Here is a 44,666-nt window from a genome sequence, read left to right on the forward strand (position 1 = left end):
CTGGGCCGGCCATCTCTACACCGAGTGGAGCCACGCGGCACTGGGCAACACCGGCGGCAGCCTGGGCGGATTCTTGCGCCTGTCGGGCACCACGGAGAACTCGCTCAGCGGCCGCACCGTCGGCTTCGCCCGCTTGGTGATGGCGCGCCGCATTGGCGACATGCCGATCGGGCTGGGCGGCGCCATCCGCGCCGGCATGTCGCTGGAGCTGGGCGGCATCATCCGGGACCGTGAATCCTTTGAGCGCGAGCAGCTGAAGCTGGCGGGCAGCGCCTTCCTTGCTTTCGACACCCGCTTCGGCCCCTTCTATCTGGGGGCCGGCAGCACCCGCCGCGGCGACACCTCGGCCTACCTCTTCCTAGGCCCGACCTGGTAGCGCGGGCACACTGAGCTCGCCGGCCTTCAGGCGTTCTTGCTGCGGCGCATGGCCGTGAACTGCTCGAACTCCCAGGAGCGCAGGCCCAGCAGCAGGGTGAAGCCGTCCCGCTCACTGGCTTGCAGGCGCTGATCGTCCTGGTGCAAACGCGCCAAGTCAGCGGCCAGTTGGCGGATCTTCTGCACCAATTCCTGAGCGCTCGGGTTGGACAGGCGGCCATGCACACAAAGCAAAGCCTCGCCCGTGCCGTCAAAGCGGCCGGCAAAGTAGTCGTTGACCACGTACTTGCGGAAGAAGTTCTGCACCGGGCCGTCGGGCAGCCAGTGGAAGGCGATCGACACCCGCATGCGATAGCGATTCAGCGGCTTGAGCTCGATCAGCTCCAGGCGGTCGAGCTTGACCAGGTAGCGGATGCAATCGGTCTCGCTGATCGTGTAGGTCTCGACGATCTGCTCCAGCGTCCAATGCCCGAGGCAGCAGATGGCCACCAGCAAGAGCTTGGGGTCGCTGACCAAGGAGCGTTCCTGCGCCAGCGTCAGCGTGTCGGCGTGTGGCGTGGCATCGGCGGCCTGGCGCAGCACATCCTCCATGGCCACGCCAACCGCCTTGCAGATCTGCGCCAGCCGCGACAAGCTCATGTCCCCTTGGGAGAACATGCGCTTCATGCTGGACTCGCTCATCTCCAGGCGCTGGCCCAGCTGCTTGTAGGTGATGCCGGCGGCGCGCATTTCGCTGCGCAAAACCTGGATCAGGACTTCGGGGCTGCTCATGGTGGAACTCTCCTCTCGCTGAACTCAATTTGGTAGCGCATCGTAATACCAAATTACAAAATTCAACAATGAAAGTTCAGTTTTACGAATCCTCGGCATGAACTGCAGCCTGGCTCGACGAACTGCGGCCCGTTGCGATACAGGCTTGCAGGACGGTCTCAGCGGCTCTTCAGCAGGCGCTCGGCGAGGGCGAAATCCGCCGGCCACGTGACCTTGAAGTTCTCCATCGGGCTCTCGACCAGCAGCGGCGCATGACCGAGCGCCTCGACGGCACTGGCCTCGTCGGTGACCGAATCGCCGGCCATCATCAGCGCGGGTTTCAGCAGGCCGAGGCGGAACATCTGGGGCGTCTGGGCGGCCCATTTGTGACGCCGGTCCACAGTGGCGGCGACGCGGCCGGCCTCGGCTTGCTTGAGGGTGTCGGCCAAGGGCAGGGCCAGCAGGCCACCCACCTCGTCTTCGGCGCAGGCTTCGATCAGGCGCAGCACCCATTCCGGGCGGATCAGGCAGCGCGCTGCGTCGTGCACCAACACCCAGTCATGGGCCTGGGCGCCGCGCGCCATCAGCTCGGTCAGGCCGGCGCTGACGGTCTCGGCACGGCTGGCACCACCGACCCGGGCCAGCCAGGCACGCTCGCCCTGGAACTCGGGGATGGCAGCCTCGAACTGATCGTCTTCGGGCGCCAGCACCACCAAGGTGGCTTCCAGCGCCGCCACCTGGGCCAAGGCCTCCAGGGTGTGGGCCATCATGGGCCGACCGGCCAGCGGCACGTATTGCTTGGGGCCGGCCGCGCCGGAACGGGCGCCGATGCCGGCGGCCGGCACCAGGGCGAAGCAGCGCGGCTGCAGCCCGATGGGGAAATTGCTCATGGCGCGGATTCTAGGGGGGGGCACCACCGGGTCACGCTGACCGGCGACTGTCCGGCGGACTGTCCACGCTTCTGTCCACCTGACTGTCCGCGGACACTGCCGCCGCCGCGTCCGCGCCTTCAAGTGCTTGATTCACAAGGCAACAGCTCTTGGAAGCCAGCTGGCACGGGGATTGCAAACGTTCTGAGCAAAGCCGCTTCAACGAGAGCCAGACCCCATGATCCGAGACACATCCGCACAAGACCAGATCCTCAGCCCCGGCCGCAACACCCCGGCCCGGCGCTGGCTGCTGGCCGGCATCGGCCTGGCCGCCGTGCTGGCCCTGGGCTATACCGTGCCCAAGCTGCGCGAGCAGGTCGGCGGCAGCGGCGCGTCTTCGGTGAAGCTCGCGCGCCTGAGCCTGTCCACCGCCGAGTGGGGTCCGCTGACGCGTGAAGTCAGCGGCGAGGGCAAGGTGGTCGCGGCCGTCAGCCCCACGCTTTATGCCGGCAATGCCGGCAGCGTCAGCCTGGCGGTGCAGGCCGGCGACCCGGTCAAGCGCGGCCAGATCCTGGCCCGCATCGCAAGCCCCGACCTGGCAGCCCGCCTGGCCCAGGAGCGATCGAACGCTGACGCGCTGAAGAGCGAATGGCTGCGCGCTGAAGCCGACGCCCGCCAACAGCGCGCCCAGAGCCAGAGCAATCTGGAAACCGCCACCATCGCCCAGCAAAGCGCGCGCAACGAGCTCAAGCGCCAGACCCAGGCCTTCGAGGCCGGTGCCACGGCACGCATGCAGGTGGACCAGGCCCAAGATGCCCTGGCCCGCGCCGACGTCGCCCTGCGCCAGGCCCGCGGGCTGCTGGACCTCAAGGACGAGGCCAGCAAGTTCGAACTGCAGGCCAAGCGCCAGGCCTTCGAGCGCCAGCAGCTGAATGTGCAGGACCTGAGCCGCCAGGTCGAGGAATTGGCCGTGCGCTCGCCGGTGGACGGCCAGGTAGGCCAGCTCTTCATCACCGACCGGGCCAGCACGGCCAAGGACGGCAAGTTGCTCTCGGTGGTCGACCTGAGCGCGCTGGAGGTGCAGATGCAGGTGGCCGAAAGCTTTGCCCGCGAGCTGCAGCCCGGCATGCCCGGCACCATCCAGGGCAATGGCCAGCAATGGAAGGGCGTGGTCAGTTCGATCTCGCCCGAAGTGGTCAACAACGAAGTGGCGGCGCGCCTGCGCTTCGAGGGCCAGCGTCCCGAGCAGCTGCGCCAGAACCAGCGCCTCTCGGTGCGTGTGCAGCTGGACCAGCGCGCCCGCGTGCTCAGCGTCGCCCGCGGCAGCTTTGTCGACGAAGGCGGCGGCCGCTTTGTCTACGTGTTGAAAGACGGCCAGGTGCAGCGCCGCGCCATCCGCCTCGGGGCCCAGAGCCTGGCACGCATCGAAGTGCTGGAAGGCCTGCAGGCCGGCGAACAGATCGTCAGCAACGGCGGCGAACTCTTTCAAGGCAAAGAACGGGGGACGGTGAGTGAGTGATTCGCTGGAGCTCAGTGAATGGTGAATGGCGAATCGTGGTTCGCCCCGGCTACAGCCCGATCACGATTCACCACCACCCGCTGACCACCGACGACTCACGACTCACGACTCACCAATCACGATTCACACCCCAAGGACCCACCCATGCTCAAGATGCAATCGCTCGCCAAGGTCTACCGCACCGAAATGGTCGAGACCTATGCCCTGCGCAACTTCAACCTCGAGGTCAAGGCCGGTGAGTTTGTCGCCGTGACCGGGCCCTCGGGCTCGGGCAAGACCACGTTCTTGACCATCGCCGGCCTGCTGGAGGCCTTCAGCGGCGGCCGCTACGAGCTGGACGGCGTGGACGTCAGCGCCATGGACGACGACGCCCGATCGCGCATCCGCAACCAGAAGATCGGCTTCATCTTCCAGGCCTTCAACCTGATCCCCGATCTGAACGTGCTCGACAACATCGAGGTACCGCTGCGCTACCGCGGCATGGGCGCGGCCGAGCGCAAAAAACGCGCCACCGAAGCCCTGGCTCGCGTGGGCCTGTCGGCACGCGCCAAGCACTACCCGGCCGAGCTGTCCGGCGGCCAGCAGCAGCGCGTGGCCATTGCCCGCGCCCTGGCCGGTGAACCCAAGCTCTTGCTGGCCGACGAGCCCACCGGCAACCTCGACAGCAGCATGGCCCGCAGCGTGATGGATCTGCTGGAAGAGCTGCACCGCGACGGCGCCACCATCGTCATGGTCACCCATGACATGCAACTGGCCGCGCGCGCGCAGCGCAATGTCCATGTGATCGACGGCCAGGTGGTCGACCTCGCGGCCGAGCTGCGCCTGGACCCGCAGCTGCTGCATGGCCAGAGCACCGAGCACGCAGCGCAGTGAGCCACACGATGAAGCGATCACACCCGACCTGGCGCCGGCTGGCCGCGGCGGCGCTTGTGAGCATGGGCCTGGGCTTGACCGGCTCGGTGCGGGCCGAGACGAGCCAGGACCTGCTCCAGGTCTACGCCCAGGCCCACGCCGCCGACCCGCGCCTCGCTCAGGCCCAGGCCCTGCGCGGCGTTCAGCAGCAAAGCGTGGCCCAGGCTCGCGCTGCCTTGCTGCCGCAGTGGAGCCTGGAGCTGGCCGCCAGCCGCCAGCCCGGCGGTGCCCAGCAGCAGCAGTTGAGCAGCCGCATCAGCCAGGCGCTGTTCGACCTCAGCCGCCTGCGCGAATGGGACGCCGAAAGCCGCCTGCTCTCGGCCGAGGAGGCTCAGCTGCAGGCGGCCGAGCAAGCCCTTTGCGCCCGGGTCGCCAGCGCCTACTTCGGCGTGCTCTCGGCCCAGGCCGCCCTGCGCAATGCGCAGGCCAATGAGGCGGCCTTTGCCGGCCAGGTGGGGCAGGCCCAAAAGCGCTTCGAGGCGGGCTTGTCGGCCGCAGTCGATGTCGAACAGGCACGCACCTACCACCAGCTCTCGCGCGGCAACAGCCTGCAAGCATTGGAGGCCTTGGAAGACGCACGCGCCGCCCTGGCCGAGATCACCGGCCAGGCCCCGGCCACCCTGCAAGGCCTGAGTGCCGAGCTGCGAGCCCAGCCCCCGCAGCCGGCCTCGCGCGAAGCCTGGGTCGAGCAAGCCTTGCGCCAGAACCCGGCCCTGCGCGCCGAAACCCTGCGCCTGCAAGCGAGCGAAGACCGCATCGCCGCCAGCCGCGCCGCCCATCTGCCCAGCCTGAGCCTGGGCCTGGACAGCCAGCGCCTGCAGGGCGCGGCCGTGCCGGCGGCGCTGGAGGGCCGCAATGAGCACACCGTGGCCCTGCGCCTGACCATCCCGCTGCTGGCCGGTGGCGCCACCCGTGCGCAGAGTCAGCGCGCCGTGCACCAGCGCGACGCCCAACGCGAGCAGCTGGAGCAAGCGCGCCGCGCCCTGCAGCGCGAAACCCAGGCCCAGTACCAGGCCGTGCACTTCAGCGCCCAGCTCCTGGACAGCACCGCAGCCGCCGTGCAGGCCGCCAACGAAGCCCTGGCCGCCACCCGCGCCGGCCAAGCCCTGGGCACCCGCAGCATGACCGACCTGCTGCTGGCGATTCAGTCCCAAACCGCCGCGCAAGGCGCCCACGAGCAGGCCCGCCATCGCCATGTGCTGGCCACCGTGCTCTTGCAACAGGCCGCCGGTCAGCTCAACGAGGCCAGCCTGGCCGCCGTCAATCAACTGCTGCAAGCGCCTGGCAAAGCCAACAGCGCCAAGGAGAACTCCTGATGAATATGCTGGGCTATTACCTTGATCTCGCCCTGCGCAGCTTCCGCGCCTCGCGCGGCCTGAGCCTCTTGATGATCCTGGCCCTGGGCCTGGGCATCGGTGCCTGCATGACCACGCTGACGGTCTTCCATGTGCTGGGCGGCGACCCGATTCCGGGCAAGAGCGAACGCCTCTTCAATGTGCAGCTCGATCCCGAACCAAACGACCCCACCTTCAAGCCCGGCGACGAGCCGACGCTACAGCTGACCCGTTTTGATGCCGAGACGCTGCTGCGAGCCAAGAAAGCCAAGCGCCAAGTCATGATGACCGGCTCCCAGACCGCGGTGCTGCCCGAGGACCCCGCGCTCAAGCCCTTCATCACCATGGCGCGCTGGACCAGCGCGGACTTCTTCACCATGTTCGAAGCGCCCTTCCAGTACGGCAGCGGCTGGGACGAAGCCGCCGACCTGGCCGACGCCCGGGTGGTGGTGATCTCACACAGCCTGAACGAAAAGCTGTTCGGCGGCGCCAACAGCGTGGGGCGCGAGATCCGCCTGCGCGAGCAGGGTTTCCGCGTCGTCGGTGTGCTCAAGCCCTGGCGGCCCGTGCCGCACTACTTCGACCTGACTCTGGGCGCCTACAGTGCGCCGGCCGAGGTGTATGCGCCGATCTCGACCTCGCTGCGCCTGAATATGGGGGCCACCGGCAATATGAGTTGCTGGGGCGATCTGGGGGGCAAGCACCCACGCGATCTGAACGTGCCTTGTGCCTGGCTGCAGTACTGGGTCGAGCTGGAATCGGCCGCCCAGGCCGAGGACTATCGCAAGTACCTGCAGCAGTACTCCGAGGAGCAGGGCCGCGCCGGTCGCTTTGAGCGGCCGGCCAATGTGCGCTTGCGCCCGGTGATGGCCTGGCTGGAGCAGCAGCAGGTGCTGCCCAGCGATGTGCGTTTGCAGGTCTGGCTGGCCTTCGGCTTCTTGCTGGTCTGCCTGACCAACACCGTGGGCCTGCTGCTGGCCAAGAGCCTGCGCCGCTCGGCCGAGATCGGCGTGCGCCGCGCCCTGGGCGCCACCCGCCGCGCCATCTTTCAGCAGTTCCTGGTCGAGGCCGGTGTGCTGGGCCTGATCGGCGGTCTGCTGGGCCTGGCCCTGGCGGCCCTGGGGCTGTGGCTGGTGCGGCTGAGCCCGACCCCTTATGCCGCCTTGGCCGAGATGGACTGGCCCATGCTGGCCCTGACCCTGGGCCTGGCTCTCTTGGCCAGCCTCACCGCCGGCCTGCTGCCGGCCTGGCACGCTGCCGGCGTCAGCCCCGCCCGACAACTGAAAACACAGTGAGGTTTCGATCCATGGAACTGATGCCCATCCTCTCCACCCTGCGCCGCCACAAGACGGCCGCCGGCTTGATCGTGCTCGAAGTGGCCTTGAGCTGCGCCATCGTCTGCAATGCCCTGCACCTGATCCACCAGCGCCTGGAGCGCATCCAGGCCGACAGCGGCCTGGCCGAGGCCGAGCTGGTGACCTTTCGCGTCGCCGGCATCGGCGCAGTCGGCAATGTCGATGAGGTCACCAGCCAGGACCTGCAGGCCTTGCGCGCCATCCCCGGCGTGCGCGATGTCAGCATCAACAACCAGGTCATGTACGGCAACAGCAACAGCTTCAGCGGCGTGCGCCTGCAACCCAACCGGGACGCCAACAGCATTGGCTTTCCGCAGTACACGGTGGACGAGCATGGCCTGACCACCTTGGGTCTGAAGCTGGTCGAGGGGCGCAACTTCCGCGCCGAAGAAATCGTGCTCGACAACGCCTTCAACGGCCCCGGCGAGAACCCACCGCGGCCGCGCCAGATTGTGCTCAGCCAGGCCCTGGCGAAGCGCCTGTTCCCCGACAGCTCTGCCCTGGGCAAACAGGTCTACGTCTTCGGCGATACGCCGATGGAGGTGATCGGCGTGGTGCAGACCTTGGGCAATGTCCATCCGGGCCCGAGAACCCAGAGGCCAGGCGACGCCGAAGGTGCGGGCCAATACGGCATGCTGCTGCCGCTGCGCAACAGCTACCGCGGTGCCTATTACGTGATGCGGGTGGATCCGGCGCAGCGGGAGGCCGCGCTGAAGGCCGCCGGCACGGCACTGGAGGCCATAGGCGGCAAGCGCATCGTGCGCGAGGCCCGCACCTTGGAGGAGATGCGCAGCGCCTACTACGCGCAGGACCGCGCCATGATTTGGCTGCTCGGCGGCGTCTGTGTGGCCCTGCTGCTCGTCACCGCCTTCGGCATCGTCGGCCTGGCCAGCTTCTGGGTGCAGCAGCGCACGCGCATGATAGGCACGCGCCGGGCCCTGGGTGCCACGCGCGGCCAGATCCTGCGCTACTTCCAGCTCGAGAATTTTCTGCTCTCCACGCTTGGCATCGGCCTGGGCATGGCCGCGGCCTATGGCATCAATCTGGCGCTGATGCGCAGCTACGAGCTGCCCTTGCTGCCGGCCTACTACCTGCCAGTGGGTGCGCTCACGCTTTGGGCCCTGGGCCAGCTGGCCGTGCTCGGCCCGGCCCGCCGCGCGGCTGCTCTGCCGCCGGTGGCGGCGCTGCGCTCGGCTTGAGCCGCGCCAGCCTCGGCACAATCATCGATTCACGAGTTCACCGGTCGCCACTCCAACATGCCCCTCCCCGCCCTCCTCGTCATCGACATGCAGATCGGCATGAGCTGGCCCGCAGCCGAGCAGCGCAACAACCCTGGCGCCGAAGCGACCCAGCTGCGCCTGCTACAGCACTGGCGTGCGCAGGGCGCGCCGGTGGTCCATGTTCGGCACATCTCGCGCACACCGGCTTCGCCTTTCTGGCCGGGTCAGGTCGGGGCCGAGTTTCAGCCGGCGCTGAGCCCGCTGGCAAGCGAGCATGTGGTCGAGAAAAACGTGCCCGATGCCTTCATTCACAGCGGCCTGGAACGCTGGCTCCATGTGCGCGACATTCGCACGCTGGTGATCGTCGGCGTCAGCACCAACAACTCGGTGGAATCGACCGCGCGCAGCGCCGGCAATCTGGGCTTTCACACCCAGGTGGTGGCCGATGCCTGCTTCGCCTTCGCGGGCCAGGACTTCCATGGCCGGCCGCGCAGCGCCGACGAGGTGCACGCCATGGCCTTGGCGAACCTGCAGGGCGAGTACGCCACGGTGCTGAACAGCGAGGACTTGCTCGCTGCGACGGCCGCCTGAGCCGGTGCCTAAACAGGGGCCTGCCCCCAAGCTCCGTGCCCCTTGAGCACGGGCTATGCTCCCGCCCGATATGCGAACGATTCTGATCATTGACGACAACCCGGGCGTGGGCGAAGCACTGAGCCTGCTGCTCTCGCTGCACGACATCCGCGCCCTCTACGCGCCCAGCCCAGCGCAAGGCTTGGAGCTGCTCGCTCGTAACGAAGTTGACCTGCTGATCCAGGACATGAACTTCAGCGCCGACACCACCTCGGGCGAAGAAGGCCGGGCCCTGTTCCAGCGCGTGCGCGCCGCCCACCCCGACCTGCCTGTGATCCTGCTGACCGCCTGGACCCAGTTGGAGCAGGCCGTGGCCCTGGTCAAGGCCGGCGCCGCCGATTACCTGGCCAAACCCTGGGACGACCACAAGCTGCTGGCCACGGTAGAAAACCTGCTGGAGCTGTCGGAATCCACGCGCGAGCTGCAGCTGAACCGCCAGGCACGCAGCCAGCGCCTGGAACAGCTGCGCCAGCGCTATCGCCTCGATGACCTGGTCTGCCGCTCCGACGCCATGCTGGCGACGCTGGAGACCGCCTGCCAGGTCGCCCGCGCGCCGCTGCCGGTGCTGATCACCGGGCCGAATGGCAGCGGCAAGGAGCGCATTGCCGCCATCGTCCACGCCAACTCGGCGGTGGCCGGCGGGCCCTTCATCGCCCTGAACTGCGGCGCCCTGCCCGGCGACTTGCTTGAGGCCGAGCTGTTCGGCGCCGAGAGCGGCGCCTACACCGGCGCCAACAAAGCACGCGAGGGCCGCTTTGAGGCGGCCGATGGCGGCACCTTGTTCCTGGACGAAATCGGCAACCTGCCCCTGGCCGGCCAGATCAAGCTGCTGCGCGTGCTGGAGACCGGCCGCTTCGAGCGCCTGGGCTCCAACCGCACGCGCGAAACCCGGGTGCGGGTGCTCTCGGCCACCAATGCCGATCTGCAGGCCATGGTGGCGGCCGGCAGCTTTCGCGAAGACCTGTTCTACCGCCTCAATGTGATCGAGCTGCGTCTGGCGCCCCTGGCCCAGCGGCGCGAGGACATCCTGCCCCTGGCCGAGCATTTCCTGGCTGCGGCGCAGACCGCCGAGGGACGGCGACCCCAACTCAGCGAGGCCAGCCGCGCCGCCCTGCTCGCCCACCCCTGGCCGGGCAATGTGCGCGAGCTCAAGAACGCCATGGCGCGCGCGGCCCTGCTTTGCCGCGAGGGCCTGATCCAGCCGGCCGATCTAGGCCTGCTCAGCACGCAAGTGCCAGCGGCGGGGACAGGCGCCGGTGCCAACCACCGCAATCTCGATGAGCCCAGCCGCGCGGCGGTGCAGGCCGCGCTGAACGCCAGCGGCGGCGTGGTCAGCCGGGCCGCCCAGGCCCTGGGTTTGTCGCGTCAGGCCCTGTACCGGCGGATGGAGCGTTACGGCATCGCCGACCCGCTCTGAGTCCGGGCACGCCTCACCATGCATCTGCGTCTCTTCCTGGCCTTGCTCGTGGCCGCCTTGCTCGGCATGGCGGCCCAAGCGGCCGTGGCCCGCTGGCAGCTGCCGCCCGCCAGCCTAGCCCTCGTGCTGCTGCCCCTGCTCTGGCTGAGCGGTGTGCTGCTCGCGCCGCTGCGCCGCCTGCTGCGCGCGCTGGAGGGCGCGGTGCTGAACTACCGGGATGGCGACTTCAGCATGTCGATCGCCTCCGGCGGCATGGGCCGCCTGGGCGGCAAAGAGCTGGCGGCCCTGCTGCGCGCCCACCAGGAGCTGGGCCTGGCCCTGCGCGAGCAGCGCCAGCAGCTGGCCCGGCGCGAGCTGATGCTGGACACGGTGGTGCAGAACACGCCGCTGGCCCTGCTGCTGCTCAGCGAGCCCGAGGGCCGGGTCAGTTATGCCAATATCGCCGCGCGCCAGCTGCTGGACCAGGGACGCAGCCTCGCCGGCCGCAGCCTGGCCGAGTTGCTGAGCGAGGCGCCCGAGAGCTTGCGCCAGGCCCTGGCCAGCGAACAAGACCAGGTGTTCGCCATGGCCGAGGCTGGGCAAGACGAGCTTTTTCACCTCTCCCAGCGCCGCCTGCAGCTGCAGGGCCAGCCGCAGCGCCTGCTGCTGCTGCGGCGCATGACGCGCGAGCTCTCGCGTCAGGAAGTGGCGAGCTGGAAGCGGGTGATCCGCGTCATCAGCCACGAGCTCAACAATTCGCTGGCGCCGATCTCCTCTTTTGCCCACAGCGGCGCCGAACTGGCGCGGCGCGGCCAGATCGAGCGCTTGGAGGCGGTGTTCCGCAATATCGGCGAGCGTTCGCGCCATCTGCACAGCTTTCTGGCCGCCTATGCCGAGTTCGCCAAGCTGCCGGCGCCGCAGTGGCAGGCAGTGGACTGGCCGAGCTTTCTGGGTGGCCTGCTGGCCCAGCAGCCCTACCGACTGGACGGCGAGACGCCGACGCAAGCCGCCCGTTTCGACGCCGGCCAGATCGCCCAGGCCCTGCTCAATCTGCTCAAGAACGCGCAGGAAGCCGGCGGCCCGGCCGAGGAGGTCAGCCTGGCCGTGCAATGGCGGGCCGGCGAACTCTGCTTCATCGTCAGCGACCGCGGCAGCGGCATGAGCGAAGCGGTGCTGGCCCAGGCCTTGCTGCCCTTTTATTCGACCAAGCGCAGTGGCGGCCAGCAGGGCGGCACCGGGCTCGGTCTGGCCCTGGCGCGCGAGATCGCTGAGGCGCACGGGGGGTGCGTCGGCCTGAGCAACCGCGAGGGTGGCGGTCTGGAAGTGCGTTTGAGCCTGCCGCAGTGAGCGCCGCGTTGTGCGGGGTCTGAGCGAGGTCTGAGCGACAATCGCCGCCCCATGCGCATCGAAGACATCCGCCAGCGCCTGCGCGCCCTGGGCGCCAAGCCTCCCCATGAACTCCGCCTCCTGCGCGACTGGGTGCGGGCGCGCCCGCACGATCGCAGCCGGCGCAAGCCCGAGAACTTTCTGCCCCTGGCCTTGCGCGAAGGCCTGGAGGCGCTGGACGTGGATCTGCAAGGTCTCGCCCGTCTGGTTTCCAGCCACCCCGGTGAAGACGGCTCGGCCCGCCTGCTGCTGGCCCTGCGCGACGGCATGACGGTGGAAAGCGTGCTGCTGCCACGCGATGGCTTGTGCGTGTCCAGCCAAGTCGGCTGTGCGGTCGGCTGCCAGTTCTGCATGACCGGGCGCGAGGGCCTGATCCGCCAAGTCACCAGCGCCGAAATCATTGCGCAAGTGGCCCTGGCGCGCAGCCTGCGGCCGGTCAAGAAGGTCGTGTTCATGGGCATGGGCGAGCCGGCCCACAACCTCGAGCATGTGCTGGAGGCGATCGAGCTGCTGGGCCTGGAAGGCAATATCGGCCACAAGAGCCTGGTGTTCTCGACGGTCGGCGACCCGCGTGTGTTCGAGCGCCTGCCCCTGGGCCCGGTCAAACCGGCGCTGGCTTTGTCCCTGCACACCAGCCGCGCCGATTTGCGCGAACGTCTGCTGCCGCGCGCGCCGCGGCTGACACCGGAGGAACTGGTCGAGCTGGGTGAAGACTATGCCCGCAAGACCGGCTATCCGATTCAGTACCAGTGGACCCTGCTGGACGGCATCAATGACACGGCCGAGGAGATGGACGGCATCGTGCGCCTGCTCAAGGGCAAGTACGCCATCCTCAACATGATCCCCTACAACAGCGTGCCCGAGTTGCCCTTCACCCGGCCCAGCTGGGACAAGGCCCAGGGCATCGCCCGCGCCCTGCACCAACGCGGTGTGTTGACCAAGCTGCGTGACTCGGCCGGTCAGGATGTGGACGGCGGCTGTGGCCAGTTGCGCGCTCGGGCGCTGGGCGAACAGCCGCTGCGCCTGCAACGACAGCCTCGCTGAAGCAAGGCCGAGGCGGCCTCCCTACAATGCCCCCAGCCCCAGTTCGGGGCTGCTCTCATTTGTGCGCCCGCCATGCCCTCGTCCCTGCAGTTCCCCCTGATCCAGCCCGGCAAGAAGTTCAGCCTGCCCCGCCCTACCGGCTCGGCCGATGCGCTGCTGCTGGCGCGCTTTGCGCAGCAGCAACTGGGCGCCGGCCGGCTGACGGCCATCATCACCGCCGAGCCGGGCGACACCCAGCGCCTGGAGGATGAGCTCAAGTTCTTCGCGCCCGAGCTGCGCGTGGGCGTGTTTCCCGATTGGGAAACCCTGCCCTACGACACCTTCTCGCCCCACCAGGACCTGATCTCCGAGCGCTTGGCCACGCTCTGGCAGCTGCTGCAAAGCCGCGGCAAGCCGGCCGCCGAGCGCGAGCTGGACGTGGTGCTGCTGCCGGCCACCACGGCGCTGACCCGCCTGGCCCCGCCCAGCTTTCTGGCCGCCACCACCTTCAACTTCGCGCAGAAGCAGCGCCTGGACGAGGCCAGCCTCAAATCCCAGCTGACCCTGGCCGGCTACAACCATGTAGCGCAAGTCGTATCGCCGGGCGAGTACGCGGTGCGCGGCGGCCTGATCGACCTCTTCCCCATGGGTTCGTTGGTGCCCTACCGGGTCGACCTGTTCGGTGACGAGGTCGATTCCATCCGCACCTTCGACCCGGACAGCCAGCGCAGCCTCTACCCAGTGCCAGCCGTGCGACTGCTTCCGGGCCGCGAGTTCCCCATGGACGAGGCGGCGCGCCAGACCTTCCGCTCGCGCTGGCGCGAAAAGATGGAAGGCGACCCGAGCCGCTCGCGCATCTACAAGGACATGGGTCAGGGCATCGCCACCGGCGGCATCGAGTACTACCTGCCCCTGTTCTTTGAGCAGACGGCCAGCATCTTCGAGTTCCTGGGCGAGCAATGCGCGCTGGCCCTGCACGGCGAGATCGACGAGGCCCTGGGCCGCTTCTGGACCGACACCCGCGAGCGCCACCGCTTCATCCAGCACGATCCCGAGCGACCCATCCTGCCGCCCGAGGAGATCTACTTCAAAAGCGAGGAGTTCTTCGCCCTGACTCACAGCCACGCGGTGCTGGCGGTGCGCGGCCATGAGGCGGTGGACTATGCCCGCCCCCTGCCCGATGTGTCCGTCGAGCGCGGCGCGCAAGAGCCCCTGGCCCGCCTGGCCGCGCATCTGCTGAGCACGCCGCACCGCGTACTGCTGCTGGCCGAAAGCGAAGGCCGGCGCGAGAGCCTGCTGGAGCTGCTGCGCGACAACAAGATCGACCCGCCCTCAGTCAGCGGCCTGGCTGATTTCGAGACCAGCCCGGAGAAGTTCGCCATCACGGCGGCGCCCTTGGCGGCGGGCTTTTTCTGGAATGACCCCGAAGGCGGTCACCAGATTCAAATCTTCACCGAGACCGAACTCTTCGCCACCACGCCCACCACACGGCGCCGGCGCAAGCAGGAGCAGGTCTCCGACGTCAACGCCCTGATCAAGGACCTGTCCGAGCTCAAGGTCGGCGACCCGGTGGTGCACAACAACCACGGCATCGGCCGCTACCAGGGTCTGATCAATATCGACATCGGCGATGGCGCCAGCGAATTCCTGCATCTGGAATACGCCGACAAAGCCACGCTCTATGTGCCGGTGGCCCAGCTGCACCTGATCAGCCGCTACACCGGCGTTTCAGCGGACGAAGCGCCGCTGCACCGTCTGGGCTCGGGCCAGTGGGAAAAGGCCAAACGCAAGGCCGCCGAGCAGGTGCGCGACACCGCCGCCGAGCTGCTCAATCTGTATGCCCGCCGCGCCGCCCGCGAGGGCCATGCCTTCCGCTACTCGGGCCCGGACTACGAGGCCTTTGCAGCCAGCTTCGGCTTCGAGGAAACGCCCGACCAGCGCGCCGCCATCCATGCGGTGATCCAGGACATGATCAGCCCCAAACCCATGGATCGCCTGGTCTGCGGCGATGTGGGCTTCGGCAAGACCGAGGTGGCGCTGCGCGCGGCCTTCGTCGCCGTGATGGGCGGCAAGCAGGTCGCCATCCTCGCGCCCACCACCTTGCTGGCCGAGCAGCACTACCAGAACATCGCCGACCGCTTCGGCCGCTGGCCGGTCAAGGTGGCTGAAATGAGCCGCTTCCGCTCGGCCAAAGAAATCAAGGCCGCGCTGGAAGGCCTGGCCGACGGCACCATCGACATCGTGGTCGGCACGCACAAGCTGCTCTCGGCGGACTGCAAGTTCGCACGGCTGGGCCTGCTGGTGATCGACGAGGAACACCGATTTGGCGTGCGCCACAAGGAGGCGATGAAGGCCATGCGGGCCGAGGTCGATGTGCTGACGCTGACCGCCACGCCGATCCCGCGGACCCTGGGCATGGCGCTGGAAGGCCTGCGCGATTTGAGCGTCATTGCCACCGCGCCGCAGCGCCGCCTGGCCATCAAGACCTTCGTGCGCAGCGAGACCAGCGGCACCATCCGCGAGGCCATGCTGCGCGAGCTCAAGCGCGGCGGCCAGGTTTACTTCCTGCACAACGAGGTCGAGACCATCGAGAACCGGCGCCAGAAGCTGGAAGAGCTGGTGCCCGAGGCCCGCATCATCATCGCCCACGGCCAGATGCCCGAGCGCGAGCTGGAGCGGGTGATGCGCGAGTTCGTGGGCGGCAAACACAATGTGCTGCTGTGCTCGACCATCATCGAGACCGGCATCGACGTGCCCAGCGCCAACACCATCATCATCAGCCGCGCCGACAAGTTCGGCCTGGCCCAGCTGCACCAGCTGCGCGGCCGCGTCGGCCGCTCGCACCACCAAGCCTATGCCTATCTGATGGTGCCCGATCTGGAAGGCCTGACCAAGCAGGCCGCCCAGCGCCTGGACGCCATCCAGGGCATGGAAGAGCTGGGCTCGGGCTTCTACCTGGCCATGCACGATCTGGAAATCCGCGGCGCTGGCGAGATGCTGGGCGAGCACCAGAGCGGCAACATGATGGAGATTGGGTTCCAGCTCTACAACGAGATGCTGTCGGAAGCCGTGCGCTCGCTCAAGGCCGGCAAGGAGCCCGATCTGCTCTCGCCCCTGGGCGCCACCACCGAGATCAATCTGCACGCCCCCGCCCTGCTGCCCGATGCCTACTGCGGCGATGTGCACCAGCGCCTCTCGCTCTACAAGCGCCTGGCCACGGCCGAGAAGAGCGAGCAGATCGACAAGCTGCTGGAAGAGGTGACCGACCGCTTCGGCAAGCTGCCCGCGCAAGGCCAGACCCTGTTCGACACCCACCGCCTGCGCGTGCTGGCCAAGCCCTACGGCGTCAGCAAGATCGACGCTGCGCCCATGGTGATGAACATCAACTTCCGCCCCAACCCACCGATCGATGCCATGCGCGTGATCGAGCTGGTGCAGAAGAACAAGAGCATCAAGCTGGTCGGCAATGACAAGCTGCGCATTGACAAGGCGCTGAGCGACCCCAAGGACCGGGCACAGGCCATCCGCGAAGTGCTGAGGCTGCTCGGCCAACCCATCAAGCAGGACTGAGTTTTTTGATATGCAAGACCTCGTGACCCAGGGCTTCACGCCCCCGCTGCGCCAGAGCGATTTCCGCCTCGCCGCCTTCGACATGGACTCGACCCTGATCAATATCGAGTGCATCGACGAGATCGCCGCCGCCGCGGGCAAGAAAGAGGAAGTCGCAGCCATCACCGAAGCCGCCATGCGCGGCGAGATCAGCGATTTCAAGGACAGCCTGCGCCGCCGCCTGGCGCTCTTGCAAGGTGTGCCGGTGAGCGCGCTGGAGCAGGTGCTGCAAGAGCGCCTGCAGTTCAACCCCGGGGCGCGCGAACTGTGTGCAGCGCTCAAAGCCGCGGGCTTCAAGTTGCTGCTGGTCTCGGGTGGCTTCACGTTTTTCACGTCTTATGTCGCCGCCGAGCTGGGCATGGACTGGGTGCGCAGCAATGAGCTGGAAATCAAGGACGGCCAACTGACCGGCGCCCTCGTGATGCAGCCCTGGGGCGAGATCTGCGACGGCGAAGAAAAGCGCCGCATGCTGGAGCAATGCGCGGCCGAGATCGGCGCCCTGCCGGCGCAGTGCATCGCCGTGGGTGACGGCGCCAACGACTTGCCCATGATGGGCGCGGCCGGCCTGTCGGTGGCTTTTCACGCCAAGCCCAAAGTGCGCGAGCAGGCCATGGTGGCGATCAACGAGGGCGGGCTGGATCGCCTGCTCGAGATCCTGCGCTGAACCCCGACATCGCCACTCGACCTTGAAGATCTGGACCTATCACTACCCGGTCGACCTCGACGGCCAGCGCTACGCGCTGCGCCTCGAAACCAGCCTGGGCAGCTCGCGCCTGCTCCTCACGCATGAGGGGCAGACGCTGGAAGACCGGCAAGACTACGGCAGCGCCCCCTATCGCCTGCATCGGCTGCAGGTGGACACGGCACAAGGCCCGCTGCTCTTCGAGCTGGGCCCGCGCACGGTGCTCAGCTACGGTGTCAAGGTGTCGCGCCAAGGCCAGGTGCTCTACCGCTCTCACCCAGACCCCTTCGCCTATCTGGCGCGGGTGCAGGCAATGACGGCCAAGCGCCAGCGGGCCGCCTCGGCGCCGGGCGCGCCCGATTTCTCGCGCCTCAAGGGCCAGGCGCCCGCCATCGCGGTGGACATTGCGCTCGGCCTGCTCTTCTTCGTGATGGGCAAGCTCGGCGATCTGCGCACGGCCGCCCTGGTGACGGCCGCGGCGGGGCTGGCCTTGCTGCCCTTGCAATGGGCGATCCACCGCTTCGCGCCGCCTGAGCGGCGGGTCGATCTGCTCGGTGGCATGGCCTTGTTCGGCGTGGTGGTGATGCTGCTGTCGGCCGGCTTCTCTTGGTACTTCGAGTCGGAGTTCCTGGTGCAGCTCAAGGCCAGCGTGATCGGCGGCCTGGTGGCCTGCGCCTTTGGCGTTGACGCCTTGGCCGAAGGCCGCTGGCTGGGCAAGCGGGTGATGAACTATCTGGTCTACAGCGATATCGATGCACGCCGGCTCTCGGCCGGCATGTGCGTCATGGGCCTGGCCTTGGCCGGGGTCAATGCGGCCGTGGCCAGCCTGATGTCCAAAGACGCTTGGCTTTGGTACACGCTCTGGGGCGATTTGCTGCTGGTGATGGTGTTGTCGAACCTGGCCATCCACTGGGCACGGCGCAAGCCTGGAGCGCTGCGCCCGAGAAGCTCGTAGCCCTACTTGCCAGACCCGCGCGGCAGCCAGGCCGTGCTCACCTCCCGCCCCGCCAGAAAGTCGGCCATGTGCTCGGCCAGCACCGGGCTGGCCAGCCACAGATCGTCGTCATGGCCGGCGCCTTCGATCACCAGATGGCGGCTGTGGCGAAAGCCGCGCTGCAAGCGCTCGGCGTTGTGCAGCGGGGTGCGGCCGTCCAACTCGCCGCTGACGAACAGGGTCGGCACGGCGCTGGCGGGGAAGGCGCGGAAGGCCTCGCCCAGATCCTCGATGCCCAGGCCCTCGCCGATCTGCGGAAAGGGAAAATTCAGTGCCGGCCCGAGCAGGCTGCGCCCTTCTTCCGCGGCAATCTGGCGCAGGCGCAGCGGCGAGGCGCCCGAAGCCACATCCATGGCCACCGGCATCAGGCGCTGCTCGCCGCCGTAGCGGCGGATGTCGCGCACCAGGGTGGCCAAAGCGTCCCACTTGCCAGCCGCCAGCGCGTCGTAGAGCTCGGGCAACTGCAGCGCGCTGTCGCGCCGGGCCAGCCAGAGGACGGTGGCCAGTTGGAGATCGAAGGCGCCGACCCTAAGGCTGCTGTCCTTGCCGCCCTCCAGCCCCGGCGCCTGCAGCAGCGCCGGCTTGGCGGCCAAGCCGGCGATCACCGCGGCCATCAATGCCGGCAGGTCAGGCCGCTGCCGCTGGGCGGCGATCTGGCTGATCAGCCGGTCGGCGTCCAGCGGCAGCTTGAGCGTGTCGTTCGGGCCCTCACTGCCCATCAGGATCACACGCTCCAGGGTCTGCCCTTGGGTGCGCAGCGCGGCAAACGCCAGATGCGTGCCATAGCTCATGCCCCAGAGGCTGAGCCTGGGCACGCCCAGGGCGCGCCGCAGCAGGGCCAGATCGGCGGCGTTCTCCTCGGTGTTGAACGCATTCGGATCCCAACCCTGCTGGCGCCAGAACACCATGCAGCGGCGGGCATGTGCCTGGCTGGCCGCCAGCTGGCGGGCATGGTCCTGCAGGTCCTGGCTGGGCAGCTCCAGCACATGCGGGCAGTTCGGTGCCGCGCCGGAACGGCCGGCGCCGCGCTGGTCCAGCAGGATCAAATCCTGCTGCTGGCGGACACGGTCGAACAACGGCCAACGAGCACCCAGGGCCGAGCCAATGCCGGAACCGCCGGGCCCGCCGGCCAGGTACACCACCGGCGCCAGCCCGGCCACCGGCTGCACAGCCTTCAGCCGCACAAAGCGCAAGCTCAGCGTGGCGCCGGCCGGCTGAGCATGGCGGACCGGCACGGTCAGCGTGCCCAGCTCGGCCGCCACCGGCGCCTGGCCGCGCACGGGCAAGGCAAAAGGCTCGTAGCTCAAGTCACCGGCTGCGGGCGCCGCCATGGCTGAGCCACAAGCAAGCAAAGTCGCGATCAGAAAACCGCTGCAATAAAAAGTTATGGATCCCATGGTGGCCTCACTCACTCCATCAGTTGAACTGGAAGCCTCACTGTGCTCGCGGCGGCGACCCGCGCCGCGCCGCGGCCTGCTGAACTGCTCCAGCAGACCGCTGAACGGCTCCGCCAAGTGCCGGAGCCTCGCTACCATGCCGGCCATGACACTCTTGCTGCGTTCGATCTTGGCCGTGCTGGCCCTCTTGCTCTTGTGCGCGCTCTGGCAGCTCGGCGCCGCGCAGGGTCAACTGACCGGGGTGCAGATCCAGCCCGCTCAGATGCGAGAACTCAGCCAGCCCGAGCGACCATGGCAAAAACTGGACCGCCGCCTGCTGGCGCAATGGGCCGGCCCCTACGAGCTGCGCTTTGACATCGATCTGGACGAACAGGCAGCTCGGCAGCCCCTGGTGCTGGGCCTGCTCCTGCGCGCCGCCAGCGAGCTGAGCTGGGACGGGCAGGCATTGGCCGGCAATGGCCGCGTCGGCCTCAATCAGGCCGAGGAGCAGCCCGGCCGCGTGGACCACTGGGTGCCCTTGCCGCCGCAGAGAGCGGGCCGGCACCAACTGCACGTGCGGGCCTCCAGCCACTCGCCGCTGGCCATTCGTTCGGGAGAGGCGGAGCTGCGCATTGCCAACTTACAGACCCAGGCCACCGCACGCTATGCACCCTGGCTGGTCGCCGCAGCAGCCTTCGGTTGCCTGGCCCTGGCCTGGGGCTATTTCCTGCTCGCGGCCCACCATGCCAGACAGCAGACCGGGCGGCGCAGCGAGCAGCGCCTGCTGCTGGCCCTGGGCCTGGTCGGCCTCTTGCTGCCGCTGGCCGAGGCCTGGCGGCCATTGCTGGGCTATGCCTATCCCTGGCACCCTTTGCGACTGGGTCTGATCCTGGGGCTGACCGGCTTGGCCGCCTGGCTGCTGCCCCTGGCCCTGGCGGCTCGCTGGCAATTGCTCGGGCCGGCCCGCCGCTGGGTGCCGGTGGCTGGCCTGTCCTTCTTGCTGCTGGCCTGGGCCGGCCCGGGCTACAGCTACGACATTGCAGGCTATTTCGCCCATGTGCTGGGCCTGTTGACGGCCGCCCTGATGTGCTGGCGCGGCCGGGCACAGGAGCCCGGCATGGCCTGGCCACTGCTGGCCACCGTGCTGTGCAGCCTGGCCCTGGCCCTGATCTGGCCGGGGGCCTTTCTTGATGGTTTTTACTTTCTGGCACTGACCCTGCTGATGAGCCTCTTGCTGCTCGGCCATGCGCGCGGCCTGCTGCGCCTGGGCGAACAGGCCGCCCGCAGCGAAGCACAGCGGGCCGAGCTGCAGACCCGGCTGCTGCGCAACAGCATGCAGCCGCACTGGCTGATGAACACCCTGACCTCGCTGCAGGAGCTGATCGAAACCGAGCCCGCTCGCGCCAGCCGCATGGTGGACCTGCTGGCCGAGGAGTTCAGCCAGCTGCGCCAGCTCGGCGATGCGCCGCTGATCACGCTGGAGCAGGAGCTGGAGCTTTGCCGCGCACATCTGCGCATCCTGGCCCTGCTGCGCGGGCATGACATCGCGCTGGAGGTCGAAGGCCAGGCGACCGGCATCATGCTGCCGCCGGGCCTGCTGCACACCCTGGTCGAGAATGCACTGACCCATGGCGGTGAACTGCACGGCCAGCCCGCCTTTCTGCTGCAGATTGAGCCCCAGGGCGACGCCACCGAGCTGCGCTTCCGGGCGCCGCAAGGTCCGGGTCGCAAGAGCAACAAGCCCAGCGGCGCCGGGCGCCACTTCATCGAAACCAGCCTGGCCACAGCCTTCCCTGGGCGCTGGCAATTCAGCGACGGACCCGACGGCCAAGGCCATTGGTGCAGCCTGCTGGTCCTGCCCCAGAACGCCGGAGGGCAGCCCTGATGCGCCTGCTGATCGTTGAAGACGAACCCCTGGTGCGTCAGCGACTGCTGCGCCTGTGCGGCGAACTGGCCGGGCCGGGCGTGCACTGCCAGGCCGTGGCCGAGCTGGGCGAAGCACAGGAACGCTTGCGCACGGGCGGCTGCGACGGCCTGCTGCTGGACCTCAATCTGGCCGGCGAAGACGGCTTTCATCTGCTTCGCCAGGCCGTGGCCGGCGCTTTCCACACCGTGGTGGTGTCCGCCCATGCGGAGCGGGCGCTGCAGGCCTTCGAGCTGGGCGTGCTGGACTTCGTGCCCAAGCCCTTCAGCCGCGAACGCTTGCAGCAGGCGCTGCAGCGCCTGCTGGGCCAGGCCGAGGGCGCACGCCGCAGCCTGCGTCAGCTGGCGGTCTGGCGCGCGCGCGGCGTGGCCCTGGTCGAGCTGAGCGAGGTGCTGTGCTTCCGCGCCGACGGTGAGGCCAGCGAGCTGCGCCTGATCGACGGCCGCGTCGAGCTGCATGCGAAATCACTGGAACGACTGGCCGCCCTGCTGCCCGGCGAATTCCTGCGCTGCCACCGCTCCTGGATCGTCAATCTGAAGCAGGCACGCCGCCTGCATGTGGCCAGCGGCAGCCGCTACACGCTGGAGCTGAGCGATGGCAGCGAGCTGCCGGTCGGCCGCACCCAGGTCGAGGCGCTGCGAGCGCGGCTGCTGTGAGCGTTCAACGGCCGTGCAGAGCCTGCTCAGAGATCACCACACCGTCGGCATCGGCGTACAGCCACTCACCGGGACGCAGCGGCAGGCCATGCAGATGCAGGACCAGCTCGCTCTGGCCCTGACCCTTGCGGTCGGTCGGCATGGGCACATGGCCAAGGGCCAGGATGCCCAGCGGCGTGGCAGCCAGCTCGGCCAGGTCGCGCACGCAGCCGTGAATCAGCAGGCCGGCCCAACCGTTGGCCGCGGCAGCCGCCGCCAGATTGCCACCCAACAAGGCACGGCGCAGGGAGCCGGCGCCGTCCACCACAAGCACCTGGCCATGGCCCGGGCTTTCCACGGCTTCCTTGACGCGGCTGTTGTCCTCGAAACACTTGACCGTGCGCATGGGGCCGGCAAAGCGGGACAGCGCACCGTAGCTGCGGTAGACCCCAGGCAGCACGCGCAGGCGCCCGGACTCGTCGGACTTGAAGGCATCGCAAAAATCGCAGGTCGAGAATTCCATGGCGTGACGCTTGCTCCCCTGAAAACGGCGGCCTCAGACCGGCGGCAGCACCTTGATGCGGGCATCCTGGTACTGCACGACTTGGCCGGCGCGGATCTTGGCGGTCTTTCGCAGTTCCTCGCGCCCGTCCACCTGCACATGGCCCTCGCTGATGACCACGCGGGCACGGCCGCCGCTCTCCACCAAGCCGGTGGCCTTCAGCAGCTTGTCCAGTTCGATGAACTCGCCGCGCAATTCAAAATCAAGATGGTTCATGCCCTATTGTCGCCTGCGGGCCCAAGGCCTTGCGCTTTTGCGCCTCCCGGTCAAATGCGGCCACCACGAGGCAGATCGCGCACAAGGCAACACTGAACTCGGCGCCGCCATTGCCGAATTCACCGACGAACCAGCCCAGACGCAGGTGGATGAAAACAATGCCCGTGGCACTGATGCAGAACAAGCCCAATGCCACCCATTTGGCGAAGCGGTTGAAGATCAGCAAGCTTCCGCCCAGCAGTTCGATGGTGGTGGCGGCCAGACCCAGCTGATAGGCAAACGGCATGCCGAACTCCGACAAGCCGGCCCCCAGCCCCCTGAAATAGTTGGCCTCGGTAAAGCGCGCTCCGGCATGGATCATGAAGAACAGAGCCAAGGCCAAACGCAGGACGAAATAGGCCTGAGGGACGCTGAGAAACGGAAACGCGGCACATAGTTTCTTCATGTCGGACCTCATCCGCGCCTCGGCAGGGTTGGCAAGCCGAGCTGCGGCACCCGCACCAGCAGACCTGTTTCCCCTGGCTGCCTTTGCTCTTGCTGCGCTCGATCCACGGCCGCGAGGAACAGGCACATGGCACAGACAACAGCGCTGAACTCCATGCCTCCATCGCCGTATTCCGCCACCCACCAACCAGCATGCACCTGCACCAGCGCCATGGTCGCCACGCTGATCAAAAAGAAACCCAGGGCGATCCAGCGGGTGTACCGATTCAGAACAAGCAGGACCCCACCCAAGAGCTCAAACACCGTGACAAGCCAAGCCAGGGCCATGCTGAAAGGCACGCCCCGAATGGCCAGGCTCTCTGCACTTTGGGCGAGATCATGTTGCAGATAGAGCCGCATGCCCGCGTGACCGACGAAGACAGCGGCCAGGGCCAGACGGAACAGCATCAACGCCGTCTCCACCGTGACAAACGGAAAATCACCCAGTAGCTTTTTCATGAAAGTCTCGCAGCAGGATTCATGCGTGGCCCGTGCCCAGGCACAGACCCGGACAGCTGCTCAAGCTCAGCGTGGAGCAAGACAGCGCCGGCACGATAGGTCCTGCAGCACCGCCTGCCTAGCCTCATCCTGGGCATGTTGCGATCAAACGCTGTTTCCTTGCCTTGAACGACGGTGACGCAGGCGGTCTCAGCAAGCCTCCGGTGAGACTTCGCTCAAGCTTCTGCCTGTCGCAAGCGCTGCTCGGCGGCCTCGCGAATCGCGCTCAGCGTGCTGCGGCTGGTCGAGACATCGCTGGACAGGCGCAGATGGATCAGGGTCGGCTGGCCTTCGGCCGCCATGGCGGCCTGCAGTGCCGGCTCGAAATCCTCCGTCCGCTCCACCCGCGCTGAGCGCCAGCCATAGGCCAGGGCCAGGGCGGCAAAGTCAGGGTTGTAGAGATCGCTGCCCGAGACCCGGCCCGGGTACTCGCGCTCCTGGTGCATGCGGATCGTGCCGTAGGTGCCGTTGTCGACCACCACACAGATCAGGCGGCGGGCGCCATAGCCGGTGGCCGTGGCCAGCTCCTGGCCGTTCATCAGAAAGTCGCCATCGCCGGCGATGTTGACGACCCAGCGGTCCTCGGGCGCCGGGCCGCCCCAAGCCCGAGGCGCCCCCTCGGGGGGCAGGCGATGCCCTGCATCGGCTTGGGGGCGTGGTGACTGTTGAAGCAGGCTGGCGGCCACCGCCGCCGGCAAGCCATAGCCCATGGCACCGCTGGTCGGTGCCAGCTGGCTGCGGCCATAACGCTGCAAACCCGTGTAGCGGTGGAAGCGGTGCAGCCAGCCGCTGTAATTGCCCGCGCCGTTGGTGAACACCGTGCCCTCGGGCAGGCGCCGGCCCAGGGTCTTGACGACCTCGGCCATGTCCAGGGGGCTGACGGCCTGCGGCTGCAGATTGCCTTCGTAATCGACGTTCGCTTGCTGGGCCCAAGCGCTCCAAGCGAGCGCCTCGGGCGCCGGCAAGGCGGCCAGGGCCTGGGCGGCGCAGCTCATGCTGGCGTTGATCATCTGGTCGGCCGCGTAGACCCGGCCGAGCTCCTCAGCGCCGGCGTGGATGTGCACCAGAGTCTGAGCCGGGCGCGGGGCCTGCAGCAGGCTGTAGCCACCGGTGGTCATCTCACCCAGGCGCGGGCCCACGGCGATGATCAGGTCGGCGTCCTTGATGCGCTGGGCCAGCTTGGGGTTGATGGCGATGCCAACATCGCCGGCGTAGAGCGGGTGACGGTTGTCGAACAGGTCCTGAAAACGGAAGGCGCAGCCGACCGGCAGCTGCCAGCTCTCTGCGAACTCTTGCAGCGCGGCGCAGCTCTCGGCCGTCCAGCCGCCGCCGCCGGCAATCACCAGCGGGCGTTGCGCGGCCAGCAGGCGCTCGCGCAGCTCGGCCAGGGCGGCGGGGCTGGGATAACTCTGCGCCGCCTGCACACGCGGCAGCACCGGCGCCGTCGTGAACTCGGTCAACATGTCCTCGGGCAGCACCAGCACCACCGGGCCGGGGCGGCCCTGCAAAGCGGTGTGGAAGGCGCGCGCCACATACTCGGGCAGGCGGTCGGCGTCCTGCACCTCGCCCACCCATTTTGCAAAGCCCAGCGTGCCGGGGCCAAACATCTGGCGGTAGTCCAGCTCCTGAAAGGCCTCGCGGTCGCGCTGGTCGCTGGCCACCTGGCCGATGAAGAGAATCATCGGCGTGCTGTCCTGAAAGGCGGTGTGCAAGCCGATGCTGGCATTGGTGGCGCCGGGGCCACGGGTGACAAAACAGATGCCGGGTCGGCCGCTCAGCTTGCCTTGCGCCTCGGCCATGAAGGCGGCGCCCCCCTCCTGCCGGCAGGCGATGAAGCGTATGCCTTGTTCGCGGTGCTCATGGAAGCCATCGAGCACGGCCAAATAGGACTCACCGGGTACGCCGAAGACCTCCGTCACGCCTTGGGCGATCAAGGCTTCGACCAGCAGGTGGCCGGCCATGCGTGCTGAAGCCGCGGCGGGCGACGGAGTGGGATTGAGGCTGGGGCTGCTGTTCATGCGCCCGACTTTAAGCGCGGCCGGGCGAGGTCTGACTCTGGACTTACCCGCCATTGCCAAGGCGTCGCGATGAAGATCGCCCGGGCTTGCGCTGGGTCAAGCGCCGCGCACCCGCCGCACCAAGGCAGCCGCCGACATCGCCATCAGCAAAGACAGGGCCGCACCGCCAAACACGGCACCGGCATGGCCGCCATCGAGCAGCGCGCCGAAGACAGGTGCCGCAGCGGCGAAGCCGATGTCCAGGCCCGAGTACACCGTGCCATAGACCCGGCCCGTGGCGCCCGGAGGCGCGGCGCGCTTGATCAACATGTCACGCGAGGGGCCGGCCAGGCCGGTGCCGAAGCCGGCCAGGGCAACGATGAGGGCGGCAAGCGCCGGCGCCAGCCAGCCACTGGCGGCCAAGATCAGCAGGGCCGCTGCAATGCTCAAGGCGATGGCGATATTGCGCTCAAGGGATTTGCCCTTGGCCACCCAGAAGCCGCCGATCACCATGCCGATGGCGCCGCAGAACATATAGCCGGTGACCACAAAAGCCGTGGTCGCCAAGGGCAGGACGTAAAGGCTGGCCAGGGCCGGGCTGGCAAAGCTCTGGATGGCGCTCAGCGAGGCGGTGGTGAACAGAAAGAACGAGAAGCACAGCCAGACCGAAGGAAGGCGCAAGAAGGCCAGCGGATGTTCGGGCGCCAAGGTGGCCGCGCCGGCTTTCTCGTGGGCCCAGCTGCCGTGGGCATCGTCGATCGCCGCGCGCTGCCAGGCCAGCACGGCGATCACCATCAGGCCCAGCAGAGCCGTGCCCAGGTAGGCGTAGCGCCAGTTGCCGCTCCAGCTGCTCAGCCCCAAGGCGAACAGCGGCGCCAGACCCCAACCGATATTGCCCGAGATGCCGTGCACCGAAAACGCATGGCCCAGCCGCGCCGGCGAGACCCGCTTGTTGAGGATGGTGAAGTCCACCGGATGAAAAGGCGAGTTGCCCAGTCCGGCCAGGGCCGCCGCCAGCATCAGGCCGCCAAAGCCCTGGGCCAGGCCGGCCGCGGCCGAAGCTGCCACGAAGCAAGCGAGGGCCGCGAACAAAATCGGCCGGGCACCGCGGCGGTCGACGAGGAAGCCAGCCAAAGCCTGGCCGATGCCAGAAATCACGAAAAAGGTGGTGACCAAGAGGCCCAGCTGGGAATAACTGAGACCAAAGTCCCGGATGAAGACCGGGAACAGCGGCGGCAACAGCATGTGGAAGAAATGCGAGGTGCCATGCGCCAGGCCGATGAGGCTGATGGTGGCGATGTCGCGCTTCTTTTGCGCGGCGGCTTGCTCGTCCGGGCTCAAGGCCGGGCCGGATGCGGAGGAGGAGGAAAGGACTGCGGAAGAGTTCATGACCTCAATGTAGGCGGCCCGGCTGCGGCCGAGTTACGATAGTTCGCCAAAGAGTATTGAATTTCCGCCATGAGCCCTCCCCTCAAGAAAAGCCGGCCGCCGGGCCGCACCAGCCTGCCGCCGCTGGACCCGCTGCGCTACGCACCCAGCGCTGCGCGCCCGGTGCGGGCCAAGGCGCGGCAGATGGAAAACTGGATGGACATCCACGCCCATCAGCACGACTGGGGCCAGCTGGTGTTCTCCATCAGCGGCGTCGTGCGGGTGAACACGCCCGATGCCACCTTCTTGCTGCCGCCCTCACGCGCCTGCTGGATTCCGCCGCTGCGCGAGCACGCAGTCACCGCCGTCGAACGCGCCGACTTGCGCACGCTGTATCTGCACGCGGAACCGCCCGCGCCAGACCCACTGGCCTGGAGCCAGGCTCGGGTGCTGGAGGTGACACCGCTGCTGCGCGAGCTGGTGCTGCAGCTGGCCATAAGCAGCGAGGCGCAGCCAAACGCCCCGGCGGTCGAGGCGCAGCGCGAGCACTGGATCGCCAGCCTGGTGCTGGATGAACTAAGCCGGGCCAAGCCCTTGCGTCTGGGCGTGGACCTGCCTCAGGACACACGCCTGCGGCGACTCTGCGAGGCCATCCTGCAAGCGCCGCAGCGCCACACGGCTTTGGCCGACTGGGCCGCCGAGGTCGGGGCCAGCGAGCGCACCATCTCACGCCTGTTCCGCGAACAGCTGGGCAGCAGCTATGCGCAGTGGCGCCAACAGGTTCTGCTGGCCCAAGCCCTGAGCCTGGCCGCCCGCAAGCGGCCCATGAGCCTGATCGCCGCCGAGCTCGGCTATGCCAGCGCCAGCGCCTTCAGCGCCATGGTGACGCGCACGGTGGGCATGCCGCCGAGCAAGTTCTTTGCCGAGGCCTGAACCGGCCCCGCATGAACTCGTGGCGACTCAGCGATAGCGTTGCAAGATCTTCTCGATCGCACCGTCTCGGATCAGCTGCCTGAGCGCCGCCTTGATGCGCGCCGGGTCCTGCTGGGGCCGGGGCGCCAGGGCACAGGAGGTGTCCAAGGTGGCCAGGGTCTGCAGGGTCTTGATCCGCTGCGCTGCGGGCTGCTGCTTGTTGAACCAGTCGGCGATCAAGCGGTTGCTGACCCCAAAATCGCTGCGGCCACGCAGCATCTTTTCGAACACATGGGCTTGCGCGGGCGCGTCCTCGCGGCGCAGGCGGCCGCTGTTCAGGGCCTCGTCCAGGGCCGGGTAGAGATAGCTGACAACCAGGCCCACCGAGGCGCCCTGAACGCGGTCCAGATCCAGCTCATTGCCCTCAAAGTCCGGCCGGGCAAGCAGCACGTCGTCCATGCGCAAAACGGGCTCGGTCCAGCGGCTGGCGGGCAGCTCTTGCTGCAACCATTTGGGGCTGACCAGGCAGTGCAGATCCACCTCACCGGAAGCCAGCATGGCTTCCACCCGCTTGGGAGGAATGACGCGCGCACGCAGCGGCACATCGAGGCGCGCTGCCAGCTCCTGGCCAAAATCAAACAGGATGCCGCCTTGCAACTGCCCGTTGGCATAACGCGCAAACGGCATGGCCCAGGATTGGCTGACCCCCATGCGCAAGGCCGGCGGGCTCTCTGTCGGCAGCGCGGCACCCATCGAGGGCGCCAGACTCAGGGCGACACCGAGCACGACGGACAGGCACGCGGGCAAGACCTTGTAGGGACCGGGCATGTTTTCAGTGTACAAGCCCCCTGCCGCCGCCCGGCCCAGGCGCCTGAGCTACCATTTCCGCCATGAACACTCAGGTTTTATTCGACTACACCCGCCAGGACGCCCAGGGCGACAGCTGCACCGCCCACGCCTGGGCCAAGGTGCCCTCGCCGCTGAACCCCAGCCAAAGACAGACACTGAAAGCCCGCGCCGCCGAGCTGCTGCGCCAGCACAAGGCCGTGCTGGTGGCCCACTACTACGTCGATGGGGATCTGCAAGACCTGGCCCTGGAAACCGGGGGCATCGTCTCCGACTCCCTGGAAATGGCCCGCTTCGGCCGCGACCACGAGGCCCAAACCCTGGTCGTGGCCGGTGTTCGCTTCATGGGCGAAAGCGCCAAAATCCTGAGCCCCGAGAAGCGCGTGCTCATGCCCGACCTGGACGCCACCTGCTCGCTGGACCTGGGCTGCCCGGCCGATGAATTCGCCGCGTTTTGCGACGCTCACCCGGACCGCCAGGTCGTGGTCTATGCCAACACCAGCGCGGCTGTGAAGGCGCGCGCAGACTGGATGGTGACCAGTTCCTGCGCGCTCGAGATCGTGGCCGATCTGCATGCCAAGGGCCAGAAAATCCTCTGGGCACCGGACCGCCACCTGGGCCGCTACATCCAGGAACAGACCGGCGCCGACATGCTGATGTGGAACGGCGCCTGCATCGTCCACGACGAGTTCAAGGGCCTGGAGCTGGAGCTGCTGCGCGAGCAGCACCCCGGTGCCATGGTGCTGGTGCACCCTGAGTCGCCCAAGAGCGTGGTCGACAAGGCCGATGTGGTGGGCTCAACCTCGGCCCTGATCAAGGCGGTGGTCGAAGGCAAGGCGCAGGAGTACATCGTCGCGACCGACAACGGCATCCTGCACCGCATGCGCCAGCTGGCGCCGGGCAAGACACTGATCGAAGCGCCCACAGCTGGCAACAGCGCCACCTGCAAGAGCTGCGCCCACTGCCCCTGGATGGCCATGAATGGCCTGCAAAACCTGGTCGACTGCCTGGAGCAAGGCCTGGGCGAGATCCACATCGATGAGCCGATCCGCGTCAAGGCCCTGGGCTGCATCGACCGCATGCTGGCCTTCACCGCGGCACTCAAGGCCCGCCAAGCCGGCAGCCTGGTGCCGGGCATCGGCGCCGCCTGACGCGGGCTTGGAAAATGGCGGCGGCAGGCTGCCATTTCCGCCGCGCAGCCGGGCGAAAAGCGGCTATCGTTGCAAGGATCAACCCGCCTTGCTGGCGATACATGGAGACCCCAGCACCATGAGTCAAGATTTCAGCTCGCTCTACAACCACCATGAACGCGAGGTGCTGTCCGCCGTGATGGCGCTGGCACCGCAGTACCCGGCCATCCAGGCCGACAGCGACCTGCTCTGCGACGTGGCCTGCGTGGCCCTGAACCGCCTGCCGCCGCGCTACATCCGCCATGCGGTGGACTTCCTCTTCTACCTGACCGAACACGAACGCCGCGAGATCGACACCGCCATCGAAGAGTCGGTGGACTACGCCTTCAACTTCGTGCAGGCACGCACCGCGCTGCGTCAGCAGGGCTGAGCTTTTCACGCCAGCCCGGGCTAAGGCTTGCGAAATCCGTGTCGGGCCAGCACCGTCTGGCCGGCCGGTGACAGCAGATAGTCAATGAACTTGCGCGCTTCGGCAGCCTTGCTGCCGCCGCTCACGGCTGCGACCGGATAGCGGATCGGCGTCGCGGTGGGCACCAGCAGCACGATCTTGACCTTGTCCTTTTGCGCCAGGGCATCGGTGGCGTAGACAAACCCTGCGTCCACTTCGCCACGCGCCGCATAGTCCAGGGCTTGGCGCACATTGATGGCATAAATGGCCTTGGGCTCCACCACAGGCCACAGCTTGGCCACCTCAAGCGCGCTCTTGGCATAACGCCCTGCCGGCACGCCTTCCGGCCGACCCAGGGCGATGCGCTTGAAGCTTGGTTTCTCCAGATCAGCCAGGCCGGATACGGCCTGCCCTCCCTCAAGCGGCGTCACCAGCACCAAGTCATTGCCGGCGAAGTTGCGCCGGCTGCCGGGCTGCAAGAGCTTTTGGGCCTCGGCACGATCCATGGTCTCCTGGTCGGCCGCGGCGAATACATCGACCGGCGCGCCCTTGGCGATCTGGGCCAGCAGCGTGTCCGACGCGGCGAAGTTGAACAGCAGGCGGGTGCCAGGGTTCTGGGCCTCGAAGGCGGGAGCAAGCTCCCTGAAGGCATTGCTGAGGCTGGAAGCCGCCGATACGGTCAGATCCGCCGCCCGTGCCGCACCCAGCAGGGCGGTGAACACGGCAAACGCCGCCAGGCTCCGCGCCACGGACATCACTCAGCGCTTGGTGCGCAGGCCGCGCTCGGCCACCAGCACGGTCGGGAAGCTGACCGGCAAGGTGCGCGGGTAGTCGCGGCTGTAGTGCAGGCCGCGGCTCTCATGGCGCAAGAGCGCCGAGCGCACGATCAGCTCGGCGCAGTCGACCAGATTGCGCAGCTCCAGCAGGTCGCGGGTGACCCGGAAATTAGCGTAGTAATCGTCAATCTCAGCGCGCAGCAGATGGATGCGGTGCAGGGCCCGCTCCAGGCGTTTGGTGGTGCGCACGATGCCGACGTAGTTCCACATCAGCAGGCGGATCTCGTCCCAGTTGTGGGCGATCACGACCTGCTCGTCGGCATCTTCGACCTGGCTCTCGTCCCAGGCCGGCAGGGGCGCGGGCGGCAGATCGGGCAGGCCAAGGATGTGCTCGGCGCAGGTCTGGCCCAGCACCACGCATTCCAGAAGCGAGTTGCTGGCCAGGCGGTTGGCGCCGTGCAAGCCGGTGTAAGCGGTTTCGCCCACGGCGTATAGACCGGGCAGATCGCAGCAAGCCTGCAAGTCGGTGACGGCGCCGCCGCAGGTGAAATGCACGGCCGGCACGACCGGGATCTTCTGCCGCGCGATGTCGATGCCCAGGGCCAGGCAGCGCGCATGCACGGTGGGGAAATGTTCCTTCAGGAAAGCCTCGCCCAGATGGGTGGCATCCAGCCAGACATGGTCGACGCCATGCTTTTTCATCTCGAAGTCAATCGCGCGGGCGACGATGTCGCGCGGTGCCAACTCCATGCGCTCGTCATGCGCGGCCATGAAGCGGCCACCGCCGACATGGTCGGGCAGCACCAGATGGCCGCCCTCGCCGCGCAGCGCTTCCGTGATCAGGAAGCTGCGTTCTTGTGGGTGGTAGAGGCAGGTCGGGTGGAACTGGATGAACTCCATATTCGCCACCCGACAGCCGGCGCGCCAGGCCATGGCGATGCCGTCGCCGGTGGAGGTATCGGGGTTGGTGGTGTAGCGGTACACCTTGCCGGCGCCGCCGGTGGCCAGCACCACGGCGCGCGCGGCCAGGGCCTCGACGCGCTGGGTGTCGATATTGAGCGCGTAGATGCCGTAGCAGCGCGGCTCTTCCTCGCGCTGCACATGGCGTGAGGTGATCAGGTCCAGCGCCATCCAGCGTTCGCGCAGGTCGATGTTGGGGTGAGCCTGGGCGGCGGCCAGCAGCTGCTCGTGAATGGCCTTGCCGGTGGCGTCCGCCGCGTGGGCGATGCGGCGCACGGCATGGCCGCCTTCGCGCGTGAGGTGCAGGCCCAGCGGGCCTTCCTCGTCTGCGGTGAAAGGCACGCCCTGGTTGACCAGCCACTCGACGGCTTTGGCGCTGCGCTCGGCGATGAAGCGGGCCGTGTCTTCATCCACCAGGCCGGCGCCAGCGTCCTGGGTGTCGCGCACATGAGAGTCGATGCTGTCATCGCTGCCCAGCACGCCGACGATGCCGCCTTGCGCCCAGGCAGTGGCGCCCTCGCCCAGCTGGCGCTTGGCCAGCACGACCACGGGCACGCGGTCGGCCAAATGGAGCGCTGTGGTCAGGCCGGCCAGACCGGCCCCGACGATCACCACCGGCTGGGTGGATGCAGATTCGGCGCTCGTGCCTGCGGGAATGCCTGTCATGGATGGGGAGCCTCAAACGCCGCCGCGTTTTGTCACGCGGGCGTCATGCAAAAGAAGCGCCATTCTACGGAGATCAGCACGGGCCGCCGGCCGAGCCCGCCTTGTCCCCGTGGCGCTGCCATTCCGGCGGTGCCCACAGATGCTTGAGCGCCAGCCACAGGCTGCGTTCCCGGCGCATGTCCGCGAACATGGCCGCCCATTCGTGGGCATTGAGCCAGAACAGATTGTGGGTCTCGACCGGGTGCTGCAGGCCGTAGTCCACCGGTTCCTCTTCGGGCACAAAAGTACCGAAGAGCCGGTCGAACACGATCAGCATGCCGCCGAAGTTGCGGTCGATGTAGACCGCGTTGCGGCCATGGTGGGCACGGTGGTGCGAGGGGGTGTTGAACACCCACTCGAACCAGGCCGGCATGCGGTCGACCCACTGGGTGTGAACAAAGAACTGGTAGCCCAGATTGAGCGAGAGCGCGAACAAGACCCAGCGCGGCTCGAAGCCCAACCAGACCATGGGTGTGTAGAACAACCAATTGCCGGCGATGGGGTAGAACCAGCTCTGCCGCAGCGCCGTGGTGAAGTTCATCTGCTCCGAGCCGTGATGCACCACATGGGCGCACCAGAACCAACGGATGCGATGGCTGGCACGGTGGAACCAGTAATACAAGAACTCCACCGCCAGAAACAGGCCAATGAAGTTCAACGGCGTCACTTCGACGGTGAACAGCCGGTGCTGGTAGATCCAGCCCATGGCCGGCAAGACCCAGACGGCCAGCAAGACCAGATCAACGAACAAATAGCTGCCGCCGCTGTTCATGCTGTCCAGGGTGTCGCGCCAGCGGTAGACACGGCGCTGGCGCAGGCGCCAGGCCTCCAGGGCGATGAAGACCATGAAGAGGGGCGAGAGCAGCAGCAGGGTCAGGTCGCGCCAGTCGCCGTGGCGCAGGTAGAGCTGCTGGAAGAAGTCGATCAGGGCGTCCATGGTGGGTGCGCAAAAGGGAAAAAGCCGCGGCAGCCGCCATGATGCGCCGCCGCGCGCGCTGCTGCTTGACGCAGCGGGCCAATCGCTTGACGGATCACGCCAAAACCGGGTCGCCCTGGCGTTTGTCCCGACCGCAGCGTAGCGCTGCTCGGGCATCATCGCGGCCTGTTTTCCCATGAGTTTCCGCTCATCACCTCGCCCATGACCGAAGCCCGCGTTGCCGCCAGCTATGCGCAGCTGCTCTACGAGCATGTCGCCGCGCTCGGGCTTGACGCCCCCGCCCTGCTGGGCCCAGGCCCGGCTGCGGGCGAGCATTTCGTCGCGCTGAAGCGTTGGCAAGCATTGCTTCAACAGGCGCAAACCCTGGATCCCGGCCCGCCGGCCACCTTCGGCCTGCGCTTGGGCCGGGGCATCAGTCCGCGACATTTCGGCGTGATCGGCTATGCCGCCCTGGCCTGCGGCACCCTGGCCCAAGCCTTGCAGCGCCTGGAGCGCCACCACCGCTCGGTCTACGACGTCAACCAGGCTCAGGTCGAGCTGCGGCCGGAAGGCCTGCGCATCGTCTGGGGCGTGGAGCGCGGCCGGCCCGGTGCGCTGGTGGACGAAACCGCCCTGGCCGCCCTGATGCAGCTGACGCGCGATTTGAGCGGACGGCCGCTGCGCGCACTGGCTGTGGATTTCGTTAACCCCCGGCCAGCCGATGTGAAACCCTACGAGGCTTTCTTTGGCGGCCCGGTTCGCTTCGCCCAGCCACTCACAAGCCTGACCCTGGCCCACGAAGACCTGGCCCTGCCCTTGCGTGCCTCCGACAGCGCTTTGCTGGCCCTCTTGGACGAGCAGGCCGAACGCCTGCTGCGCGAGCTGGGCACGGCGCTCAGTGAGCCGGTGGCCTTGTGGCGCCACACCTTGATCGGTCTGATCCGCTCCGGCCGCACCGCTCTGGCCGATCTGGCCCAAGCTCTGCACCTGAGCCCGCGCAGCTTGCAACGCCGCCTGAGCGAGCAAGGCAGCAGCTTCCAAACCCTGCTGGACCAAACCCGCCAGCAGCTGGCGGAAGCCTATTTGCGCGACCCCGAGCTGGAGCTCAGCGAGGTGGCCGGCCTGCTGGGCTACTCCGAGCACAGCGCCCTGAGCCGCGCCTTCCGGCAGTGGACGGGGCAGACGCCGCAGGAATGGCGGCGCGCACAGAACTTGAAGGTGCACAGCTCGTGAAACTCGAACACTTGCCCAAGCCGCCGGCCCGCCTGGTGCTGAACGGCGAGCCTGCCAACGGCCGTTTTGCCGGCCGGCTCGAAGCCGGCTTCGACTGGCGCGGATTGCAAGCCCCGCACACGCGCAGCTGGCTGTGGCGGCGCCTGCATCACAAGCGCTGGCTCTACCTGGGCCTCGGTGATGAGCGGCTGTTCATCGGCCTGGCCATCGTCGATGTGGGCTGGACCTGCACTGCTTTTGCCTATCTGTTCGACCGGCGCGAGCGGTCCATGCGGGTGGACTGGAGCCAAGACGGCCTGCCGGGCTTGCAGGCGCAGGTGTCCGACGACCCGTTTGCAGCAGGCAGCTCCACCTGGTTTCGCGGCATGCGCGCGCGGCTCGCCTTGAGCAGCAGGGATGGTCAGCGCATGCAGGTTCAGGTGGACACGCCGCAGCTGCAGATCGAGGCCGAACTGGACCTGGCGGCCATGGCGCCGCCCCTGCTTGCCATCGGCCCCATCGCCGGCGGCGTCGCCCATGCCACGCAAAAAACCAGCGCCCTGCCCTTGCGCGGCCAGGCCCGGCTGCGCGGCGCTGCCGGCCACGAAGACCTGGACCTGGGTCAAGCCTGGGGCGCGCTCGACGCCTCCAACGGCCTGCTCGCTCGCCACACCGCCTGGCGCTGGGCCAGTGCCCATGGCCCGGGTCTGGGCTTCAATCTGCAGCAGGGCTATTTCGGAGGCCAGGAGAACGCGCTCTGGCTTGATGGCAAGCTCATTCCGCTCGGCGCGGCACGCTTCGCCTTTGATGCGGCCCAGCCGCTGCAGCCCTGGCATGTGAGCACAGACGACGGGCTGCTGGACTTGCAATTCCAACCCGAAGGCGCGCGCCAGGATGCCCGCAACCTTGGCTTTGCCGCCAGCCACTATGTGCAGCCGGTCGGCACATTCAAGGGCTGGGTGCGTGCTGCACCGGACGCGCCCCGGCATCCGGTGGATCACTTGCTGGGCGTGACCGAGGACCATCGGTCGATGTGGTGAGCAGTCTCACGAGAGTCAGCCGGGATGACATAGAACGGCACTGAAGCGTCGTTCGCGAAGAAATTTCAGCACGCAGAGCTCGCAGAGGACCGCAGAGGACACTGAGACTAGAAATCCAGCGCTGTTCTCTGCGACCTCTGCGGTCCTCCGCGCACTCTGCGTTCGAACTGAAGCCTCAGCGAACGACCGCTACGCGCCCGTTAGCAGCCCCTCGCAAATCGAGAGGGGCCGCCCTCCACTCAATGCACCACGCGCCCGAACTGGAACTCGCCGTCCAGCACATCGACCGGGATCACATCCTTGGGGCCAAAGCGGCCTTGCAGGATGAGCTTGGACAGCGGGTTCTCGATGCGCTGCTGGATGGCCCGCTTGAGCGGGCGGGCGCCAAACACCGGGTCGAAGCCGACCTTAGCCAGCTCCGCCAGGGCGGCAGCGCTGACGTCGATCTTCATCTCCAGCTTTTCCAGACGCTGCTCCAGGATCTGCAGCTGGATCTTGGCGATGGAGGCGATGTTCTTCTCGTCCAGGGCATGGAAGACCACGGTCTCGTCGATGCGGTTGAGGAACTCGGGGCGGAAATGCGCCTTGACCTCGCCCCAGACGGCCTCACGAATCACCTCGCTGGACTCGCCAGCCAGACCCATGATCTGCTGAGATCCCAAGTTACTGGTCATCACGATCACGGTGTTCTTGAAGTCCACGGTACGGCCCTGGCCATCAGTCAGGCGCCCGTCGTCCAGCACCTGCAAGAGCACATTGAAGACATCGGGGTGGGCCTTCTCGACCTCGTCCAGCAGCAGCACGCTGTAGGGCTTGCGACGCACCGCCTCGGTCAGGTAGCCGCCTTCGTCATAGCCCACATAGCCCGGAGGCGCGCCTATCAGGCGCGACACCGAATGCTTCTCCATGAACTCGCTCATGTCCATGCGGATCAGGTGCTCTTCGCTGTCAAACAGGAAGCCGGCCAGAGCCTTGCACAGCTCGGTCTTGCCCACGCCGGTGGGGCCCAGGAAGAGGAAGCTGCCCAAGGGGCGGTTCGGGTCCGACAGGCCTGCGCGCGAGCGGCGGATGGCGTCGGCCACCGCGGTGATGGCCTCATCCTGGCCGACCACGCGTTGGTGCAGTTTCGCTTCCATCTGCAAGAGCTTGTCGCGTTCGCCCTGCATCAGCTTGGAGACCGGAATGCCGGTGGCACGGGCCACCACCTCGGCGATCTCCTCGGCGCCAACCATGGTGCGCAGCAGCTGCGGGCGCGCCGTGCCCTCCTTGCCTGATTTGGCCTTGCCGGACTCCTTGGCCTGGGCCTCCTTCAGGCCCTTTTCCAGCTCGGGCAGACGGCCATATTGCAGCTCGGCGACCTTGTTGAAATCGCCCTTGCGCTTGAGCTCTTCGATCTGCTGCTTGATGCGGTCGATCTCTTCCTTGACGTGGGCGCTGCCCTGGGCCTGCGCCTTCTCGGCGGTCCAGATCTCTTCCAGGTCGTTGTACTCGCGCTGCAGCTTGAGCAGCTCTTCCTCGATCAGCTCGAAGCGCTTGATCGAGCCCTCGTCCTTTTCGCGGCGCACGGCCTCGCGCTCGATCTTGAGCTGGATCATGCGGCGATCGAGCTTGTCCATCACCTCGGGCTTGGAGTCGATCTCGATCTTGATCTTGGCCGCGGCCTCGTCGATCAGGTCGATGGCCTTGTCGGGCAGGAAGCGGTCGGTGATGTAGCGGTGGCTCAGTTCCGCCGCGGCAATGATGGCCGGGTCGGTGATCTCCACGCCATGGTGGACCTCGTACTTTTCCTGCAGACCGCGCAAGATGGCGATGGTGGCTTCCACCGTCGGCTCATCGACCAGCACCTTCTGGAAGCGGCGCTCCAGGGCGGCGTCCTTCTCCACATACTTGCGGTATTCGTCCAGCGTGGTCGCGCCGATGCAGTGCAGCTCGCCGCGGGCCAGGGCCGGCTTGAGCATATTGCCGGCGTCGATGGCGCCCTCGGCCTTGCCCGCGCCGACCATGGTGTGGATCTCGTCGATGAAGAGAATCGTCTGGCCTTCGTCCTGGGCCACTTCCTTGAGCACCGACTTCAAACGTTCCTCGAAATCTCCACGGTACTTGGCGCCGGCCAGCAGCAAGGCCATGTCCAGAACCAGAACGCGCTTGTTCTTCAGGGAATCGGGCACCTCGCCGTTGACGATGCGCTGGGCCAGGCCTTCGACGATGGCGGTCTTGCCAACGCCCGGCTCGCCGATCAAGACCGGGTTGTTCTTGCTGCGGCGTTGCAGCACTTGGATGGCGCGACGGATCTCGTCATCGCGGCCGATCACCGGGTCCAGCTTGCCTTCGCGGGCACGCTCGGTCAGATCGAGCGTGTACTTCTTGAGCGCTTCACGGTTGCCCTCGGACTCCTGGCTGTCGACCTTCTGGCCGCCGCGCACCGCCTCGATGGCGGCTTCCAGCGATTTGCGGCTGAGGCCATGGCCACGCGCGATGCCGGCCAGATCGGTTTTGGCATCGGCCAGGGCGAGCAAGAACATCTCGCTGGCGATGAAATGGTCACCGCGCTTGGAGGCCTCTTTCTCGGCCGCCTGCAGCAAGGCCACCAGGTCGCGCCCGGCGCTGACCTGCTGGCCTTCGCCCTGCACCTGGGGCAGGCCGGCGATGATGCTGTCGAGCGCGGTCTTGAGCGCCGGTACCTTGACGCCGGAACGCTCCAGCAAGGCTTTGGGGCCGTCTTCCTGCGCCAACATGGCACTCAGCACATGGGCCGGCTCCATATACGGGTTGTCGCGGGTGACAGCCAAACTCTGGGCCTCGCCCAGGGCTTCTTGGAAACGGGTGGTGAACTTGTCTGCTCGCATGGTGTGAATCCTCCGTTGCAGGGACAGCTGAGGTCGATGACGCGGCTTTCAAGACAGCGGGGCTTGCGACCCAGGCTTCTAGGGGGACAGCTCCAGAGGACCGGCACAATGGCGCGCCGCACCCACGCTGCTCCTAAGACAAGCCCGAGCTGCCATGAACCCGCCCCTGCTCTACACCGCCAGCGTGCCCGTTTTTCAACGCTACCTCAGGCAGCTGGGTCTCATGCTTGATGCAGCTCAAGCGGAGCTCACAGCCGGCCGGCTGAGCGAGGCGCAGCTGCTGGAAGCGCGCTTGGCGCCGGACATGTTGCCCCTGCGCCTGCAGGTCGAGATCGCCGCTGGCTTTGTGCTGCGGGCCTGTGCGCCCTTGCAGGGCCAAGCCGTGCCGCCCTTGGGTACGCCCGACCCCGGCTTGGCTGGCCTGCAAGCGCTGCTGCAGGAAAGGCTGAGCTATCTCGACAGTCTCGTCGCTGAGTCTTTCCGCGAGGCCGAACTGCGCCAGATCAGCAGCGACGCCGGCCAAGCCCAGCTGCAACTGCCCGCCACCGAGTTCCTGCAGCACCTCGCTCTGCCCAACTTCTTCTTTCATCTGACATGCACCTACGCCCTGCTGCGACAGCTGGGCGTGCCCCTGGGCAAGCAGGATTTCGACGGCCTGCATCGCTACCGCTGAGGGCGCCAGCGCCCTGCTCTTGACGCCAAAAGCTGGGCACTGGCAAACCGCACCGGAGCCATATGACAGGGCCCTTGGGTCGCAGTGTCAGGCAGCACCTGTTCGCACGAAAAGAGCACCCGGCCCGCACATGGAGCCCATTCAATGGGCCTTCTGCTGTACTTGGAAACCCCATCGGTAGTTTCCATATTTCACAAATATATTTCTAGTATTCATTCAAAAAACATCTTCTAATGCGCAGCCATGGCGGGGCCTGTTGCTCGCGCCGAGCTAGGAAGGATGGATCGATGTCATCGCACGCTCTTGCGGCCTGGAGCCGCTTTCTTCGTCAAGCGCAGTCGCGTCGCCGGCCATGCGGCGCAGGTGGCAAAGCAGCCGACTCGCGGCGCCTAGGCCCAAGCTTGGCGATCCCCATTGCGCTGATGGCCGCGCTCAGCGGCGCGGCACATGCCGGCCGAACCGAGGAACATCGCCCACCCAGCAAACTCAACGCCGAGCAATCACTGGCCCGGACCGAGTTGCTACGCCAGAGCCTGCTGCCCAATGACCCGGGCCATGTGCGCCCGGGCGAACACGCTGCCAAAGTCGGCCTGCACCCGGCCCAATTGCCGCCGCGCCGCACCGACGAGCTCGTGCAGTACAAGCAGCGCCTGGGCGAGGAACAGGCCGAGCTGCCTTTCAGCGAACGCCCTGCGTGGGCGCGAGCCGCATTGCTGGTGCAAAACCCGCGCTTGAACGACAGCGGCTTGAACAATCTCAAGACGGCGACCGCCGGTGCCTCCTGCACCGGCCAGGACTTTGTGGGCAAGAGCGGCGCGGCCTTGATCAATTTCATCGACGCTGCGGACCTGCGCAACTGCATGTACCAGCTCTACTACGGCAGCGCAGCAGACTACCGCGCGGTGTTCTCCGACGCCAACATCATCCATGTCTCGAAGGCGCTGAAGGCCCGCGCCGCGCAATACCCCGGCAATGACAGCAACAAGGCGATGAATCTGCTGTCCTATCTGCGCACCGCCGGGTATTGGAGTTATATGTCCACCTACGGGGACCCGTCCAAGGGGATTCCCGCCGGCAGCCGCAGCATGATGAATGCGGCGCTCTCGGCCTTGCTGCAACTGAGCGCGGCCCCGCGCTTCATGGACCAGACCGAGGACAACGCCTACTTCGTCAGCGAGTTCTTCAAGACAGTACCAGCAGGCTGGGCCAAGTCCTATGCGCCGGTGGCCCAGCGCTGGCTGAACCAGGTGCAGCCTGCCACCACCAAGATCGGCTACTGGACCAACGACGCCATCTTGGGCGCGATGAACGTGCTGTATTACGGCGAGTACCAGGCCGACTACCGGGCCTCCGCTGGCGCCAAGCTCGACTACGCCCAAACGCTGAACGACTTTCTGACGCGCAATCGCTCGCTGGCCGGCAGCACCGAGGGCTACCACCTGGCCAATGCCATGGGCGAGATGATTCGCTTCGTGCAATACGCGGCGATGCAAGAGCAGGTGCGTTCGCTGGGCGTGAGCCAAGTGGCGAACTTCCCGGTCAACCAAGACAGCACGATTGAGGTCTGGATGCGCGCCGCCGCCATGGTGGACCAGTACGACGCCGAGCACTGCAGCGTCTACGGAACCTGCAATGGCTACGACACGATTGCGCAGCTGAAGCTGCCGATTCGCTATGCCTGCGGCAGCCAGTATGTGATTCGCGCCCAGGCGATGACGCCGGCGCAATTGGACAGCAGCTGCAGCAGCATCAGCCAGCAGACCGGCTACTTCCATACCCTGATGGGCACGCAAGCCGAACAGCCGGTGCCGGACGACCACAACAGCCGCTTGGAAGTGGTGGTGTTCAACAACTACGACCAGTACAACCGCTTCTCGGGTTATCTGTTTGGCAACAACACCAACAACGGCGGCATGTACCTGGAAGGCGACCCGGCCGACCCGGCCAATCAGGCGCGCTTCCTGGCCTACCGCGCCGATTGGTTGTCTGACTTCGAGATCTGGAACCTGAACCACGAGTTCACCCATTACCTCGATGGACGCTACAACCTGCGCGGCGCCTTCTGGGACTATCCGCTGGAACTGGGCGCTGGCGGCATCGCGAACTCGTCCGTCTGGTGGATCGAGGGCCTGGCCGAGTACGTGTCCTACAGCTATCGCCGCGCCTACGATGCCGATGCCACCTCGCGCGCCCAAACCGCGCCTGAGGCCCTGAGCACGGTGCTGAAGAACACCTACAGCAGCGGCCAAACGCGGGTCTACAACTGGGGCTATCTGGCGGTGCGCTATCTGCTGGAGCGCCAGCCCGAAAAAGACCGCAGCTTCTTGCCCCTGATGCGCGACGGCGACTACGCGGCCTACAGCCAGCAGATCAGCCAGATCGGCAACAGCCTGGACGGCGACTTCTCGCAGTGGCTGAGCGAATGCGTGGGTGGCGGCAAGATCGATTCGCCGCGCTGCCAGAGCTTGCGCCCGGGCACCCTGCCCTTGCTCACCCCGGCAGCCCTGGGGGAATGCAAGTTGGGCGCTGCCAGCCGCCTGGCCAATGGCTGCGCCAAGACCCTGGTTCCCGGCGCGACGATGCAGTTCTACATCTCCGCCAGCAGCTGGCCACAAACGCTGTTCACCCTGAGCCAAGTCAGCGGCAACGCCGACATCTACGCCCGCGCTTCCGGCTGGGCCAGCCCGAGCAGCTATGACGTGATGGCCAGCAGCCACGGCGACAAAGTCAGCATTCAGCTGCCGACTGGCCCAGGTGGCTGGAGCTATGTGACCGTGGTGCCACGCAGCGGCTTTGCCACTGCGACCCTGCGCGGCATGTTCAGCGAGCTGCCCTTCCCCGCCGGCAGCGCCCGTCCCAATAGCCAGACTGAGGCCGAGATCTCTGAGAGCTCGGTCAGCGAGAGCCCGTCAGCCCCTTGAAGCCAGCGCCGCCTCTACGGCCTCTCTTGGTCTGAGGAGGCGGGCGTCTCTCAACTCTCCGACATTGAAGAAAAACACAGCCCACCATGAAACTTCACACCCTGATCACCGCCCTGGCCACCACCGTCTTGAGCAGCCTGGCCGCGCAAGCCGATGTGCAGGTTTTCACCTCGCAAACTGCCTTTCAGGCCGCCAGCGGCTCACTGGGCATCGACCGCTTTCAAGACCTGAGCGCCGACGAAGCGCTGGACGGCCCGCTGCTGCGCCAAGCCGGCGCACACAGCTACCGCGTCAGTGCCTTGGACGGACTGGAAAACCAGTTCTACCCCACGGCCGGCGAGAACGGCGCGGTGTGGCTGTCAAGCAACCGCGTCGGTGCCCATCTGCTGTTTGACAGCTTTGCGGGCTCGCTGCGCGCCATCGGTGGCAATTTCTTGGCGACCACTTACAGCGGCGAAGCCTGGCCGGCAGCCCGCCTGACCCTCACCTTGACCGATGCCCAGGGCAGCACGACGCAAGAGCTGGACCTGAGCGGCCCCTCTAGCATCAGCTTTCTGGGTTTCGTCAGCAGCAGCAGCAGCCTGCTGAGCCTGGACATCTCGGTGTCCAGCAGCAGTTTGGCCGTTTTCCCCACTGTGGAGAACTTCCAGCTGGGCCTGGCCGCTGCGGTGCCCGAACCCAGCAGCGTTGCGCTGCTGCTGGCTGGCCTGCTCTTGCTGCCTGCGCTGAGCATGCGCAAGTCCATGAAGTGATGAACTCAGGCAGCCGGGCCCGATGCTGGAAGCAGCTCAAGCCGAGCTCACATCCGGCCGGCTGATCGAGGCGCGGCTGCTGGAACTGCCCGCCAGCGAGTCGCTGACGCACTTCGTGCCTGCCCAGCTTCTCCTTTCACCTGAGCCGCTCCGACACGCTGATACGCCGAGCCTTTATGGCACTGGGCCAGCAAGACTTTGACGGCTTGCCTCACTACCGCTGCCCCATTTCCCCGGGCAGCGCTGAATAGCGGCCGCCTCGGCCCTCCAGCGCGGGAGCGCTGACACCCTACTGCTTCTCACCCCTAACTTGAAGTTCGTCCGGCCCTGACGAGGCTGCGGCTCGACCGTCTCTGAGGGGTCGGCGCTCCACCTTCTACTGCCACTCCACGCCGACGCCCATCCGCACTGCCTTCACCACAGGGATCATCATGAGAATCGAAGCACGCATTCCATCTCACAATCCATCGAAGAAGCCGATGCCCATGCGCTTGAGCCCCGTGCTCCTGGCCTCCTTGCTGGCCTTGGGCAGCGCCGCCCCGGCTCACGCGCTGGACTACGTCTGGCTGGGCGGAACGGGCAATTGGCTCGATACGAGTAAGTGGTCCTTGCTGGGTCTGCCGGGCTCGGGGGACACGGCGACCCTCAACACTGGGAGCGCTGTTTTGGACAACGAGCGCTTGCTGGGTCGGCTGGTCCTGGCCGGCGGCAACCGCGGCGGCAGCGGCTTGCTCACCAGCGGCGCCCTGACCTTCGTCTCCGGCTCCCTCTTCGGCCCCGGCACCACCACCATCACCGGCGCCGCCAGCTTCACCGGCACCAACAACCAAACCGTCGATGCCACCCACACCCTCAACCTCAACGGTGGCGCCACCTGGTCCGCCGGCAACGGCACCATCTCCACCAGCACCGATGCCCGCATCAACGTCGCTACCGGCACCAGCTTCGTCGACGCAGGTGCGCTGAGCCCCTCCGGCAGCCGCTCTCTGGCCTACTACGGCAACGGTAGCTTCAACAACGCCGGCAGCTACGAACGCAACGGCCTGGGCACCACCAACGCCTATGGCTTCAACAACAGCGGCACGCTCAAGGTCAACGCCGGCAATCTGGTCATGCGCTCGGCCTCCACCTCCACCGGCCAGATCCAGATCGCCAGCGACGCCCTGCTCGACTACAACGGCGGCAACTCCACCATCTCCGGCAGCATCAGCAACGCCGGCCTGCTGCGCCAGAGCGGCGGCAACCTCACCCTCACCGCGGCCGCCACCATCAACGGCGCCCTGCAACTGGACTACGGCAGCTTCTACAACGAGGGCAGCCACGGCGTGGCCAGCCTCGGCCTGGCCGGCGGCAACCGCGGCGGCAGCGGCTTGCTCACCAGCGGCGCCCTGACCTTCGTCTCCGGCTCCCTCTTCG

Annotated in this window: 38 protein-coding genes (1 of these 38 running past the window's edge); 24 read left to right on the top strand and 14 right to left on the bottom strand. The window is 67.2% G+C overall.

Annotation, left to right across the window (positions count from 1 at the left end; genetic code table 11):
- Positions 1 to 376, top strand: the final stretch of a protein-coding gene (locus tag LNV28_RS18615; protein ID WP_263519224.1) for a patatin-like phospholipase family protein. Its footprint begins 1,913 nt before the window's first position; 376 of the gene's 2,289 nt are visible here — the last part of the coding sequence; its start codon lies beyond the left edge, outside the window; its stop codon occupies positions 374 to 376.
- A gap of 26 nt (positions 377 to 402) precedes the next feature.
- Here the strand turns inward: LNV28_RS18615 and LNV28_RS18620 are convergent, their stop codons facing one another.
- Positions 403 to 1,146 carry a helix-turn-helix domain-containing protein gene (locus LNV28_RS18620; protein WP_263519223.1) on the bottom strand — a complete coding sequence of 248 codons (744 nt, stop codon included), beginning with the start codon at positions 1,144 to 1,146 and terminating at the stop codon, positions 403 to 405.
- A 158-nt stretch (positions 1,147 to 1,304) separates the two neighbouring features.
- Positions 1,305 to 2,015 (bottom strand): 2-C-methyl-D-erythritol 4-phosphate cytidylyltransferase, encoded by a 711-nt coding sequence (ispD, locus tag LNV28_RS18625; protein ID WP_263519222.1) that lies wholly within the window; start codon positions 2,013 to 2,015, stop codon positions 1,305 to 1,307.
- A 217-nt stretch (positions 2,016 to 2,232) separates the two neighbouring features.
- Here ispD and LNV28_RS18630 point away from each other — a divergent pair, with 217 nt between their 5' ends.
- The 12 genes from LNV28_RS18630 to LNV28_RS18685 all read left to right on the top strand — a co-directional run bounded on the left by LNV28_RS18630 (position 2,233) and on the right by LNV28_RS18685 (position 18,015).
- Complete coding sequence (locus tag LNV28_RS18630; protein WP_263519221.1) at positions 2,233 to 3,513, top strand: efflux RND transporter periplasmic adaptor subunit; 1,281 nt, start codon at positions 2,233 to 2,235, stop codon at positions 3,511 to 3,513.
- Positions 3,514 to 3,657: 144 nt separating this feature from the next.
- A complete protein-coding gene (locus tag LNV28_RS18635) occupies positions 3,658 to 4,386 on the top strand; it encodes an ABC transporter ATP-binding protein (protein ID WP_263519220.1) in 729 nt (242 codons plus the stop codon).
- An 8-nt stretch (positions 4,387 to 4,394) separates the two neighbouring features.
- Positions 4,395 to 5,741 carry a TolC family outer membrane protein gene (locus tag LNV28_RS18640; protein WP_263519219.1) on the top strand — a complete coding sequence of 449 codons (1,347 nt, stop codon included), beginning with the start codon at positions 4,395 to 4,397 and terminating at the stop codon, positions 5,739 to 5,741.
- Positions 5,741 to 7,054, top strand: a complete 1,314-nt coding sequence (locus LNV28_RS18645; protein ID WP_263519218.1) for an ABC transporter permease — start codon at positions 5,741 to 5,743, stop codon at positions 7,052 to 7,054. The genes LNV28_RS18640 and LNV28_RS18645 overlap by 1 nt, the downstream gene beginning before the upstream one ends.
- An 11-nt stretch (positions 7,055 to 7,065) precedes the next feature.
- Positions 7,066 to 8,313, top strand: coding sequence for an ABC transporter permease (locus LNV28_RS18650; RefSeq protein ID WP_263519217.1), 1,248 nt, complete (start codon positions 7,066 to 7,068; stop codon positions 8,311 to 8,313).
- Between the two features lie 57 nt (positions 8,314 to 8,370).
- Positions 8,371 to 8,925, top strand: coding sequence for a cysteine hydrolase family protein (locus LNV28_RS18655; protein WP_263519216.1), 555 nt, complete (start codon positions 8,371 to 8,373; stop codon positions 8,923 to 8,925).
- Positions 8,926 to 8,995: 70 nt separating this feature from the next.
- Complete coding sequence (locus LNV28_RS18660) at positions 8,996 to 10,381, top strand: sigma-54-dependent transcriptional regulator (protein WP_263519215.1); 1,386 nt, start codon at positions 8,996 to 8,998, stop codon at positions 10,379 to 10,381.
- An 18-nt stretch (positions 10,382 to 10,399) separates the two neighbouring features.
- Complete coding sequence (locus LNV28_RS18665; protein ID WP_263519214.1) at positions 10,400 to 11,707, top strand: sensor histidine kinase; 1,308 nt, start codon at positions 10,400 to 10,402, stop codon at positions 11,705 to 11,707.
- Positions 11,708 to 11,758: 51 nt separating this feature from the next.
- Positions 11,759 to 12,790: an RNA methyltransferase gene (locus LNV28_RS18670; protein WP_263519213.1), complete on the top strand. Its 1,032-nt coding sequence runs from the start codon at positions 11,759 to 11,761 to the stop codon at positions 12,788 to 12,790.
- 72 nt (positions 12,791 to 12,862) lie between these two features.
- Positions 12,863 to 16,339: a transcription-repair coupling factor gene (mfd, locus tag LNV28_RS18675; protein WP_263519212.1), complete on the top strand. Its 3,477-nt coding sequence runs from the start codon at positions 12,863 to 12,865 to the stop codon at positions 16,337 to 16,339.
- A 10-nt stretch (positions 16,340 to 16,349) separates the two neighbouring features.
- Positions 16,350 to 17,042 (top strand): phosphoserine phosphatase SerB, encoded by a 693-nt coding sequence (gene serB / locus LNV28_RS18680; RefSeq protein ID WP_263519211.1) that lies wholly within the window; start codon positions 16,350 to 16,352, stop codon positions 17,040 to 17,042.
- 22 nt (positions 17,043 to 17,064) lie between these two features.
- Entirely contained in the window at positions 17,065 to 18,015 is a 951-nt protein-coding gene (locus LNV28_RS18685) for a septation protein IspZ (protein WP_263519210.1), read from the top strand.
- 2 nt (positions 18,016 to 18,017) lie between these two features.
- On the opposite strand, the gene LNV28_RS18690 is transcribed toward LNV28_RS18685, so the two are convergent.
- Positions 18,018 to 19,385: an alpha/beta hydrolase gene (locus tag LNV28_RS18690; RefSeq protein WP_263519207.1), complete on the bottom strand. Its 1,368-nt coding sequence runs from the start codon at positions 19,383 to 19,385 to the stop codon at positions 18,018 to 18,020.
- 211 nt (positions 19,386 to 19,596) lie between these two features.
- Between LNV28_RS18690 and LNV28_RS18695 the strand changes: the two genes are divergently transcribed.
- Both LNV28_RS18695 and LNV28_RS18700 read left to right on the top strand, forming a co-directional pair.
- Positions 19,597 to 21,315: a histidine kinase gene (locus LNV28_RS18695; protein ID WP_263519206.1), complete on the top strand. Its 1,719-nt coding sequence runs from the start codon at positions 19,597 to 19,599 to the stop codon at positions 21,313 to 21,315.
- Positions 21,315 to 22,010 (top strand): LytR/AlgR family response regulator transcription factor, encoded by a 696-nt coding sequence (locus LNV28_RS18700; RefSeq protein ID WP_263519205.1) that lies wholly within the window; start codon positions 21,315 to 21,317, stop codon positions 22,008 to 22,010. The genes LNV28_RS18695 and LNV28_RS18700 overlap by 1 nt, the downstream gene beginning before the upstream one ends.
- 4 nt (positions 22,011 to 22,014) lie before the next feature.
- Here LNV28_RS18700 and rraA read toward each other — a convergent pair whose 3' ends face one another.
- The 6 genes from rraA to LNV28_RS18730 form a co-directional block, all read right to left on the bottom strand.
- Positions 22,015 to 22,512, bottom strand: coding sequence for a ribonuclease E activity regulator RraA (gene rraA, locus LNV28_RS18705; protein WP_263519203.1), 498 nt, complete (start codon positions 22,510 to 22,512; stop codon positions 22,015 to 22,017).
- 33 nt (positions 22,513 to 22,545) lie between these two features.
- Positions 22,546 to 22,767 (bottom strand): RNA-binding S4 domain-containing protein, encoded by a 222-nt coding sequence (locus LNV28_RS18710; RefSeq protein ID WP_263519202.1) that lies wholly within the window; start codon positions 22,765 to 22,767, stop codon positions 22,546 to 22,548.
- Positions 22,754 to 23,212 carry a DoxX family protein gene (locus LNV28_RS18715; protein WP_263519200.1) on the bottom strand — a complete coding sequence of 153 codons (459 nt, stop codon included), beginning with the start codon at positions 23,210 to 23,212 and terminating at the stop codon, positions 22,754 to 22,756. Before LNV28_RS18715 ends, LNV28_RS18710 begins: the two co-directional genes overlap by 14 nt.
- 8 nt (positions 23,213 to 23,220) lie before the next feature.
- Positions 23,221 to 23,709: a DoxX family protein gene (locus tag LNV28_RS18720; RefSeq protein WP_263519198.1), complete on the bottom strand. Its 489-nt coding sequence runs from the start codon at positions 23,707 to 23,709 to the stop codon at positions 23,221 to 23,223.
- A gap of 215 nt (positions 23,710 to 23,924) precedes the next feature.
- Positions 23,925 to 25,766 carry a thiamine pyrophosphate-binding protein gene (locus LNV28_RS18725; protein WP_411969993.1) on the bottom strand — a complete coding sequence of 614 codons (1,842 nt, stop codon included), beginning with the start codon at positions 25,764 to 25,766 and terminating at the stop codon, positions 23,925 to 23,927.
- Positions 25,767 to 25,862: 96 nt separating this feature from the next.
- Entirely contained in the window at positions 25,863 to 27,134 is a 1,272-nt protein-coding gene (locus LNV28_RS18730) for an MFS transporter (protein WP_263519196.1), read from the bottom strand.
- Positions 27,135 to 27,203: 69 nt separating this feature from the next.
- Between LNV28_RS18730 and LNV28_RS18735 the strand changes: the two genes are divergently transcribed.
- Complete coding sequence (locus LNV28_RS18735; RefSeq protein ID WP_263519195.1) at positions 27,204 to 28,046, top strand: AraC family transcriptional regulator; 843 nt, start codon at positions 27,204 to 27,206, stop codon at positions 28,044 to 28,046.
- A 27-nt stretch (positions 28,047 to 28,073) separates the two neighbouring features.
- On the opposite strand, the gene LNV28_RS18740 is transcribed toward LNV28_RS18735, so the two are convergent.
- Positions 28,074 to 28,853: a substrate-binding periplasmic protein gene (locus tag LNV28_RS18740; protein ID WP_263519194.1), complete on the bottom strand. Its 780-nt coding sequence runs from the start codon at positions 28,851 to 28,853 to the stop codon at positions 28,074 to 28,076.
- 62 nt (positions 28,854 to 28,915) lie between these two features.
- Here LNV28_RS18740 and nadA point away from each other — a divergent pair, with 62 nt between their 5' ends.
- Together nadA and LNV28_RS18750 are read left to right on the top strand one after the other, a co-directional pair.
- The gene (gene nadA / locus LNV28_RS18745; RefSeq protein ID WP_263519193.1) at positions 28,916 to 30,022 is read left to right on the top strand and encodes a quinolinate synthase NadA; all 1,107 of its coding nucleotides are present in this window, start codon (positions 28,916 to 28,918) and stop codon (positions 30,020 to 30,022) included.
- A 118-nt stretch (positions 30,023 to 30,140) separates the two neighbouring features.
- Positions 30,141 to 30,431 carry a late competence development ComFB family protein gene (locus LNV28_RS18750; RefSeq protein WP_263519192.1) on the top strand — a complete coding sequence of 97 codons (291 nt, stop codon included), beginning with the start codon at positions 30,141 to 30,143 and terminating at the stop codon, positions 30,429 to 30,431.
- A 20-nt stretch (positions 30,432 to 30,451) separates the two neighbouring features.
- Here LNV28_RS18750 and modA read toward each other — a convergent pair whose 3' ends face one another.
- The 3 genes from modA to LNV28_RS18765 all read right to left on the bottom strand — a co-directional run bounded on the left by modA (position 30,452) and on the right by LNV28_RS18765 (position 33,827).
- The gene (gene modA / locus LNV28_RS18755; protein ID WP_263519191.1) at positions 30,452 to 31,204 is read right to left on the bottom strand and encodes a molybdate ABC transporter substrate-binding protein; all 753 of its coding nucleotides are present in this window, start codon (positions 31,202 to 31,204) and stop codon (positions 30,452 to 30,454) included.
- Between the two features lie 3 nt (positions 31,205 to 31,207).
- Entirely contained in the window at positions 31,208 to 32,851 is a 1,644-nt protein-coding gene (gene nadB / locus LNV28_RS18760; protein ID WP_263519190.1) for an L-aspartate oxidase, read from the bottom strand.
- A gap of 73 nt (positions 32,852 to 32,924) precedes the next feature.
- Positions 32,925 to 33,827, bottom strand: coding sequence for a sterol desaturase family protein (locus LNV28_RS18765; RefSeq protein ID WP_263519189.1), 903 nt, complete (start codon positions 33,825 to 33,827; stop codon positions 32,925 to 32,927).
- Between the two features lie 201 nt (positions 33,828 to 34,028).
- On the opposite strand from LNV28_RS18765, the gene LNV28_RS18770 reads away from it, so the two are divergent.
- Positions 34,029 to 35,039, top strand: coding sequence for an AraC family transcriptional regulator (locus LNV28_RS18770; RefSeq protein WP_263519188.1), 1,011 nt, complete (start codon positions 34,029 to 34,031; stop codon positions 35,037 to 35,039).
- Complete coding sequence (locus LNV28_RS18775) at positions 35,036 to 36,058, top strand: DUF2804 domain-containing protein (protein WP_263519187.1); 1,023 nt, start codon at positions 35,036 to 35,038, stop codon at positions 36,056 to 36,058. Before LNV28_RS18770 ends, LNV28_RS18775 begins: the two co-directional genes overlap by 4 nt.
- Before the next feature lie 239 nt (positions 36,059 to 36,297).
- Here LNV28_RS18775 and clpB read toward each other — a convergent pair whose 3' ends face one another.
- A complete protein-coding gene (gene clpB / locus LNV28_RS18780; protein WP_263519186.1) occupies positions 36,298 to 38,904 on the bottom strand; it encodes an ATP-dependent chaperone ClpB in 2,607 nt (868 codons plus the stop codon).
- Positions 38,905 to 39,058: 154 nt separating this feature from the next.
- On the opposite strand from clpB, the gene LNV28_RS18785 reads away from it, so the two are divergent.
- From LNV28_RS18785 to LNV28_RS18800, 4 genes are all read left to right on the top strand, one after another.
- Positions 39,059 to 39,577 (top strand): DUF1993 domain-containing protein, encoded by a 519-nt coding sequence (locus LNV28_RS18785; RefSeq protein WP_263519185.1) that lies wholly within the window; start codon positions 39,059 to 39,061, stop codon positions 39,575 to 39,577.
- A gap of 401 nt (positions 39,578 to 39,978) precedes the next feature.
- On the top strand, positions 39,979 to 42,498 hold the full coding sequence (locus tag LNV28_RS18790) for a M9 family metallopeptidase (RefSeq protein ID WP_263519184.1): 2,520 nt from the start codon (positions 39,979 to 39,981) through the stop codon (positions 42,496 to 42,498).
- Between the two features lie 86 nt (positions 42,499 to 42,584).
- The gene (locus LNV28_RS18795) at positions 42,585 to 43,250 is read left to right on the top strand and encodes a PEP-CTERM sorting domain-containing protein (protein WP_263519183.1); all 666 of its coding nucleotides are present in this window, start codon (positions 42,585 to 42,587) and stop codon (positions 43,248 to 43,250) included.
- A 485-nt stretch (positions 43,251 to 43,735) separates the two neighbouring features.
- A partial coding sequence (locus LNV28_RS18800; RefSeq protein ID WP_263519182.1) for a hypothetical protein occupies positions 43,736 to 44,666 on the top strand: 931 nt, incomplete at its 3' end.

It is taken from the genome of Paucibacter sp. DJ2R-2 (assembly GCF_025717675.1).
Taxonomy (GTDB): Bacteria; Pseudomonadota; Gammaproteobacteria; order Burkholderiales; family Burkholderiaceae_C; genus Paucibacter_A.

Coding starts and splice junctions, on each gene's coding strand:
- LNV28_RS18620 (WP_263519223.1), bottom strand. CDS start 1,146: ATGAGCAGCCCCGAAGTCCTGATCCAGGTTTTGCGCAGCGAAATGCGC.
- ispD (WP_263519222.1), bottom strand. CDS start 2,015: ATGAGCAATTTCCCCATCGGGCTGCAGCCGCGCTGCTTCGCCCTGGTG.
- LNV28_RS18630 (WP_263519221.1), top strand. CDS start 2,233: ATGATCCGAGACACATCCGCACAAGACCAGATCCTCAGCCCCGGCCGC.
- LNV28_RS18635 (WP_263519220.1), top strand. CDS start 3,658: ATGCTCAAGATGCAATCGCTCGCCAAGGTCTACCGCACCGAAATGGTC.
- LNV28_RS18640 (WP_263519219.1), top strand. CDS start 4,395: ATGAAGCGATCACACCCGACCTGGCGCCGGCTGGCCGCGGCGGCGCTT.
- LNV28_RS18645 (WP_263519218.1), top strand. CDS start 5,741: ATGAATATGCTGGGCTATTACCTTGATCTCGCCCTGCGCAGCTTCCGC.
- LNV28_RS18650 (WP_263519217.1), top strand. CDS start 7,066: ATGGAACTGATGCCCATCCTCTCCACCCTGCGCCGCCACAAGACGGCC.
- LNV28_RS18655 (WP_263519216.1), top strand. CDS start 8,371: ATGCCCCTCCCCGCCCTCCTCGTCATCGACATGCAGATCGGCATGAGC.
- LNV28_RS18660 (WP_263519215.1), top strand. CDS start 8,996: ATGCGAACGATTCTGATCATTGACGACAACCCGGGCGTGGGCGAAGCA.
- LNV28_RS18665 (WP_263519214.1), top strand. CDS start 10,400: ATGCATCTGCGTCTCTTCCTGGCCTTGCTCGTGGCCGCCTTGCTCGGC.
- LNV28_RS18670 (WP_263519213.1), top strand. CDS start 11,759: ATGCGCATCGAAGACATCCGCCAGCGCCTGCGCGCCCTGGGCGCCAAG.
- mfd (WP_263519212.1), top strand. CDS start 12,863: ATGCCCTCGTCCCTGCAGTTCCCCCTGATCCAGCCCGGCAAGAAGTTC.
- serB (WP_263519211.1), top strand. CDS start 16,350: ATGCAAGACCTCGTGACCCAGGGCTTCACGCCCCCGCTGCGCCAGAGC.
- LNV28_RS18690 (WP_263519207.1), bottom strand. CDS start 19,385: ATGGCGGCGCCCGCAGCCGGTGACTTGAGCTACGAGCCTTTTGCCTTG.
- LNV28_RS18695 (WP_263519206.1), top strand. CDS start 19,597: ATGACACTCTTGCTGCGTTCGATCTTGGCCGTGCTGGCCCTCTTGCTC.
- LNV28_RS18700 (WP_263519205.1), top strand. CDS start 21,315: ATGCGCCTGCTGATCGTTGAAGACGAACCCCTGGTGCGTCAGCGACTG.
- rraA (WP_263519203.1), bottom strand. CDS start 22,512: ATGGAATTCTCGACCTGCGATTTTTGCGATGCCTTCAAGTCCGACGAG.
- LNV28_RS18710 (WP_263519202.1), bottom strand. CDS start 22,767: ATGAACCATCTTGATTTTGAATTGCGCGGCGAGTTCATCGAACTGGAC.
- LNV28_RS18715 (WP_263519200.1), bottom strand. CDS start 23,212: ATGAAGAAACTATGTGCCGCGTTTCCGTTTCTCAGCGTCCCTCAGGCC.
- LNV28_RS18720 (WP_263519198.1), bottom strand. CDS start 23,709: ATGAAAAAGCTACTGGGTGATTTTCCGTTTGTCACGGTGGAGACGGCG.
- LNV28_RS18725 (WP_411969993.1), bottom strand. CDS start 25,766: ATGAACAGCAGCCCCAGCCTCAATCCCACTCCGTCGCCCGCCGCGGCT.
- LNV28_RS18730 (WP_263519196.1), bottom strand. CDS start 27,134: ATGAACTCTTCCGCAGTCCTTTCCTCCTCCTCCGCATCCGGCCCGGCC.
- LNV28_RS18735 (WP_263519195.1), top strand. CDS start 27,204: ATGAGCCCTCCCCTCAAGAAAAGCCGGCCGCCGGGCCGCACCAGCCTG.
- LNV28_RS18740 (WP_263519194.1), bottom strand. CDS start 28,853: ATGCCCGGTCCCTACAAGGTCTTGCCCGCGTGCCTGTCCGTCGTGCTC.
- nadA (WP_263519193.1), top strand. CDS start 28,916: ATGAACACTCAGGTTTTATTCGACTACACCCGCCAGGACGCCCAGGGC.
- LNV28_RS18750 (WP_263519192.1), top strand. CDS start 30,141: ATGAGTCAAGATTTCAGCTCGCTCTACAACCACCATGAACGCGAGGTG.
- modA (WP_263519191.1), bottom strand. CDS start 31,204: ATGTCCGTGGCGCGGAGCCTGGCGGCGTTTGCCGTGTTCACCGCCCTG.
- nadB (WP_263519190.1), bottom strand. CDS start 32,851: ATGACAGGCATTCCCGCAGGCACGAGCGCCGAATCTGCATCCACCCAG.
- LNV28_RS18765 (WP_263519189.1), bottom strand. CDS start 33,827: ATGGACGCCCTGATCGACTTCTTCCAGCAGCTCTACCTGCGCCACGGC.
- LNV28_RS18770 (WP_263519188.1), top strand. CDS start 34,029: ATGACCGAAGCCCGCGTTGCCGCCAGCTATGCGCAGCTGCTCTACGAG.
- clpB (WP_263519186.1), bottom strand. CDS start 38,904: ATGCGAGCAGACAAGTTCACCACCCGTTTCCAAGAAGCCCTGGGCGAG.
- LNV28_RS18785 (WP_263519185.1), top strand. CDS start 39,059: ATGAACCCGCCCCTGCTCTACACCGCCAGCGTGCCCGTTTTTCAACGC.
- LNV28_RS18795 (WP_263519183.1), top strand. CDS start 42,585: ATGAAACTTCACACCCTGATCACCGCCCTGGCCACCACCGTCTTGAGC.